We start from the raw sequence: 52026 nt of genomic DNA on the forward strand, positions 1-52026 counted from the left end.
ATTCGGGGTTTCGGCAGTTTCTCCGTCAATCAACGCCCGCCTCGCATCGGACGCAACCCCCGCAGCGGTGAAAGCGTGGCCATCCCGGCCAAAAGGGTGCCTCACTTCAAGCCGGGCAAGGCCCTGCGCGAAGCCGTGGATGCCTCCACGCCGCCGGCGCCTTGAATCGCTGGCGCTGTCGCCCCCGGCGAACTGCCCGCCGCCAGGGCCGCTACAATCCTTCAGACCACTGGGGGATTGTGTGAAATACCTCTCGTGGCTGCTCAAGGCAGCCATTTTTTTCACTGTGTTCGCCTTCGCCCTGAACAACCAGGGTGATGTGCGGTTGCATCTGTTTTTCGGCGCGTATTGGGACGCACCGCTGGTGCTGGTGGTGCTCGTGGCGCTGGGCATCGGCGTGTTCATGGGCATTGGGGTGATGGTCCCTCCGTGGCTCAAGGCGCGGCGCGCGGCCCAGTCCCGGCAGCAAGCCGCTGAGGCGGCCCAGCCCGCTGCACAAGGCGAAGCCCCTCCGCATGGAATTTGATTTCACCTGGCTGCTGTGGAGCCTGCCGTTGGCCTTTGCGCTGGGCTGGCTGGCCTCACGTTTCGACTTGCGGCAATGGCGCTTTGAAAGCCGCCAAGCCCCGAAAGCGTATTTCCGCGGCCTCAACCACTTGCTCAACGAGCAGCAGGACCAGGCCATCGATGCCTTCATCGAAGCGGTGCAGAACGACCCGGACACCTCGGAACTGCACTTCGCCCTGGGCAACTTGTTCCGCCGCCGCGGCGATTACGACCGGGCGGTACGGGTGCATGAGCATCTGCTGTCGCGCGCCGACCTGTCCCCGAAAGACCGCCAGCGCGCGCAACACGCCTTGGCACAGGATTTTCTGAAAGCCGGCCTGCTCGACCGCGCCGAGGCCGCCCTCGTCAAGCTCGACGGCACCCCTTTCGAGGCCGAAGCGCGGCTGGCACGGCTGGCCATTTACGAGCGCACGCGCGAATGGAACAAAGCCGCCGAAGTGGCCGAGTTGCTGGAGCACGCGCAGCGCGGGAGTTTTCGCTTGCGGCTGGCGCACTACCGCTGCGAGCAGGCCACGGCCTTGCGTCAGCACAACCGCACGACGGAGGCGCTCACCCTGCTGGAAACGCTGGTGGCCGATGCGCCGGAGTCGGCCCGGGGCTGGATCGGGCTGGCCGAACTGCGTCACAGCCTGTCGAACACCGAAGGGGCTTGGGAGGCGCTGCGCCAGCTCTGCCTGCATGTGCCCAGCCACGTGCCGCTGGTGGCGCACAACCTGGCCATCTGGGCCAAGCTGTTGCAACGCACCGCCCAAGCGCGTGAATTGCTGCACAGTTGGTCGGCGCGCCATGCGCCGTCGCTGGACGTGACCCAGGCGCTCGCCCACCTGGAAGCCGACCCCACCGCGGGCCGACAGCTCTATATCGAGCATCTGCGGCGCGAGCCTTCGCTGGTGGCCGCCAGCTTGTGGCTGGCTGGTGAGCACTGGGGCCAGGGCGAGGAGGAAAAGCTCGTCAAGCAGTCGCTGGATCGCGCCTGCGACCCCCTGAAACGCTACCGCTGCGCGGCTTGCGGATTCGAGGCCCGGCAATATTTCTGGCAATGCCCTGGCTGCCAAAGCTGGGACAGCTACCCACCGCGACGCGTCGAAGAACTCTGACCCGGACGGAGGCCCTGGATGAACCTGGAAAAAGTGATCTTCGGTTTTTTCATTCTGCTGGCGGCCACGCTCAATTTCGGGTTCTTCCTGGGCGAAATCGACAACCCGGCCCACCACGACATTTACGAGCTGTTTGCCGCCCTGGTGGTCAGCCTGATTGCCACCGTGCTGAAACTGGGCGACCGCACGCAGATCGGGGCCGTGCACCTGTCCACCAGCCTGGTGGCCGATTTGCAGTTGCTGGCCGCAGCCATGGTCTGGGGACATGCCGCGCACATTGCCCCAAGCGGCGTCACGCCCGAAGTGATGGCCAGCATCGTTTCGCTCTCCGGCGGGGCGCTGTTTGCCAACGTGGTCTCCGTCATCATCCTGATCGCCGAAACCATCATGCAGCGCCGTTGAGCGCCCGCCAGCCATGACCCGCCACGAGGAGATCAGCACCTTTTTTCTGGTGCTGAGGCGCGTTCGCAAGACGCTGATTGCGCTGATCGTGATCTACGCCGTCGCCGTGCTGGGCCTGACGCTGGCGCCAGGCCTGCCCGGCGAAGACGGCCAGCCAACGCGGCTGAGCTTTTTCCACGCGTTCTATTTCATCAGCTACACCGCCACCACCATCGGATTTGGCGAAATACCGGCCGAGTTTTCCGAGCAGCAGCGGCTGTGGGTGCTGGTGTGCATCTACCTGTCGGTGATCGGCTGGGCATTGTTCATCGGCTCGCTGCTGCAATTGCTGCAAGACACGAACCTGCAAAACGCGATTCGCGTACGCCGCTTCGCGCTGGAGGTGCGCAAGCTCCACGAGCCCTTTTACATCGTTTGCGGCTATGGCGAGACGGGGCGCCTGCTGTGCGCAGCGCTGGACCGGATGGGCTTTCGGGTGGTGGTGCTCGAAATCCGCGCCCAGCGGCTCGCCGACATCGAATTGCAAAGCTATTCGGCCGACATGCCCCATCTGGCCACCGACGCGGGCAACCCCCAAGTGCTGCGCATGGCCGGGCTGACACAGCGCCATTGCAAGGGGCTGATCGCGCTGACCAATGACGACGCCTGCAACCTGGCGGCCGCGATGACCGGCCGCCTGCTTGCCCCGCGCCTGCCGGTGCTGGCACGCGCAGAAAAACCGGAAACCGTGGACAACATGGCGTCGTTCGACACCCGGCACATCATCAACCCGTTCGAGAAGTTCAGCAGCTACCTGGCCCTGGCCATGCACGCGCCGGCGGCCTACCATTTGCTGATCTGGCTCACCGGGCTGTCCGGCACCACCGTCTCGCGCCACCGCGACCCGCCCCGCGGGCCATGGGTGCTGCTGGGATTTGGCCGTTTCGGCCGCAGCCTGGCCCAACGCATGGCCCAGGAAGGACTGCCCGTGGCCGTGATCGATCTGCATGAAGCGCCACAGGAACCGCTCGACGGCGTGCGCTGGATCCAGGGCGATGGCACCGGCGCCAGTGCCTTACGCCGTGCCGGCATCGAGCAGGCGGTGGGCATCATCGCCGCCACGGCCAACGACGTGAACAACCTGTCGGCTGCGGTCACGGCGCGCCAGCTCAACCCCCATGTGTTCGTCATCGTGCGTCAGAACGAACACACGAATCAGCCGCTGTTCAAAAGCCTGCGCGCCGACATCACCATGGTGCCCAGCGAGATCATCGCCCAGGAGTGCCTGGCGATTCTGACCACCCCGATGCTCGCGCCGTTTCTGCAACGCCTTGAAAGCGAAGGCGAGCCCTGGTGCGAGCAGGTGCTAGAGCGCCTGACCGCTCGGTTCGACGGACAAACGCCCCATGTCTGGAGCGTGCGCATCAGCGAAGCCGAAACGCCGGCCTTGCTGCGCCATTTGCAGGCAGGCGAGATCATCCGCCTCGGTGACGTGCTGCGTCAGCCGTCGCGCCGCAGCGAGCCGCTGGACTGTGAGGCGCTGCAAATCGACCAGCGGGAGGGCGAGCGACTGATGATGCCCGGCCCGGAAGTGGTGCTGGCCCCAGGCGATGAGCTGCTGCTGGCCGGCCGCCGCTCGGCCCAGTCGGCACTGGCGTTGACGGTGAACAACGAGCACGCGCTGAACTACGTGCTCACGGGGCGGGATTTGCCGGGCAGCTGGGTGTGGCGGTGGCTCAGCCGGCAGTGACGCCCCCAGCCGGCCATGACCAAGGGCATCACACGCACGAATAGACCGCTAGCACTGAAGCCTTGGAATCGCCGCTTCAGTGCGCTCGCCTCAGTTGAAAGGCTTGGGCCGCGGCGTCTGATCCGATGAAGGGGGCAGAATCGGCAGCATGAATTGCGGCTGATCCCCCGTCAAGGTCTTGAGGAAGGCGACGATCTGGTCGTTTTCCTCCTTGGTAAACCGCTTGCCCAACTGCAAACGCCCCATGATATCCACGGCTTCGGTCAAGGTATTGGCTGCGCCATCGTGGAAATAGGGATAGGTCAACTCCACGTTGCGCAGGGTGGGCACTTTGAAATTGAATCGATCGGCATCTTTGCCCGTGACTGCCGCGCGACCATCGGGCATATTGCCTTTGTAGGGCTCGACCACGCCCATTTTCTGGAAGGAGTTCCCACCCAAATTGGGGCCGTTGTGGCAGGCCACGCAGCCACTTTCGTTGAACAGCCTGTAGCCGGCAAGCTCATCTTTGGTCAGCGCGTCCGTTTTGCCCAGCAACCATTGGTCGAAACGCGAATTGGGCGTCACCAGCGTTTTCTCGAACTCGGCAATCGCTTCGGTCACCTGATCGATATCGATCTTGTCTTTTTTGAAGACGAGCTTGAATTCGCGAACGTAGGCAGGAATGGACTCCAGCACGTCAATGGCCAGCGTGTGGCTGAAGGCCATTTCCGCCGGATTGGCGATCGGCCCGCCCGCCTGCTCTTTCAAGTCCGCCGCGCGGCCGTCCCAGAACTGGGCCAGGTTCAAGCTGGAATTCAAAACCGTGGGCGAATTGATGGGGCCTTGCTGCCACTTGTCGCCAATGGATGTGCTCAAATTGTCCGACCCGCCACGGCTGAGGTTGTGGCAAGAATTGCAAGAAATGAAGCCGGACTTGGACAGGCGGGGATCGAAAAACAGTTTCTTGCCCAACTCGGCTTTCCCCAAGTCGATCGACTGCGGCGGCGCGATCGGCGCATACAACGAGCGAAACTGGTCGGCCGATGCCACTCCCATGGCTGCCATCCCGGCAGCGGCCACCGCCGCCACAGCCAACATACTTTTGACGTTCATCACTCTCTCCTTCTTGGCTTAAGAACCTTTGTTGTGGCTCAAGGGTAAACCCTGAAGGCAAGAGGGTTATTGACTCAGATCAAACCTGCGGGAGACCGAGGCGGCTCAACCCGCCGGCGGCAGCAGCAGAGATTCGTCGAGTATGCGGTACAGGCGGCCTTGTCGGTCGAGGGGCGCGATGGCGCCGATGCGTACCAGGGCGCTGATCTCGCGGCTGACGGTTTCGAGCTTGAGGTCCATCATGGCCCCCATGTCTTCGCGGGAAAACAGGGTAGTGACGGCCGGGTCGGTGGCGTGGCGCATCTTGAGCACGAAATTGGCCACACGCTGGCGGGCCGTGCCGAAGTTCAGGGCGGCAAGCCAGTCATCGGCCTCCTTGAGCGCCTGCTGCCATTTCTGCAGCAAGCGCCAGTGCAGCCGGGGGGAATTTTGGCTCAGGCGGTGGATCACATCGGACGGAATGCGGCACACGGAAACGTCTGTCAGCGCCACGGCCTCGCTGTCGTAACGGCTGGTGGCCAAGGCTTCGAGCCCGGCCACGTCGCCTGGGCGCAGAATCCGCAGGATGCGCTGGCGGCCGTCCGGGGTCACGCGCACCAGCTTGAGCAGCCCGGTGCGCAAGGTGAAGATGCCGGCGGCAGGCGCGCCTTCCTGATACAGCGACAGGCCGGCGGTGTAGCACAGGTCATCGATCGGCGCATGGATCAGACCGAAGTCCTGTTCGTTGAGATCGGAAAACAGCACCATGTCGCGGATGCCGCAGGACTTGCAGTCAGACGTTCCGCGCCAGGCGGATTCGGTCTTGATCGGGATCATGCCCGAATTGTGCCTTGAGTCGATACCCCAGGGGGCAAAACCCGGGAAATCCGATCGGTAGCACCCTCAATTTGTCATGGACAGATATGACATCGAACGAGCCGCTGTCTATCACAAAACCGATACGCACCGCTCATCGCGCAGAATGCCGCGTCCGCCAGGCGGCCACTTGGGCGGTGACATCACTGGCGCGCCCCAGCACCCGCACCGGCGGCGGCATGACCTTTCTGTAGAGCACGGCTGCCGCGCCCCCCACCCAGACTTCCACCCCCTCGGGCAGTTGATCAGCCAATTGCCGCAGGCTGTCGAGCACCTCGCGCCGGGACGCATGGGCGCTGAAGCTCAGCGCCACCACATCGACGCCGAGCTGCCGGGATGCGCTGACGATGTCGGGAACCGGCGTGCTGGCGCCCAATGACACCCGCTGGCAAGCCTCCAGCGCGAAAAAACTCTCGGCCATGAGCAGCCCCAACGTGTGGGATTCGGACGGCGTGGTCGTCAGCAGCACCTTGGGGCGCCGCATCAACTCCTGACCGCTGGCCTCCACGGCGGCGATCGCGTCCCGCAAAACGGTGCGCACCGTCTCGGAAAACAGGTGCTCCTGAAACACCGAAACGTCGCCGCGCAGCCACGCATCCCCCACCGCCACGCACAGAGGCGCGACCAGCCGCTCCACCGCCGCCCCCAGGCCCTGGCGCATCACCTCGCGCTGCAAGGCGTGGCGCAGGCGATCGACGTCGTTGCGGCGCAGCCATTCGATCCATTGGGGCTCCAGCGCCGTCGATCCGATGGAATCGACCGGACAAGCAGCCGCTCGCCCGGCGGCCTCATCGCACAACGCTTCCAGCGCCTCCAGCGGCAAGCCCACCACCTTGCCGGGGCGGTGCCCAGCATCCATGAGCCGCTTAATGAGGCGCAGCCGCAGCAATTGGGCATGGTCGTATTGCCGCTCGCCAAAGGCGTCGCGCGTCGGGGTGGGGAAGCCGTAGCGCCGCTCCCACACGCGCAGGGTGTCTTTGCCCAACCCGGTGTCGCGCTCGACGTCGGCAATCGACCACAACACGTCCTTGGGCTCAGGAGAGGCATCCACGGCACATCCCATCGTTGAGGTTTGGGGTTGGACAAAAACTTCACACACGCAGACGAAATGTAGCATACAATTATTTTGTCTAGGACATTTTTAGTCTGACCGGGGGTTTCATGAAAGTCGCCGTCATTGGCTCCGGCATCGCCGGATTGACCGCCGCCTACCGGCTGCGTCAGCAGGCACGGATCACGTTGTTCGAGGCCGCCGACTATTTCGGTGGGCACACCCACACGGTGGACGTCACGTTGCCCGACGCATCGGGCGCGCCCGTCACCCACGGGGTGGATACGGGTTTTCTGGTGTTCAATGAGCGCACCTACCCCCAGCTGATTGCCTTGCTGGCCGAGTTGGGCATTCCCTCGGCGCCTTCGGACATGTCGTTTTCGGTGCAAGTGCCTGCCGCCAGCGGCGGCTCGGGGCTGGAATGGAGCGGCAGCAGCCTGGCCACCGTGTTTGCGCAAAAACGCAATTTGCTCAATCCGCGCTTCTTGGGGATGCTGTCGGATCTGCTGCGCTTCAACAGCCTGTGCACACAAATCGCCACCGAAGGCCGCGACAGCGCCCTGAAGCAGCCCCTGGATGCGTTTCTGGCCCAACACCGCTTCGGCCAGGCATTCCGCGACTGGTACTTTCTGCCCATGCTGGGCTCGATCTGGAGCTGCCCCACCGACCAGATGCTGAAGTTCCCCGTGGCCACCATGATCCGCTTCTGCCACAACCACGGCCTGCTGCAAATCAATGACCGGCCGCAGTGGTTCACCATCCCCGGTGGGGCGCGCCGCTATGTGCAGGCCATGGTGGCGGCGCTGCCCGACGCGCGCCGGTCCACGCCGGTGCGCCGCATCGTGCGCGATGGCACCGGGGCCGTGGTCCACACGGCCGAGGGCAGCGAACGCTTCGATCACGTGGTGTTGGCCACGCACTCCGATCAGGCGCTGGCGCTCCTGGATCGGCCCACGCCGCTGGAACAGGAGATTTTGGGCAGCATCCGCTATCAGCCCAACCTGGCGGTGCTGCACACCGACACCTCGGTGCTGCCCAAGCGGCAGGCGGCCTGGGCCTCGTGGAACTACGAGCGGGCCGCCGACGCCGGACAGGAGTCCACCCGGGTGTGCCTGCACTATCTGCTCAACAAGCTGCAGCCCCTGCCCTTCGCGCAACCGTTGGTGGAAACCCTCAACCCGGTGCGCCCGATCGACCCGCGGCATGTGCTGGCCACGTTTGAATACGCCCACCCGGTGTTCGATCTTCGGGCCATCGAAGCGCAGCAACAGCTCGATCGCATCCAAGGCCGCCAGCGAACCTGGTTCTGCGGCGCCTGGGCCGGCTACGGTTTTCACGAAGACGGTCTCACATCCGGGATGCGCGTGGCGCAGTGGATCGGGACGCTGGCGGACTCGCCCGCGAGGCTGGCGGCATGAACACGACCGCCTGGCCCCACACGCCCACGGCGCTGATCGGCTTCGGTCAAGTTCGGCATACGCGCCTGCGCCCCTCGCGCCATGCGTTCAGCTATCCCACCTGGTTTTTGCTGCTGCCCATGCGCAACCTGGACCGTGGCGCGGCCAGCCAGGGGCTGGCGATCAACCGGCCGGCCGCGATCAGCTTCTATGACCAAGACCATGGCGACGGCCGCGGCCCACAAGCGGGCGGCGCGTGCGCCTGGATGGATGAGCTGCTGCGCACGCACGGCATCCTGGATGCCACGGGCCCCCTGTGGCTGCACACATACCCCCGGGTGCTGGGCTACACCTTCAAGCCGGTGAGCTTCTGGTACGCCCACCGGCCCGATGGCTCGCTGCGCGCCATCGTGGCCGAAGTCAACAACACCTTTGACGAGCGCCATTGCTATTTGCTGGACGCTCCCAGGCTCGGGCAGGAACTGCACGCCAGCAAGTGCTTCCACGTCTCGCCTTTTTGCACCTTGGACGGGGGTTACCGCTTTCGCTTCATGCACGCGCTGCGCGATGGCCAGCCGCGCACCGTGGTGCGGGTGGACTACGACGATGACGACGGCCCGCTGCTGCAAACCAGCGTCAGCGGGACGCTGGCGCCCGTCTGCCCATCCACATTGCGCCGCGCCTTGTGGCGCTACCCGGCCATGACCGCCATGGTGATGGCCCGCATCCACTGGCAAGCCTTGCGCCTGTGGCTCAAAAAAGTGGCCGTGCACCGCAAGCCACCGCCGCCCCAGCGCTTCGTGACCCGCTAAACACCCACTGCAACGACGCAGGAGTCTCGCCGATGAACAGCCTCACCGCCCACTCCCCTGCCTCATTCACCTTGCCGCCCCACGTCCCGCCTGCCGCGCGGACGGTGTTCAAGCTGCTGCGCCACCTGCGCCACGGCACGCTGACCGTTCACCTGCCGGGCGATGGGCACATGCTGGTGGCCGGTGACGGCCAAGGGGAGCACGTCAGCATCCATCTGCGCAACTGGAATGTCTGCGCCCAGGCCCTCAAATCCGGCGACATCGGCTTTGCCGAAAGCTACATCGCCGGCGACTGGAGCACCAACGATCTGCCCGGGCTATTGCGGCTGTTTCTGGCCAACCGGCAGGCCATGGACGCGGTCATCTACGGCACCTGGGCGGGGCGGCTGCTGTACCGCATCAAGCATCTGCTCAACCGCAACACCAAGGCCAACAGCCGCAAGAACATCCACGCCCATTACGACCTGGGCAACGCCTTCTATCGGCTCTGGCTGGATGAAACAATGAATTATTCCTCGGCCTGGTTCGAAAGCGGCCACGACCAGCCGATGCACGAGGCGCAGCATGCCAAGGTGCGCCGGGCGCTGCGCATGGCGGGCGTGCGCCCGGGCGATCGGCTGCTGGAAATCGGCTGCGGCTGGGGCGCGCTGGCCGAAAAGGCGGCCGCCGAGTTCGGCGCCCACGTCACCGGGGTGACGCTGTCCACCGAGCAACTGGCCTATGCCCGCCAGCGCTTGGCCAAGGCGGGCGTGGGCGAGCGCTGCGAGCTGCGTCTGCAAGACTACCGCGACATCCAGGACGCCCCATTCGATGCCATCTGCTCCATCGAGATGGTCGAGGCCGTGGGGCAGGCGTATTGGCCCACGTATTTCGACACCGTGGCGCGACTGCTCAAGCCCGGCGGCCGCGCCTGCATCCAAAGCATCGTGATCCGGGACGAGCACTTCGAGCGCTACCTCCAGTCCACCGACTTCATCCAGCAATACATCTTCCCCGGCGGTTGCCTGCCCTCGCCGACGGCTTTCCGGACGCACGCGCGGCAAGCCGGCCTGCAGGTCGTTGACGAGTTGGCCTTTGGCAAAGACTACGCCGAAACCTGCCGCCGCTGGCGCCGGGATTTCATGGCTCGCCGCGACGACGTGCTGGCGCTTGGGTTCGACGAGCGCTTCCTGCGCATCTGGGAGTTCTATCTGGCGTACTGCGAAGCCGGTTTCGAATCGGGAGACATCGATGTGGTCCAGTTCACGCTCTGTCGCTGAGCGGCGCCGCAGGCGACTGCTCGGCTGGCCGGCGCTGGCCCTGGCGCTGGGCATGCTTGGTTGGGAGGCCAGCGCCAGCAGCCCCCTGCCCCACGGCATGCCTGCCGCGGGCGAAGCCACGCTGCGCTTTCTGGGCATGCAGGTGTACCACGCGCGGCTGTGGGCCGATGCCGATTTCGCCCCGGAACGGCTCGGCGAGCAACCCTTGACGCTGGAACTGGAATACCTGCGCGCCTTCCGCGGAAAAGCGATCGCGGAGCGGTCCATCGTCGAAATGCGCCGCGCCGGTTCATTCACCGAGGAGCAGGCCCAGCGCTGGAACGAGGCCATGCAGCGTCTCTTCCCCGACGTGCGCGCCGGCGACCGGCTCACCGGCGTGCTCCAGCCGGGTCGGGGTGCCGAGTTCCATCACAACGGGCGCCTCCTGGGCCGCATCGACGACCCCACATTTGCCCGCCTGTTCTTCAGCATTTGGCTGGGTCCCAACACGTCGGAGCCTGGCCTGCGCCGCCAGTTGCTGGCCCGCTGGCTCGACGCTCCTCGCTGAACGCCGCTCCGCCCATGGCCACTCGCCCGCCTGCTCCGCCCTTCGCTGCGCCAAGCCCGGCCTTGGGCGCGCGTGCCGGGCTGGCCTACGGCCTGCTGGGTTTGCCATTGGCGTTTGTGGCGCTGCCGCTGTATGTGCACCTGCCGCACCACTATGCCAACACCTATGGCGTGCCACTGGCCGCCTTGGGCGCCTTGCTGCTGATGGCCCGGCTGTTCGACGCCTTGACCGACCCGCTGCTGGGCCGTTGGAGCGACAGCCTGTTTGCCCGCTCGCACCGATGGGTGCTGTGGGTGGGCGCGGTGTCGGCCGGGGTGCTGCTGCTGGGCATGGTGGCCTTGTTCTTTCCGCCGCATGGCGTCCGCGCGCATCTGCCCACCTGGGTGCTGCTGGGCCTGATCGTCACCTACACCGCATTCAGCCAGCTGGCCATCGCGCACCAGTCGTGGGCAGCTCGGCTCGGGGGTGCGCCGGTGTGGCGCGCGCACATCGTGGCCTGGCGCGAAGGCGCGGCGCTGGTGGGCGTGGTGCTGGCCTCGGTGCTGCCCAGCGTGCTGGGCTGGCCCGCCTGGGTGACAGTATTCGGCCTCTTGCTGGCAGGCGCTTGGTGGGCGTGGTGGTGGGCGCCCGTGCCGGCCACACCCCGCGATGTCGCCCCCCCAACCACGACGCGGCCCTGGGCGCAGAGCCTGACCCACCCCTGGCGGCAACGGCCGTTCCGGCGCCTGCTGGGCGTGTTCGTGCTCAGCGGGCTGGCCAGCGCCATGCCGGCCACGCTCGTGCTGTTTTTCATCCAGGACCGCCTGGGCGCGGCCGACTGGGAACCGGTGTTTCTGGCCACCTATTTCGTGGCAGCCGCGGCCTCCATGCCGCTGTGGCTGCGCCGGGTGCGCCACTGGGGACTGGCACGCACCTGGCTGGCTGGCATGCTGCTGGCTTGCGCCACGTTCATCTGGGCCGCCACGCTGGGCCAGGGCGATGTGTGGGGCTTCTGGCTGGTGTGCGCGCTCTCGGGCTTGGCCCTGGGCACCGATCTGGCCTTGCCCAGCGCCCTGCTGGCCGGACTCATTGCCCAGCAGGGCGACCAAGGACAGCGCGAAGGTGCTTATTTCGGCTGGTGGAATCTGGCCACCAAGCTCAACCTGGCGCTGGCGGCTGGTCTGGCGCTGCCCCTGCTCGGCTGGCTGGGCTACGTGCCGGGCCAGCACACCGAAAGCGGGCTGCGCGCGCTCACCTGGGCTTATGCGGTGGTGCCCTGTGCCATCAAGCTCGCGGCGGCGGCTTTGCTCTACGGGTATTTCGCGCGCCATCCCCTGCTGGCCGAAACCGCCCACCCCGCGGCCCTCACCCCAAAGGAGACCCCATGATGCCCCTCTTGCCATCTCGACGCCGCATGCTCGCGCTGGCCTTGGCGACCCTCTCGCTCGGCCTGTCTGGCTGCGCCAGCCAAGACATCCGGCAATACGCCAACGAGCGCCCTGTGCTCGATCTGTCGCAATACTTCAACGGCAAGGTCATGGCCCACGGCGTGTTTCAGAACCGCAGCGGCCAGGTGGTGCGCCGCTTCGTGGTCGAGATGGACGGCCGCTGGGAAGGCCATCAGGGCGTGCTCGATGAGTGGTTCACCTACGCCGACGGCACCCGGGAACGCCGCATCTGGCGGCTGACCAAGCACGAAGGCGGCCGCTACACCGGCACCGCCGACGACGTGGTCGGGCAAGCCGAGGGCCAGGCCGTGGGCAACGCGTTCTTCTGGACCTACACGCTGCGCCTGCCCGTGGACGGCAAAGTGTACGAGGTGCGGTTCGATGACTGGATGTACCTCGTGGACGAGAAGGTGATGCTCAACCGCGCCACCATGAGCAAGTTTGGCATTCGGCTCGGTGAAGTCACGCTGGCCTTCACCAAGGTGGACCCATGAGCCTCAACCCCCGGATCACCGACTGGCACGGACGGCGCACGTGGCTGGTCGGCGCCTCCAGCGGCATCGGGCTGGCCTTGGCCGAAGCGCTGCATGCGCGCGGCGCCCAAGTGATCGTCTCGGCCCGCAACGCCGCCGCCTTGCAGGCGTTTGCCGACACCCACCCGGGCAGCATGGCCCTGCCGCTGGACGTGACCGACGCGCCCAGCCTGGGGGCCGCATGCGCGCGCGTGACCACCCGCGGCCCCGTCGATCTGGTGTGCTACTGCGCCGGCCACTACCACGCCATGCGCGCCACCCAGATCGACACCCACGACCTGCTGCGCCACCAGGCGGTCAACGTCACCGGCGCCCTGCACCTGCTGGCCCCGGTGGTGCAGGCCCTGCTCGTCCAGGGGCATGGACACCTGAGCTTCATCAGCAGCGTGGCCGGTTTTCGTGGACTGCCCAAAAGTCTGGCCTATGGCCCGACCAAGGCCGCCCTCATCAACCTGGCCGAGACGCTGTACCTCGACCTGTCCCCGCATGGGCTGGGGGTGAGCGTCATCAACCCCGGCTTCGTGGCCACGCCGCTGACCGCCCAGAACGACTTCCACATGCCCGCGCTCATCCAGCCCGCCGAAGCGGCCGAGGCCATCTTGCGCGGCTGGGCCCGCGGCGCCTTCGAGATCCATTTCCCCAAGCGCTTCACCGGGCTGCTCAAGCTGCTGCGCTGCCTGCCCTATCCCCTGTACTTCGCGCTCGTGCGCCGCATCACCCAGCCATGAACACCCAGCTCCCGCCCTGTGACCCGGCGCTGCGGCGGCTCATCGATTTTTACGAGCGGCTGCAACCCGCCTCATTGGAACAACTGCCAGCCCTGTATGCGCCCAATGCGCGCTTCAAAGACCCGTTCAACGACATCGTTGGCCCGGCAGCCATCGCGGGCGTGTTCGACCACATGTTCCGCAGCCTGAGCGAACCCCGCTTCGTCGTCACGGCGGCGGTGCAGCAAGGCGATCAAGCCTTTCTCACCTGGCGCTTCCACTTCCGCTTCCAGCGCTTCGACACCACCACCGTGCAAACCATCCACGGGGCTACCCAACTGGTGTTCGATGCGGCAGGGCGCGTCAGCCTGCACCGCGACTACTGGGACGCTGCCGAGGAGTTGTACGAAAAACTCCCAGGCATCGGCGCCCTGATGCGCTGGCTCAAACGGCGGGCGCGGCAGTGAGGCGGGCATGGGCTACCGCGTCGTCTGGTTCAAGCGGGATCTGCGGCTGGCAGACCATGCGCCCCTGGCTGAAGCGGCGCGACAGGGCCGGGTGCTGTGCCTGTACGTGATCGAGCCCAGCCTGTGGGCGCAGCCCGATGCGGCCACGGCCCATTACCACTTCGTGCTGGAAAGCCTGCAGGCCCTGGATGCAGAGCTGCGGCGGCACGGCGGCCAGCTCTGGACCGTGGTAGGCGAAGTGGTGGCGGTGCTGGACCGGCTGCACCATGCGGCCCCGTTCGAAGCCATCCATGCCCATGAAGAAACCGGCAACGCCCACACCTACGCCCGCGATCTGGCCGTGGGCCGATGGTGCCGTGCCCACGGCGTCGGCTGGCACGAATGGCCGCAGTTTGGCGTGGTGCGACGGCTGCGGCACCGCCGGGAATGGCAGGCCCAGTGGGAGGCACGCATGAGCGCGCCGCAGCAGGCCTTGCCAGCGCTGTGGTTTGAGCCACCCCCTTGGCCCGGCGATGCGCCTCCGCCGGCCACCGCGCTGGGCCTGCCGGCCTGCGACGCGCCGCTGCGCCAGCGTGGTGGCCGCCCGCGGGCGCTGGCCGTGCTGGACGACTTCCTGCACGCACGCAGCAGCTGCTACCGCGGCGGCATCTCCTCGCCACTGACCACCCCCAGCGCTTGCTCCAGGCTGTCGCCCTACCTGGCTCAGGGGTGCCTGAGCCTGCGCGAAGTGGTGCAAGCCACCCGGGCCACGCTGGCCGCCCTGCCGGCCGACGCGCAGCGCCAGCGCCTGGGCCTGCAGGCCTTCCACAGCCGGCTGTACTGGCATTGCCACTTCATCCAGAAGCTCGAAAGCGAGCCCGAGCTGGAATGGCGCAACCTGCACCGGGGTTACGACGGCCTGCGCGAAGACGCCTGGAACGCCGAGCATTTCGCCGCCCTCCAGGCCGGACGCACCGGCTGGCCGCTGGTGGACGCCTGCATCGCCATGCTGCGCCAGACCGGCTGGATCAACTTCCGCATGCGCGCCATGCTGGTGTCGGTGGCGGCCTACCCGCTGTGGCTGCATTGGCGCGAAGTCGGGCTCTGGCTGGCCCGCCTGTTCCTCGACTACGAACCCGGCATCCACTGGAGCCAGATGCAGATGCAAAGCGGCACCACCGGCATCAACGCCACGCGGGTATACAACCCCGTCAAGCAAGCGCGTGACCACGATCCCCAAGGCCACTTCGTGCGCCGCTGGCTGCCCGCGCTGCGCCGCGTGCCCGATGCCTGGCTGTTCGAGCCTTGGCGCATGCCCGCGACCGTGCAAGCGCGCATCGGCGTGCGCGTGGGGCATGACATCGCCGTGCCCCTGGTCGATTGGGAAACCGCCAGCCGGCTCGCCAAGGCCCGCCTGCACGAGCGTCGCGCCCAACCCGAAATCCAGCGCCACAACGCCGCCATCGTGGAGCGGCACGGCTCACGCCCCACCATGCCCGGCGCCAGCCGCGACGCCCAGGGCCGCGAGCGCCCGGTGCGCCGCCCGCGCCAGCCCGCAATCCCCGCCACGCAACTCCCCCTGCCCTGGTAAGCCCATGAAGATGCGCCGCAAAGCCGACTTGCCACACAAAACATGCCCCGTCTGCGGCCGCCCCTTCAGCTGGCGGCGCAAATGGGCCCGGGACTGGGAACAGGTCAAATACTGCTCCGAGCGCTGCCGGCGCCGCCCCCCGCATGGCTGAATCATCGCCCACCCTGCGTCTGATCCTCGGAGATCAGCTCAACCCCCTGCACCCCTGGCTGCGCGCGCCGCGCCGTGACGTGGTTCATCTGCTCATGGAGGTGCGGCAGGAAACGGATTACGCGCGCCATCACGCGCAGAAGGTGATCGGCATCTTCGCGGCCATGCGCGCGTTCGCGCAGCAGCTGCAGGCCCAAGGGCACCGCGTGCGATACGTCCGCATCGACGATCCCTCCAACCGCCAGTCGCTCACCGCCAACCTCGACGCCCTGGTGCGGCACTACCGGGCCGCGGCGTTGGAATACCAAAGCCCTGATGAATGGCGGCTCGATGCCCTGCTACGAGACTGGAGCCAGCGCCAATCCATCCCCTGCCGAGCGGTGGACAGCCAGCATTTCCTCACGGCCCGCGAAGAAACCGCCACGCTCTTTGCAGGCCGACAGCAATGGCTCATGGAGCACTTCTACCGCGTGCAGCGCCGCCGGCACCGGGTGCTGATGGAAGGCGCCAAGCCTGCCGGTGGCCGCTGGAATTTCGACGCCGACAACCGCAAGCGCTGGAACGGCACCCCTCCTGAGCCACCCGATACGCGCCCCATCCACGACCACAGCCGCTTGTGGCAAGCCATCGAATCGGCGGGCGTGCAGACCATCGGCCATCCTCAGGCCGAGCAATTTCGCTGGCCGCTGAACCGCACCGAAGCCCTGCAGCAGCTCGACCGTTTCATCGAACACGCCCTGCCCCACTTCGGCGACTTCCAAGACGCCCTCAGCCCGACGCATCACCTGCGGCTGTTTCACTCGCTGCTGTCGCTTGCCCTCAACACCAAGATGCTGCATCCCCGGGAAGTGCTGCAGCGCGCCGAAGCCGCCTGGCAAGCCGGGCACGCCCCATTGCCGGCCGTCGAGGGCTTCATCCGCCAGATTCTGGGCTGGCGCGAATATGTGCGAGGCGTGTATTGGGCGCACATGCCAGGCTACACGGCACACAACGCCCTGCAGCACCAGCGGCCCCTGCCACACTGGTTCTGGACCGGCCAAACCCGTATGGCCTGCATGGCCCAGGCCATCGGCCAGTCCCTGGCGCATGCCTACGCCCATCACATCCAGCGGCTCATGGTCATTGGCAACTTCGCCCTGCTTGCCGGGCTGGACCCGGCCGAGGTCCATCGCTGGTACCTCGGCATCTACATCGACGCCTTCGAATGGGTGGAGGCCCCCAACACCTTGGGCATGAGCCAATACGCCGACGGCGGGCTGCTGGCCACCAAGCCCTATGTGAGCAGCGCCGCCTACCTGCAGCGCATGGGAGCGCCCTGTCCACGTTGCCACTACGACGCGCAGGCCCGCACCGGCGAACGGGCCTGCCCCTACAACGCCCTGTACTGGCACTTCTGGCTGCGCCATCGCCAGCGCTTCGAACACCATCCCCGCATGGGCATGGCATACCGGCAGCTGGACCGCATGGACGCCACCACCCTGCAGGCCCTGCGCCAGCAGGCCGAGCAAACCCTCAATCGCTTGGACGCGCTGTAGCGGCTGGCGGCGCGGCAGCCTCCGCCATGGCCCCCTCCGGCTGGGGCAAGCGCCGGATCAGCACCTCATCGATGCGCCGGCCGTCCAGCCGCAGCACCTCAAAGCGCCAGCCACAGATGTCCACCGCATCCCCCTCGCTCATCAACGCCCCGCTGACCGTCTGCATCAGGCCGGCCACGGTGTTGTAGCGGTCCTTGTCCTCGTCCGGCAAGGCATCGATCTCCAGCCGGGCTTTGAGCTCGTGGGCGGGCATGGCCCCATCGACCAACCACGACCCGTCCTCCCGCGGCGTGGCCCAGGCATCGGCAGGCTGCTCGGGCGAGAGCTCCCCGGTGATCGCTTCCAGCAGATCCAGCGGCGTCAGCAGCCCCTGCACCACGCCGTACTCGTCCACCACGAACACCATGCGCGAAGCCCGGGCCCGGAACTGCTCCAGCAGCTCCATGCCGCTGAGCGTCTCGGGCACGAACACCGGCGCCACCGCATGCCGGTGCCAGCCCTCCGTGGCCCCCTGGGACTGCAGCTCCAGCAAGCGTGCCATGTGAATCACGCCAATCACATCGTCCAGCCCCCCTCGGCACACGGGGTACCACGAATGCCCCCCCTGCTGGGCCTTGTCCAGCGCCACGTCCAGCGGGTCGGCCACGTCCAGCCACTGGATGTCGGAACGGGGCAGCATGATGCTGGCGAGCTGACGGTCGTCCAGCAGGAACACGTTGCGCACCATGCGGTGTTCATGCTCCTCGATGATGCCTGCACCCACCCCCTCTTCCAGGCTGGCGTTGATTTCCTCTTCGGTCACATGCTGCACCGCCCTGTTGTCGATCCGCATCAGCTTCAGAACCCCGTGGGTGGTCACCGACAGCAACATCACAAACGGCTTGGCGGCCTTGGCCACGCCCGCCATGGGACGCGACACCCAACGTGCCACGGTTTCTGGGTACATCTGGCCAATCCGCTTGGGCACCAGTTCGCCGAACACGATGGTCACGAAGGTGATGACCACCACCACAATGGCCGTCGCGGTGACGTTGGCTGTCGTCTGTGGCATGCCCAGCTGACCCAACCAGGCCGCCAAACCGGCGCTGAAAGCCGCCTCTCCCACAATGCCGTTCAGCATGCCGATGGAGGTGATGCCCACCTGCACAGAAGACAAGAACTGGGTCGGGTTGTCCAGCAACTTCAAGGCCGCCACCGCCCCCTTGTCACCACTTTCAGCCATGGCGCTCAAGCGCGCTTTGCGGCTACCGGCCAGGGCCAGTTCGGACATGGCAAACGCTCCATTCAGGAGCGTCAAAAAAACGATTAAGAGAATATCCATAATGCGTGGATGGCACTTTACTTGATTGGCGACGTGCAGGGCTGCGACGGCCCTTTCGAGCGCCTGTTGCAGACGGTGGATTTTTCGCCCAGCCGCGATACCCTGTACCTGCTGGGCGACGTGGTGAACCGGGGGCCGGGCTCGCTGGCCATGCTGCGGCGGCTGATGGCGCTCGGCGACTCGGCGCACTGCCTGCTGGGCAACCACGATCTGCACCTGCTGGCCGTGGCCCACGGCGTGCGCCGGGCCCACCGCAACGACACCCTCGCCCCCATCCTCCAGGCCCCGGACCGGGAGGCGCTGCTCCACTGGGTGCGGCAGCGCCCGCTGGCCCTGCAGCGCCATGGCTGGCTGCTGGTCCATGCTGGCGTGTTGCCCCAGTGGAGCGCCGAGCAGACCCTGGCCTTGGCGCAAGAAGTCAGCCAGATGCTGCGCGGCCGCGACGGCCCGCAATGGCTGCAACAGATGTACGGCAACCAACCCGACCACTGGCGCGACGATTGGCCCGAGGCCGACCGCTGGCGCGTCGTGGTCAACGCCCTGACTCGGCTGCGCTTCTGCAGCGCCAGCGGCGTGATGGAATTCGCCACCAAGGACAGCGCCGAGGCCCCGCCGGCAGGCTTCATGCCGTGGTTCGATGTGCCCGGCCGGCGCACGGCCCACACCCCCATCGCATTCGGCCACTGGTCCACCCTGGGGCTGCTGCAGCGGCCCCATCTGCTGGCTCTCGATACGGGCTGCGTCTGGGGAGGCTGCCTCAGCGCTGCCTGTCTGAGCCCAGACGGCTCTGTGAGCGACATCGTGCAGGTGCGCTGCCCGCAAGCCCAGGCGCCTGGGCAGTGAATCGATCGGCGAGCCACTGCCTCCATTCAGGGGGAGGTGTCGGCCGTGTCTGTCACCGGGGGCTTGAACAGCGCCGGCACCTTGCGCCGCGGCCGGATATAGGCCGACAGCCCCTTGCCCACCGGCGCCTTGGACGGCTCTTCCCATGAGGGCTTGACATCCGGGGGCAGGCCCGGCTCATAAGGCTGGTCGAACAGGGGATCGGCCGGCGGCGCAGCCCGGCGACCGCGCTCGCGGCGCGCCTCTGCCGCACCACGCTCGTCGTGCCACAGCCGCTGCCCGTCGTTGATGCGCCCGGCCGGCCCACCGAAGCGGCGGCGATCGGTCTCCAGCTCCAGCGGCTCGACTTCCGCTTTCTTGCCAATCAGCTTTTCAATGTCGGCCAGCAGCTTGGCGTCTTTGCCGCTGACAAAAGAAATCGCCAGCCCCGAAGCGCCGGCCCGACCGGTGCGGCCGATGCGGTGGACGTAGTCCTCGGCGTTGAAAGGAATATCCACGTTGAAGACGGCCGGCACGTCCTTGATGTCCAGGCCACGGGCAGCCACATCGGTGCAGACGAGCAATTCCACCTCGCCCTTCTTGAAGGCTTCCAGCGCCTTGAGCCGCTCGTCCTGGCTCTTGTCGCCGTGCAAGGCGGCCGTGTTGAGGCCATCACGCTCCAGTGCCCGCGCCAGCCGCGCGCAGCCCAGCTTGCTGTTGACGAACACGAAGGCTTGCTTGACGTCGTGCTCGCGCACCAGTTGCTTGAGGGCCTGCCGCTTGTCGTCCTCCTCCACCCGATAGAACCGCTGCTCGATGGTGGAGGCCGTGGCGTTGGATCGCGCCACTTCGATGGTGACGGGATTCTGCAGGTAGCTGTTGGCCAGCCGCTTGATCTCGGGCGAGAAGGTGGCCGAAAACAGCAAGGTGGTGCGCTGCTTGGGCAGATAGGACAGAATGCGCTGCAAGTCCGGCAGGAAACCGATGTCCAGCATGCGGTCCGCTTCGTCCAGCACCACGTATTCCACCTGATTGAGCACGCAGTTCTTGGCCTCGATGTGGTCCAACAAGCGGCCCGGCGTGGCCACCAGGATTTCCACCCCTTTCTTCAGTTCGGCGGTCTGGGGCTTCATGTCCATGCCGCCAAAGACCACGGTGCTGCGCAACTGGGTGTACTTGGCGTAGAGCCGGATCTGCTCGGCCACTTGGTCGGCCAGCTCGCGTGTGGGCAGCAGCACCAGCGCCCGCACGGGATGCCGCGCCGGCGAGGTGGAAGCGTTTTCGTGCTTGAGCATGCGCTGCAACAGCGGCAACGAAAAGGCTGCCGTCTTGCCCGTTCCGGTCTGGGCCGCGCCCATCACGTCGCGCCCCTGCAGCACCACAGGGATGGCTTGCGCCTGAATCGGCGTCATGGTGGTGAACCCCATCTCCGCGATGGCGCGGGCCAGGGGTTCAGCCAGAGAAAGTTCGGTAAATGCTTGTGTCATCGAACTCCGTATTGTCGCACCAAGGCGCTTACGGCGTGTGACAAGCCACCGGCAGGGGTCGGATCACGCGTACGCCGGCGCCTGCGCGCTGGTGGGGCGGCCTTGAAAATCCGTCCAGCAGCGGCGGGTGAAATCGTAGAGCTTGCACTTGCGTGCCGTCTCGAAATACCAGCGCCAGCTGAACCGCTGGATGATGATGCGGCCAGGCAGCATGTCTTCCAGCTTCTTCTGCGCCTCTTTGAGCTTGTACAGGGGCACGCTCATGTCCACATGGTGTGCCGTGTGCTCCATGATGTGGTGCATCAGCGCGCCCAATTTCCAAGGAAATTGCAGATGCACCGTCGTGGAAACGAAAGGCGCGGCCTTGGCCCAAGCCTGTTTGTCGTTGTGCCACTGCACGCTGGTGTGGGTGTGGTGCACATAGACCACGAACCCGATCATCGCGTTCCAGAACAGGAAAGGCACCACGAAGCCCATGCCCACCAGCATCCAAGCCGACTGCCCCGTGGCCCAAGCGGCCCAGACCAGCCCCGCCACCCACAGCACGGCCACGGCCGAGACGAACACCCCGTCCCAAACGAATTCGGCACGCCGCGTGCCCATGTACGTCTTGCGCGGGAAGAACATGCGCAGCCACCACATCTCGATGAGGTAATACAAGGCCGGCCCCCAGCCACTGCGGTAGATGCGCTCCAGCACGCGGCGGGCCGGCGACAGCGCATCGAACTCCTCTTTGGTCAGCGGCGCCCAGACGAAGTCCACGCCCTTGAGGTTGGTGTACCCGTGGTGCACCACGTTGTGCCCCACTTCCCACAGGCTGTAAGGGGTCAGCGAAGGAACCATGGCGATGCGCCCCAGAATGCGGTTGAGCCCACGGTGCGGGGTGTAGCTCTGGTGGCAGGCGTCATGGCCGATGATGAACAGCCGCCCAATGGTGAAACCGGCCGCCAGGCCACACAACAGCTTGGCCCACCAGGCTTGCAGCAGCACCGTGCCGGCAATGAAAGCCGAGAAGATGACCCAGTCGAGCACCAGCAGGGCGATGGCCACCGCCGTGCGCCGCTCGGCCAGGGGCGTGAGCCAGCCACGGATCACCTTCCGATGCGGCATGGGCGCATCAGGAGCAATGGGCGCAGGCTCAGCCTCGACGGAAGCTGCAACGGACGGGGTGGCGGCAGGCGTGGGCGGCACAGGGCCGCTGCGTTGTTCTTCGGGGGTGTACATGAGGGAATCGGGCTCTGTGAGGGAAAACGCGGCTCAACCGGGCTGCCGGGATGGTAACGACTCGGCCGGCGCGACGCTTTGACCCATGTCAAACGCCGGCCCGCCCTGTAAGCCTAGGCATTGATCAGGTTCTTATCTATAATACTGGGTTTTGCTGGCAACATCCACAAACATCGAAGGAAACCCATCATGGCAACCAAGCCGAAGAAAAAGAACCCGCGCCTGGCCTCCGGCCGCAAGCGCGCCCGTCAGAACATCAAGCTCAACGCCGCGAACTCCTCGCTGCGTTCCAAGTACCGCACCGCCATCAAAAACGTGGAAAAAGCCGTGCTGGCCGGCGACAAGGCCAAGGCCACGGAGCTTTTCGCCAAGATGCAGGCCGTGGTGGACACCATCGCCGACAAGGGCATCTTCCACAAGAACAAGGCCGCTCGCGACAAGAGCCGCCTGTCTGCCAAGGTCAAGGCCCTGGCCGCCGCCGCGGCCTGATACAGCCGCTCGCCCGGGCCCAATCGGGCCCGCCGTTTGATCCGGGTGCGCTGCCAGCAAACCCCCAAAATGCCGCCCACCGAGGCGGCATTTTTCATGGCCCGCGCCCGGGCCATGCCTCGCGGCCGCGGGCGTTTATTCAGGCTGTGGGGGCGACTGAGGCGACTGGGCCGGCTCGTCGGGCAGCAGACAGGCCTCGACGATCTGCAGATCGTTGTCGCGGGCGAAATTGAGCACGAAATCCCAAGCCATCACGTCGTAGTCGCGCAGCGCCCGGTTGACGACCACGCACTTGACGCCATTGATGACTTGCGGCAGACACCATGGCGAATAGCCCAGATGTGCCCCCGGCGCCTTGCCCGCCGGATGGAACTGGCTCATCACGCCGCACAAGCGCTCGGCCCAGTCGCTGGGACGAAACACCTTTCCGCTGTGGGTGATCCCCTGGATAAAGACTTCTTTGGCGCTGGAGGAGACCATCGGGTGGAGGCCTGTGAGGCGGTGGACACGGGCGTTGCCCAGGGATCGCGGGATCGCCGCGATGCGACAACAGAATTCTATCTTATATAAGAGTTGGCACACGGGTTAACCCCAGCATGGCCCCACGCCATCGCACGGATGTGCCTTGGGGTGGACCTACAATGTTTCATTGCACAGGCCATGTGGCCATCCGTTTCCGACAACCCGGGCCAGCCCCGTTACACAGGACACCGCCATGTCTCATACCGCTCCGGTCGAACCCCATGTGATGAACACCTATGGCCGCGTGCCCATTGCTTTGTCTCACGGCAAGGGCTGCCGCGTGTGGGATGTCAACGGCAAGGTCTATCTGGATGCCCTGGCCGGCATCGCCGTCAATACCCTGGGCCATGCCCACCCGAAGCTGGTTCGGGCGTTGCAGGACCAAATCGGCAAGCTCATCCACATCAGCAATTACTACTACCACCCCGCCACCGAGGAGTTGGCCCGCATGCTGGTGGAGCGTTCGGGTCTGACGAACGTGTTTTTCTGCTCGACCGGACTGGAAGCCAACGAGGCTGCCTTGAAGCTGGCCCGCAAATACGGGCATGACAAAGGCATCGACAAGCCGCAGATCGTGGTTTATGAAAAAGCCTTCCACGGCCGCTCCATCGCCACGCTCAGCGCCACCGGCAACCCCAAGGTCCAGGCCGGCTTCGGCCCGCTGGTCGAAGGGTTCATTCGCGTGCCCATCAATGACATCGAAGCCATCCGACGGGCCACGGCCAACAACCCCAATGTGGTGGCCGTGTTCTTCGAGGCCATCCAAGGCGAAGGCGGCGTCAATCCGCTGACGACCGACTACATGCAGCAGGTCCGCGCCTTGTGCGACACCCACGACTGGCTGCTCATGATCGACGAGGTGCAATGCGGCATGGGCCGCACCGGCAAATGGTTCGCGCACCAGTGGGCCGGCATCCAGCCCGATGTGATGCCGCTGGCCAAGGGGCTGGGCTCGGGCGTGCCCATTGGCGCGGTGGTCGCCGGGCCCAAAGCGGCGCACATCTTCCAGCCCGGCAATCACGGCACCACCTTCGGCGGCAATCCGCTGGCCATCCGGGCCGGCCTGGAGACCATCCGCATCATGGAGGAGGAGGGCCTGCTGGACAACGCCGCCAAGATGGGCTTTCACCTGCTGTCCACGCTGGCCGCGCAGCTCATGCATGTGCCCGGCGTCAAAGACGTGCGCGGCAAGGGCCTGATGATCGGCATCGAGCTGGACCGCCCCTGCGGCGCGCTGGTGCAACGCTGTGCCGAAGCCGGGCTGCTGCTGAGCGTGACGGCCGACAACGTCATCCGCATGGTGCCGCCGCTGATTCTCTCGGGCGCCGAAGCCGACGAGATCATCGCCATCCTCGTGCCCCAGATCAAAGCCTTCCTGGCCGATACCCCCAAGGCCTGAGCCCGATTCCTGACCTACGCTCCATGTCCGCTTCCATCACACCCCCCGTGCCCGTGCGGCACTACCTGCAGTTCAAGGATTTCAGCGCCGAGGAATACGCGTACCTGTTTGCGCGCGCCTGGCTCATCAAACGCAAATTCAAAACCTACCAGAAGCACCACACCTTGACCGACCGCACGCTGGCCATGATTTTCGAGAAAGCCAGCACGCGCACCCGCGTCAGCTTCGAAGCCGGCATGTACCAGCTCGGCGGCAGCGTGGTGCACCTGACCACCGGCGACAGCCAGCTCGGCCGCGCCGAGCCAATCGAGGACAGCGCCCGGGTCATTAGCCGCATGACCGACATCGTCATGATCCGCACCTTCGGGCAGGAAAAGATCGAGCGCTTCGCGGCCCATTCGCGGGTGCCCGTCATCAACGGCCTGACCAACGAATTCCACCCTTGCCAGATCCTGGCCGATCTGTTCACCTGGCTGGAATACCGCGGCCAGCGCCCAGACGGCACGCTCGATGTCGATGCCCTCAAAGGCATCACCGTGGCCTGGGTGGGCGACGGCAACAACATGGCCAACACCTGGCTGCAAGCCGCTCAAATCCTGGGTTTTCGGGTGCACATCAGCACCCCGCGCGGCTACGAGGTGGACCCGGCGGTGGCGGGCGTGCCGCGCGGCGATTTTTGGCAGGTGTTCGACAACCCGATGCAAGCCTGCCGCGGCGCCGACCTCGTCACCACCGACGTGTGGACCAGCATGGGCTTCGAGGCCGAAAACGAAGCCCGCCAAAAAGCCTTTGCCGCCTGGTGCGTCACCCCCGAGATGATGGCCGTGGCCAAGCCTGAAGCCCTGTTCATGCACTGCCTGCCCGCCCACCGGGGCGAGGAAGTGGCCGCCGAAGTCATCGACGGCCCCCAATCCGTCGTCTGGGACGAGGCCGAGAACCGCATGCACGTGCAGAAAGCGCTGATGGAATACCTCCTGCTCGGCCAGCTATGACCCACGCGGTCGGGGTTCGATCATGAGTGAATGTCAACGCTGCGGCGCCTGCTGCGCCTGGTGCCGCGTGGACTTTTCCCTCTACGAGCGCGAGGACGCCGGAGGCCGTGTGCCGGTCGGGCTGACCGTGGAGGTCAACGGCACCACGGTGCGCATGCGCGGCACCGATCACTGGCCTCCGCGCTGCGCGGCCCTCAGCGGCCGGGTGGGCCAATCGGTGGGCTGCAGCATCTACGAATGGCGCCCCTCGCCCTGTCGCGAATTCAGCGAGGGCAGCGACGCCTGCACCCGTGCCCGGGCGCGCCACGGGTTGCCGCCAGTGCCAGGGGCCGAGCCAGGCTGAGCCCATGTCAGCCGCCTCCGTGTTCGACGTCATCATCATTGGCGCCGGTGCTGCGGGCCTGTTCTGCGCTGGCGTGGCCGGCCAGCGTGGGCTGAAGGTGCTGCTGATCGACCACTCGCCCAAGGTGGCCGAGAAAATCCGCATCTCCGGCGGCGGGCGGGCCAACTTCACCAACCGCGATCTGGACCCGCGCCAACCCCACAAGCATTACCTGAGCGAGAACCCGCATTTTTGCCGCTCGGCCCTGTCGCGCTACACCCCTGCCGATTTCGTGAGCCTGCTGCAGCGCCACGGCGTGCCGTTTCACGAAAAGCACAAAGGCCAGCTGTTTTGCGACCGCTCGGCACAAGACCTCATCGACGTGCTGCTGCGGGAATGCGCCGCTGGCGGCGTGACCCGCTGGCAGCCTTGCGCGGTGCAGGCGGTGCGGTTTTCCGATGCCGAGGCCGCCACCCGCTACACGGTGGAGACCGACCGGGGCCCCGCCCACGCGCCGGCTTTGGTCGTGGCCACCGGCGGGCTGCCCGTGCCCAAGATCGGCGCCACCGACTTTGGCCTGCGCGTGGCCCGGCAGTTTGGCCTGAAGGTGGTCGAACCCCGGCCCGCCCTGGTGCCCCTGACGTTTGAACCCTCGGCCTGGGCGCCGTTTGCCCAATTGTCGGGGCTGGCGCTGCCGGTGCGCATCGCAACCGGCGACAAATCACAGCGCCAGTCTTTCGATGAAGACCTGCTGTTCACCCACCGCGGGCTCAGCGGGCCGGCCGTGCTGCAAATATCCAGCTACTGGCGGCCCGGCGCGGCGCTGCGCATCGACCTGCACCCCGAGGCCGCCCTGGAGCCGCTGCTGCTGGCGGCCAAAGCCCAGGCATCACGTAAACAACTGCCCAACGAACTGGCCCGCCACTTGCCGCAGCGCCTGGCCGACACCTGGACCGCCACCCGCGCCGACTGGCAGCGCCCCATCAACGAAACGCCGGACAAGGCCCTGGCCCAGTTGGCCGACAGCCTGCACCGCTGGGCGCTCACCCCCTCGGGCACCGAAGGCTATGCCAAGGCCGAGGTGATGGCCGGCGGCGTGGACACGCGGGAGCTGTCCTCGCAAACCATGGCATCGCGCCAGCCGGGGCTGTACTTCATCGGCGAAGTGGTGGACGTGACCGGCTGGCTGGGGGGCTACAACTTCCAGTGGGCCTGGGCCAGCGCCTACGCCTGCGCCCAGGCGCTGCCTGGCGTACTGCGCTGAGCGCGACGACGCTCAGCGCTTGCGCCCCACCTTGTCCAGCGCCCGCTCCAGCCGTTCGCACAACAGACGCAGCACCTCGATGCGCGCCCACAGCTTGTCGTCGGAGGCGACCACATGCCACGGCGCCACCTGCGTGGAAGTGCGGTCGATCATTTGCTCGACGGCGCGTTCGTACAGCGGCCACTTCTCGCGGTTGCGCCAGTCCTCTTCGGTGATCTTGTGGTGCTTGTGCGGCGTCTGCTCGCGGGCGTGGAAACGGCGCAACTGCTCATCGGGCGTGATGGCGAGCCAGAACTTCACGATGACCGCGCCCGCCTCGCTGAGTTGCTCCTCGTATTCGTTGATTTCGGCATAGGCCCGCGTCCAGTCAGCGGTGCTGCAAAACCCTTCCACCCGCTCCACCAGCACCCGGCCGTACCACGAGCGGTCGAAGATCACCGCCTTGCCGTGGCCCGGGATGTAGCGCCAGAAACGCCACAGATAGGGCTGGGCCCGCTCGTTTTCGTTGGGCGCGGCCACAGGCACCACGCGGTAGAAACGGGCATCAAGCGCCTGGGTGATGCGGCGAATGGTGCTGCCCTTGCCGGCCGCGTCCATGCCCTCGAACACCATCACCAGCGAACGGCGGCGCATGCGCGGGTCGCGGCTGAGCAGCGCCAGCCGCCCCTGCCAGGTCTCCAGCGCATCGGCATACGCCTTGCGGGTCAGGCGCCGCTCATAGTCCTGCACCGCCAGCAGCCCTTGCTCGCCCAGCGCTTTGGCCGGCACGCGGCGCTCAGGCCGGCCTCGGGCCGGCTTGGGCCGGGTCACGGCGTGCGTCAAGGCATCGAGCAAATGCTGTCCCGCCTTGAGCGAACGATAGGCCGGATCGCTGCCGTCGATGACGATCCAGGGCGCTTCGGCAATGCTGGTCTTGCGCAGCGCCTCCTCGCTGACCTGCACGAACCGGTCGTAATGTCGCAGATTGGCCCGCTGCTGCGGCGTGACGCGCCAGGCCGTCTTGGGGTCGGCCTCCAAAGCTTTCATGCGCGCCTTGGCCGTTTTCTTGGACAGGTGAAACCACAGCTTGAGCAGCACCACCCCTTCGGCCACCAGCATCCGCTCGAACTGCCGAATGCGCTCCAGCCGGTGGGCAAAGCGGTCGTGCGTCTGCGCTTCGCGCACATGGGCCTGGATCGGATCGGTGTACCAAGAGCCGAACAAAATGCCGATGTGCCCTTTGGGTGGCAGCACTTGCCAAAAGCGCCACATCTCGGGGTGTTGTCTTTCAATTGGCGTCATCGGGCCGAACGCCTCGGTGCGGATGTGGCGCGGATCCATCCATTCGTTGAACAAATTGACCGTCTCGCCCCGCCCGGCGCCATCGACCCCGTTGACCAGAATCACCACCGCGCTGCGGGCGTCTTGCAGCAGCCGGTACTGGGCCTGGAGCAATTCCCGTCGCAGGCGCGTGGACGCCTCTTTCCAGCGCTGCTTGTCCACCCGGTGCCCGATTTCGGCCGATTCAAACATCGCCTGCCTCCTGTTTTTGTGTTGCGTCCCCCGCAACTGTAGCCCGAAAACCCCTTCCGCAAACTGACAACCTGTCGCTATAATCAAGAGCTTTGCTGGCAAAACCCCGTCGGCCGTGATCACCTGATGACGGGGACAACTTGCCGCGGCACGGGTCCAGGGCCCGATCTTCCCCGGGCACCGGCGCGGCGCATTTCGGAAACCATTAGCTAATGACCACCATCCGCGTAAAAGACAACGAACCTTTTGACGTCGCCCTGCGCCGCTTCAAGCGCACGATCGAGAAGCTGGGCCTGCTCAACGACCTGCGCGCCCGCGAGTTCTACGAGAAGCCGACCGCCGAGCGCAAGCGCAAAAAGGCCGCCGCCATCAAGCGCCACTTCAAGCGTGTGCGCTCCATGCAGCTGCCCAAGCGCCTGTACTGATCGCCGGAACACCCCCTGCACAGCCCGCTCGAGGACGCTCCGGCGGGCTGTGTCGTTTCGGCACGCCTTGTCCCTGACACGCCCCCCGGATGCGGAGCCCCACCGAGATGCCTCTGAAAGACCAGATCACCGACGACATGAAAGCCGCCATGCGGGCCAAAGACGCCGCTCGCCTGGGCACCATTCGACTCCTGCTGGCGGCCATCAAGCAACGCGAAGTCGATGAGCGCACGACGCTGGACGACGCGGGCGTCATCGCCGTGGTAGACAAACTGCTGAAACAGCGCCGCGATTCCGTGGCCGCTTACCGCCAAGCGGGCCGGGAAGACCTGGCCGCCCAGGAGGAGGCCGAAGCCGCCGTGCTCCAGGGCTATCTGCCCGCCCGGCTGGACGCCGCCGCCATCGCCGCGGCCGTGCAAGACATCGTCGCGGCCCTGACGGCGGAACTGGGGCGCCCCCCTGCGCCGGCCGACATGGGCAAAGTGATGGCACAGGCCAAAGCCCGCCTGGCGGGGCAAGCCGACATGGCCGACGTGTCAGCGGCCGTCAAGGCGGCGCTGGCCCGCTGAGCGTCCCACTGCCCCGCACCGCATGAACCCCCTGGCGGCCACGGCCCCTGTCGGCGTATTCGATTCCGGCGTGGGCGGCCTCTCCGTGCTGCGCGAGATCCACGCGCAGCACCCGGCCGAGCCGCTGATCTACGTGGCCGACTCGGGCCACGCCCCCTACGGCGACAAGCCCGTTGATTTCATCGAGGCGCGTGCGCAGCGGTTGATCGAGCACCTGCGGGCCTGTGGGGCCAAGGCCATCGTGGTGGCCTGCAACACTGTGACCGGCCTGGTCATCGAACGGCTACGGCAGCACCACCCGCAACTGCCCATCGTGGCCATCGAACCGGCCGTCAAGCCGGCGGCACAGGCCACCCGAAGCGGCGTGGTGGGCGTGCTGGCCACCCGCCGCACGGTCGCCAGCCCCGGCTTGGCACGCCTCGTGGACACCTATGCACAGGGCCGGCGCATCCTGCTGCAAGCCTGCCCGGGCTGGGTGGAACTCGTCGAGCAAGGCTTGCTCGACGGGCCACAGACCGAAGCGGCCGTGGCCGCCTACGTGGAGCCGCTGCTGGCCCAGGGGGCGGACACGCTGGTGCTGGGCTGCACCCACTACCCGTTTCTGGCCCCCGTCATCCAGCGGCTGGCAGGCGCCGACGTGCGCGTCATCGACCCGGCCGCTGCCGTGGCGCGCGAGTTGGGCCGCCGCCTGCAGCACGCGGGCCTGGCCGCGCCCGCCGGCGGCCCTGCGGCCTCGGTGACCTTCTGGACCAGCGGTGACGTGCAGCAGGCGGCCCGGGTGATGCAAACGCTGTGGGGCCAGCCGGTGCGCCCCCGGCCACTGTCCTAAAGCAGCGGCCCGAAGCGCTACCTCAGCTGCCCGCCACCTTCATGCGGCCAATCAGCACCGACCCCACGTTCTTGGCGCCGTAAGCATACTCATCGGCACCCACGGCCTCGATGCCCAGGAACATGTCCTTGAGGTTCCCTGCGATGGTGATTTCTTGCACCGGGTAGGCCATCTGCCCGTTCTCCACCCAAAAACCGGCCGCGCCGCGCGAATAGTCCCCGGTCACATAGTTGACGCCCTGCCCCATGAGTTCGGTCACGAACAGCCCGGTACCGAGCTTGCGCAGCATGGCATCAAGGTCGTCTCCGGGCTGGGTCTGCCGGCTGCGAAGGTACAAGTTGTGCGAGCCGCCGGCATTGCCGGTGGTGCGCATGCCTAGCTTACGGGCCGAGTAGGTGGACAGGAAGTATCCCTTGACGCAGCCGCCGCTGACGACTTGCCGCGCCACGGTGCGCACGCCTTCGTCGTCGAACGGCGCGCTGCCCTTGCCACCAATGATGAGCGGGTCCTCGTACAGATCGATGTGCGGCGCAAACACCTGTCGCCCCAGGCTATCGACCAAAAAACTGGTGCGGCGGTACAAGGCGCCACCGCTGACCGCCTGCACGAAGGCCCCGAGCAAGCCCGCGGCCAGCGGCGCCTCGAACAGCACCGGGCACTCGGTAGTGGCGATTTTGCGGGGCTTGAGCCGCGCCAAGGCCCGGCGCGCCGCGTACTCCCCCACGGCTTCGGGGCTCGCCAGATCGCGCGGATTGCGCTGCGAGCTGAACCAGTAATCGCGCTGCATGCCAGCCCCTTTGCCCGCGATGGGCGCCACCGACAGGCTGTGCCGCGAACTGGCGTAGCCGCCCCGGAAGATGCCCTGCCGGCCGCGCTCCCCGCCGCGCATGTGCTCGGTGTAGAAATGCGACTGCTGCGCCGAGACGCCTGCGCCTTCGCTGTTGGTGATGAGCCGGCTGGTGGCAAACGCCGCGGCTTCGCAGCGCAACGCCATCTGCGCCGCCTCCTCGGCGCTGATGGCCCAGGGGTGAAACAGTTCCAGATCGGGGTACTGGTCGGCCACGTCCTGCTCGTCGGGCAGGCCGGCCACCGGGTCCTCGGCGGTGAAGCGGGCAATGTCGTAAGCGGCCTGCACCGTCTGCCGGATCGCCTGGGGGGAGAAGTCCGACGTGGACGCATTGCCCCGCTGCTGCCCCCAATAGACCGTGATGCCCAGCGATTTGTCGCGGTTGCGCTCCACGTTCTCCAGCGCGCCTTTGCGCACCGACACGCTCAGCCCCGCCCCTTCCGAAACCTCGACCCCGGCATCGCGCACGCCCAGCTGGCGCGCATGGCTCAAGGCCAGATCGGCCAAGGCCTCGAATTGGGATGGGGTGAACTGGAAACCGGATTCGGGCGCATCGCCGGTCTGGGCGGGGGCGGTCAAACGTGTCTTTTTCATGCTGGCGGCTATGATACTTGGATGGCACGCAAACCCACCAAAGGCTACTTCGTCAAAGGCCATTTCGTGGCCGAAGGCAGCGAGCTCGACCTCGAGCTCAAGCGCGAACTCAAAGGCGAAGTCAGCAAAACCGACCTCAAGAAACACAGCGACCGGCTGCAGCAATTGGGCCAGCAATTGCTGACGCTGCGCCCCGCGCTGATGGAGCCCCTGGGCGTGCCCGACAAGTTGCTCGACGCCCTGGCCGAGGCCAAGCGCATCACCGACTTCGAAGGCAAGCGCCGGCAGATGCAGTACATCGGCAAGCTCATGCGCCAGCTCGACGAAGCCGCCATCGCCGCCATCGAGCACGCGCTGCAAGTACAGCACCAGGGCAGCGCGGCCGACACCGAGCGCCTGCACCAGGCCGAACAATGGCGCGATCGGCTGCTGGCCGACGACCAGGCCCTCACCGACTGGCTGAGCCTGGACCCGCAAGCCGACGTGCAACGGCTGCGCTCGCTCATCCGCCAGGCCCGCAAGGACGCCCAGGCCACCCCCGAGCGCCCCGGCCAGGCACCGCGCCACGGCAAAAGCTATCGCGAGATTTTCCAGATCGTCCGGGCCACGCTGGACGCCCGGGCCGACACCCTTTCCACCACCGACGCCCCATGAGCACCCACGACCCCGTCCGCATCGGCATCGTCTCCATCAGCGACCGCGCCAGCACCGGCGTCTATGAAGACAAGGGGCTGCCCGCGCTCAAAGAGTGGCTGAGCCGGGCGCTGAAGAACCCCATCACCTTCGAGGCGCGGCTGATCCCCGACGAGCAAGCCCTCATCAGCCATACCCTGATCGAGCTCGTGGACCAGGCGGGCTGCGCGCTGGTCCTGACCACCGGCGGCACCGGGCCGGCCGCGCGCGACGTCACCCCCGAGGCCACGCTGGCGGTGGCCGACAAAGAAATGCCCGGCTTTGGCGAGCAGATGCGCCAGATCAGCCTGCGCTTCGTGCCCACGGCCATCTTGTCGCGCCAGGTGGCCGTCATCCGGGGGCGCAGCCTCATCATCAACCTGCCCGGTCAGCCCAAGAGCATCGCCGAGACGCTCGAAGGCTTGAAAGACGCCGCCGGTCAGCCGCTGGTGCATGGGATCTTCGCCGCCGTGCCGTACTGCATCGACCTCATTGGCGGCCCCTACCTCGAAACCCACGACGAGGTGTGCCGCGCTTTTCGCCCCAAGTCGGCCATCCGGGCCTCGGCCGGCGCCTGAGCGGCGGGCGGGCTATTTGCCCACGAGCTGGTTGAGCCGTTCGGCCTCGAAGTGCTCGGTCTTGGCCGCGTCGCTGGGCACGCAATCGCCGCGCTGGGCGCAGGCCAGCTTCTCGATGGCTTGCCACAGCAGGGCAATCTGATGCTCATGGCTGGCGGCGTTGTCGATGAGGCCGCGCAGCGCCTGGCTCAGCGGATCGTCGTTCTGCGTCACGCCGTAGGCCGAAAAACCCATCTTGGAAGCGGCTTCCTCGCGCTTGGCGTCGGCTTCGGCCTGGATGATGCGGGCCGGGTTGCCCACGGCGGTGGCGCCGGCGGGCACCGGCTTGGTGACCACCGCGTTACTGCCCACCTTGGCGCCATCGCCCACGGTAAAGCCGCCCAGCACCTTGGCCCCAGCCCCCACCACCACGTTGCGGCCCAGGGTGGGATGGCGTTTCTCGCCTTTGTACAGCGACGTTCCTCCCAGCGTGACGCCGTGGTAGATGGTGCAGCCGTCGCCGATTTCGGCCGTCTCGCCAATGACCACGCCCATGCCGTGGTCGATGAAGACGCGCTCGCCGATCTTGGCGCCGGGGTGAATCTCGATGCCCGTGAGCCAGCGGTTCCAGTGTGAGATCCAGCGTCCCAACCACTTGAAGCCGGCCCGCCAGCAAGCGTGCGCCCAGCGGTGCATGACCACGGCATGCAGGCCGGGATAACAGGTCAGCACCTCCCAGCGGCTGCGGGCAGCCGGGTCGCGCTCCAGGATGCAGTCGATGTCGGACTTCAGTCGGGCAAACATGGCGTCAGTCTAGCGTTTCGCGCGGGCGGCGGTCTCCAGCATGGCGCGCGCCACCCCGCGCAGTATGTGGACTTCGGCCTCGGTGGGCTGGGCGCGGTTGAGGAGTTGTTGCAGCCGGGGCATGAGTTTTTTGGGGGCGGCCGGGTCCAGATAGCCGACGGCGGTCAGGGCCTGCGCCCAGTGGCTCAGCAACCCCGCCACGGCCTGTGCGTCGGCCAGGCGCTGCGAAGCCAACAGGGCTGTCTGTGGCGGCGACACGCGGTCCGACGCCTCCCAGCCACCGATCGTCTGCCGCCATTCATAGGCGATGAGCTGGACCGCCGCGGCCAGATTCAGCGAGCCGTAGTCTGGCGCGGTGGGAATGCGTAGACAGACGTGGCTGCGCCAGACATCGGCGTTGCTCATGCCGTAGCGCTCGGGGCCAAACAGGAACGCCACGCCCTGCGGCAACCCTCGCGCCACCAACGCCTCAAAATGCCCGCGGGGCGGGCGCGTCGGGGGGCCGAAGTCGCGCGGCGTCATGGCCGTGGCGCAGACGTGGGTCATGCCGTCGAGCGCCTCGTCCAGCGTGCTGACCACGCGCGCCCGCTGCAACACGTCCACCGCGCCACTGGCCCGCTCGATGGCCTCTGGCCGCTGCAGCACATCGGGCCAGCGCGGGCGCACCAGCACCAGATCGTCAAAGCCCATCACCTTCAACGCGCGGGCGGTGGCGCCCACGTTGCCGGCGTGGCTGGTTTCGATGAGGACGAATCGAGTGACGGGCGCCATGGCGTGAGGAGGGACTGTGCGTGGGCTTGTGTGGCAGCAGTTTCGGGTTGCGCCGGCTGAAGGCGGGCCGGTAAAATGCGGTATTGTCGCTGTCATCGCACAGCCCCGTCCACGTTCCTCGCACAATCCATGTCCTCCCACCTACACCCCATGCTCAACGTGGCCATCAAGGCCGCGCGTGCCGCCGGCACCCTCATCAACCGCGCCTCGCTCGACATCGAATCGGTGCGCGTGTCGGCCAAGCAGACGAACGACTTCGTCACCGAGGTGGACCACGCCGCCGAGCAAGCCATCATCGAGACGCTGCTGGGCGCCTACCCCGACCATGGCATCTGGGCCGAGGAGTCGGGGCGCCGGGAGGGCAAGGGACGCGACCGGCATCACGTCTGGATCATCGACCCGCTGGACGGCACCACCAACTTCATCCACGGTTTTCCGGTGTACTGCGTCAGCATCGCGCTGATGGTCGAGGGCCGCATCGAGCAGGCCGTGGTGTACGACCCCACCCGCAACGATCTGTTCTGCGCCACCCGTGGCCGGGGCGCCTACCTCAACGACCGGCGCATCCGCGTGGCCAAGCGCACCCAGTTGCGCGACTGTCTGATAAGCACGGGCTTTCCGTTCCGCCCGGGCGACCATTTCCAGACCTTCATGCAGATGCTGCAGGACATCATGCCCCGGGTGGCCGGCGTGCGGCGGCCCGGCGCGGCCGCCCTGGACCTGGCCTATGTGGCGGCCGGTTTTGCCGATGGTTTCTTCGAAACCGGCCTGAGCCCGTGGGACGTGGCCGCCGGCGCGCTGCTGGTGACCGAAGCCGGCGGTCTGGTGGGCAACTTCACCGGCGAAGCCGATTTCCTGGAACGGCGCGAATGCATGGCCGCCAACCCGCGCATCTATGGACAGATGGCCAACCTGCTGGGCAAGTACAGCCAGTGCGGCACCGCGCAGGCCGCTCGCGCCACCCCCTCCGCCAGCAGCGACGATCAGGATGGAAACGCGCGCTGACGCCTTTCGGCTGCCTGGCGAGAACAGCCCATACTGGATCCAGTATCCGCTGGACATCCGCCAGCAATTCCGCCTGCTGTGCAAGCACGGCGAGCGGGTGCGGCTCTGGTACGGCCCGGCGGACTCCATCGTCTCGGTGGTGCTGGAGGTGCGCGACAACGGGGAGCTGGTGTTCGATGTCGGGCCAGACGCCCGCACCAACCAGCGACTGCTGGCCGCCCCGGACGTGCTGCTCAGCGGCATGGTGGACGGGGTGGAGCTCAAATGCGCCCTGGGGCCGCTGCGCGAGGTCGTTCACCAGGGCTTGCCGGCGTTCCTGTCGGCCTTGCCCAAGCGCCTGCACCGCCTGCAGCGCCGGGAGTTTCACCGCATGCCCATTCCCGTGGGGCATGCGGCGCGGTGCGAGATCCCCGCGGCCTTGCCGGCTGCGGGCCGTCCGGCGCCACGCGTGCCGGCCACGCTCATCGACATCTCCCTGGGGGGAGTGGCCATCGAGATGCCCACCGGCACCTCTCTGACCTGGGAAACCGGGCTGCGCCTGCCCGAATGCCGCCTGCAGCTCGACGACATGGGCGTCATCAGCGCCGACCTGGAAGTGCGCCACATCGACGAGATCCACACCCGCAGCGGCCATGTGCGCCGCAAGGTCGGCTGCCTGTTCGTCCGCCTGTCGGCCGGGGCCGAAAACCTGCTGCAGCGCTACATCACCCGGCTGGAATTGGACCGCCGCAACCTGGGCTGATGCCGCGCCTGGCCGACAATCCCGCCATGGACCGATCCGCCTTGCTGCAAGACATCGACAAGCACACCCCCATGATGGCGCAATACCTGCGCCTCAAAGCGGACTACCCCGACACCCTGCTGTTCTACCGCATGGGGGATTTCTACGAGCTGTTTTACGACGACGCGGAAAAAGCCGCCCGTCTGCTCGACATCACCCTGACCCGGCGCGGCCAGTCGGCGGGCCAGCCCGTGGTCATGGCCGGGGTGCCCTTCCACTCGGTGGAAACCTATCTGGCGCGCCTGATCAAGCTCGGCGAATCCGTGGCCATTTGCGAGCAAATCGGCGATCCGGCCGGCGCCAAGGGGCCGGTGGAGCGCAAGGTCGTGCGCGTGGTCACGCCCGGCACGCTGACCGACGCGGAACTGCTCAACGACAAGAACGAGTCTGTCCTCCTGGCCGTCCACGCGGGCCAGCGGCACACCTGCGGACTGGCCTGGCTCAGCGTCACGCAGGGCGTGATCCATCTGGCCCAATGCCCCCGCTCGGCGCTGCGCGCCTGGGTCACACGCATCGGCCCCAGCGAGCTGCTGCACAGCGCCGACGTGACGCCCGCCTTCGAACAGGAATTGCAGGACCTGCAGCGCCAGTGGCCGGCGCTCAGCGGCCAAGGCCCAGGCGCCCGGCTGTCGCTGGCCCTGCGCCCCGCCTGGGCCTTCGATGCCGCGCTCGGCGCGCGCAAGCTGTGCGAGCAATTGCAGGCCAGCAGCCTCGCCGGCTGGGGCGCCCAAGACCTGCCCGACGCCCACGCCGCCGCTTCGGCCCTGCTCGACTACGCCGAACACACCCAAGGCCGCGCCCTGACCCACGTGCGCCAGTTGCACGTGGCGCGGCCGCAGGAGCACATCGAGCTGCCCGAGACGACCCGCCGCAACCTCGAACTCATCCAGACGCTGCGCGGCGAAAGCGCGCCCACGCTGTTTTCCCTGCTCGACACCTGTCAGACCGGCATGGGCAGCCGCCTCCTCAAGCGCTGGCTGCTGGAGCCGCCTCGCGACCGCACCCTGGCCCGCGAGCGCCAACAGGCCATCACCTGCCTGCGCGACGGTCTGCACGCCGGTCTGCGCCAAGCCCTCAAAGGCGCCAGCGATGTCGAGCGCATCACCGCCCGCATCGCGCTGCGCCAAGCCCGCCCGCGTGAACTGGTCGGTCTGGCCCAAACCCTGCAACGCACCCAGGCGCTGGCCGATCAGCTGCGCCAGGCACTGCAAGCCGGCGCGCCGTCTGCCGGCGAGCTGCTGCCCCGCCTGGCCGAACGGCTCCAGCCCCCGCCCGGCTGCGCCGAGCTGCTGCACCACGCCCTGCTGCCCGAGCCGGCGGCGCTGGTGCGCGACGGCGGCGTCATCAACCACGGCTACGACAGCGAGCTCGACGAACTGCGCGCCATCCAGACCAACTGCGATGGCTTTCTGCTCGACCTGGAGGCCCGCGAGCGCCAGCGCACGGGCATCGCCAACTTGCGCGTGCAATACAACAAAGTGCACGGCTTCTACATCGAAGTCACCCAGGGCCAGCTCGACAAAGTGCCCGACGACTACCGGCGCCGCCAGACCCTGAAAAACGCCGAGCGCTTCATCACCCCGGAACTCAAAGCCTTCGAAGACAAAGCGCTCAGCGCCCAGGAACGCGCGCTGGCCCGCGAGAAGTGGCTTTACGAAGACTTGCTGGACCGCCTGCAGGCCCACCTGGGCGTGCTCAGCCACATCACGCAGGCCATGGCCACGCTGGACGTGCTGTGCGCGCTGGCCGAGCGCTCCCTCACCCTGGGCTGGTGCGCGCCCGAATTCGCCATCGAGCCGTGCATCGAAATCCGCGCCGGCCGGCACCCGGTCGTTGAAGCCCGCCTTCAGGAAACCGGCGCCGGCCCCTTCATCCCCAACGACACGGTGCTCGGCCCCAAGGCGCGCATGCAGATCATCACCGGCCCCAACATGGGCGGCAAATCGACCTACATGCGGCAAGTCGCCGTCATCGTGCTGCTGGCCAGCATGGGCAGTTACGTGCCGGCCAGCCACTGCCGCCTCGGCCCCATCGACGCCATCCACACCCGCATCGGCGCGGCCGATGACCTGGCCAACGCCCAGTCCACCTTCATGCTGGAGATGACCGAAGCCGCCCAAATCCTGCACAACGCCAGCCCGCACAGCCTGGTGTTGATGGACGAAATCGGACGCGGCACCTCCACCTTCGACGGACTGGCCCTGGCCTCGGCCATCGCCACCCATCTGCACGACAAGGTCAAGGCCTTCACCCTGTTCGCCACCCACTATTTCGAGCTGACCGAATTCCCGGCCCAGCACCATGCGGCGGTCAATGTCCACGTCAGCGCCGTGGAGGGCCAGGGGCGCGACATCGTGTTTCTGCACCAGATCGAGCCCGGGCCGGCCAGCCGCAGCTACGGCGTGCAGGTGGCCCGGCTGGCCGGCGTGCCGGCCGCGGTGGTGCAGCACGCCCGGCACACCCTGGAAGCCTTGGAAGCCCAAAGCGCCAGCACGCGCCTGCAAGTGGACCTCTTTGCCGCGCCCCCGGCAGCGCCGGCGCCCGAGCCACACCCCCTGGAGCAGGCGCTGGCCGCCATCGACCCCGATGCCCTCAGCCCCCGCGAGGCGCTCGACGCCCTGTACCATCTGCATCATCTGCTGCGCCAGTCGGCCTCGGGCACATGAGCAACGCCTTCACAGGTACCCCCAAACCCGGAAAAACCCTTGCTTGGGTAAAATGACCCAGAATCGGCTAATATACCCACTGGAGTATTTATGAGCACTGCAGCCTCCGCCTTCAACTTCGAGCAAGCACGCTTCAACATGATCGAACAGCAGATTCGGCCATGGGAAGTGCTGGATGCGCGCGTGCTGGCCTTGTTGGCCGAAGTCAAGCGCGAGCAATTCGTGCCCGCGGCCTTCCAGTCGCTGGCCCTGGCCGACATGGAAATTCCGCTGAGTCATCCGGTGGTCGAAGGCGAGTGCATGCTGCCGCCCAAGGTCGAAGCCCGCGCCCTGCAAGACCTGGCCCTGCAACCGGGCGACAACGTGCTCGAAATCGGCACCGGTTCGGGCTACATGGCCGCCTTGCTGGGCAAGCTCTCGGCCCGTGTGCTGAGCCTGGAGATCAACCCCGAACTGGCCCGCCAAGCCCAAGCCCGGCTGGCCGCTGCGGGCATCGACAACGTGGAAGTGCGCGTGGCCGACGCCGCCGCCAGCCGCTTTGCCGCCTGCGTGAGCGCCGCCCCATACGACGCCATCGTGGTCAGCGGCTCCATCGCCGAAGTGCCCTCCGACCTGCTGGAACTGCTGCGCCAGGGCGGCCGCCTGTTTGCCATCGTGGGCAACGAACCCATAATGCGTGCCACCATCGTGCGGCGCACCGGCGATGTGGCCTTCCACACCGAGCAGCCCTGGGACATCGTGGCGCCCCGCATGCGCCACTTCCCGGAGCCTTCCCGCTTCCAATTCTGAACAGGACGCCCTGTGATCGACCATATCCGCCCCGCCCAACTCGCCGAATGGCTGGCCCAATGCCGCCAGCAGGGTTGCGATCGCCCTGTGGTGCTCGACGTGCGCGAGCCCTGGGAGGTGCAGCTTGCCAGCGTCAAGGCCGAGGGGTTCGACCTCGTCCACATGCCGATGGCCAGCCTGCCCGCCCGACTCGGCGAGCTGCCGCGGGACGGGCACATCGCCTGTCTGTGCCACCACGGCGGCCGCAGCGCGCAAGTGGCCTATTTCCTGAAGAATCAGGGGTTCGAACACGTGGTCAACATCCACGGCGGCATTCACGCCTGGTCCGCGGAAGTGGATCCGTCGGTGCCACGCTACTGAGCTCATTTCAGCCTGTTTCTGCAACGAGGACGCCCCATGACAGCCCGCCCAATTACCCCCACCCGTTTCCTGCCATCTTCCCTCTCCGGCGCGCGCCGTCCGCTGGGCATGGCGCTGGCGGCAGTGGCCTGGGCGACGCTGACGCTGACGCAGCCGGCCCGGGCCCAGAGCCTGCAAGAGCTGTTCGAAGCCGCCCGCCAGTACGACGCGACCTTCCTCGCCGCGCAGGCCCAGTTTGAAGCCGACAAGGCCCGCGCCGAGCAAGCCCGTGCCGGCGTGCTGCCCAACGTGGGCTTGAGCGCCGGCGCGAGCTGGACCCGCACCGACAGCAGCGTGGCCGCGCTGGACCGCACCACCAACAGCCAGAACGTGGGCGTCTCGGCCAGCCATCCCCTGTGGCGCCCCGCCAACCGGCTCGCCCTGGAGCAAGCCGAAAAATCGCTCGACATCGCGCAGGCCCGGCTGCTGAGCGCCGAGCAGGATCTGATCGTGCGCACCGCCCAGGCTTACTTTGACGTGCTGGCCGCCGAAGACAACCTGGCTTTCGTCAAGGCGCAGAAGGCCGCGGTGTCTGAACAGCTGGCCGCCGCCCGGCGCAATTTCGAAGTCGGCACCGCCACCATCACCGACACACGCGAAGCCCAGGCCCGCTTCGATCTGGTCACCGCGCAAGAAATCGCCGCCGAGAACGACCTGCGCGTGAAGAAACTGGCGCTCGACCAGCTCGTGGGCCGCCGCGATACCCAGCCCTGGCGGCTGGCCGAAGGCGCGGCGCTGCCGGCCATCACCCCCGACGGGGTGGACGCCTGGATCGGCCGCGCGGAGGCGGAGCACCCGCAACTGCGGCAGGCCCGCACGGCGCTCGAAATCGCCCAGCTCGAAGCCCGCAAGGCGCAAGCCGCCCAAGGCCCGACGCTGGATGCGGTGGCGCAATACCAGATCGCGCGCGGCCCTGGCCAGGGCACGATCCCGGGCTACGTGCGCAACCACAACGCCACGGTGGGCGTGCAATTCAATCTGCCGCTTTACACCGGCGGGGCCGTTCAGAACCGCATCGCCGAAGCGCTGGCCCTGGAAGACCGTGCCCGCGCCGACCTCGACGCGGCCCAGCGCGGGATTGCCCAAGCCACCCGGGCCGCCTTTTTCGGGGTCGTATCGGGCATGAGCCAGGTCAAGGCCCTGGAAGCGGCCGAAGCGTCCAGCCAGAGCGCGCTGGAGGCCAACCAGCTCGGCTATCAGGTCGGGGTGCGCATCAACATCGACGTGCTCAACGCTCAGAGCCAGCTGTTCCAAACCAAGGCCGATCTGGCACGGGCCCGCTACAGCGTGTTGGTGGGCAACCTGCGGCTGAAGCAGGCCAGCGGCGTGTTGGCGGCCGACGATCTGCAGCCCATCAACGCGCTGCTCAAGCCCTGATCATCCGGCCCGCTTGCCGCCGCTGCCTGAGCGGCGTTCGGCGGCGCGCGCGGCCTCGGCCTGCAGCGCGGCCTCCAGCCAGGCCGCGTATTCGTCGGGCGTCTCCAGCGTGATGCGCCCCAGGGCGCCGCTGCGAAAATCCGTCAGCAAGATCTCGGCGGCTTTCTGGGCGTGCAGGCGGCCCCCCGGCAGCAAGGCCCCGCGCTTGCGGCCGATGGCGCCCAGCAGTTCATCCGCGGGCATGGCTGCGACGGCTTCGGGTGCCCAGCCCCAGCGGTAGCGCGCCTCCAGCAAGTGGGCATAAGGCCGCTTGATCGCCTCCAGCAGCTCCAGCGCCACCTCTTCTTCATCGTAAGCGTTGCGCCCGACCGCGCCGCTGGCGGCCAGGTGATAGCCACTTTGCGGCACGATGATCTTGGGCCACAGCACGCCCGGCGTGTCGTACAGATAGAAGTCATCGGCCAGCACGATGCGCTGCTCCTGCTTGGTCACGCCGGCCTCGTCGCCGGTCTGGGCGGCACGCTTGCCCACCAAGGTGTTGATGAGGGTGGACTTGCCCACGTTCGGGATGCCCCCGATCAGCACGCGAACCGGCTTGACCATACCGCCGCGGTGCGGTACCAGTTCCCGGCAAGCGTGGATGAGGGCGCGCGCCGGCGCGGCCATGCCAGCATGCAGCCCAATGGCCCGGGTGCCAGGCCGGGCGTTGTAATGCGCCAGCCAGGCCTCGGTGCGCACGGGGTCGGCCAGGTCCTGCTTGTTGAGCACTTTCAGGCTGGGCTTGCCGACAGTGAGCTGGGCCAGCATCGGGTTGGCGCTGGAGCCGGGCAGACGCGCATCGAGCATTTCGATGAGCACGTCGATCTCCTTGATGCGCTGAGCCATCGCCTTGCGGGTGGCATGCATGTGGCCGGGGAACCACTGAACCGTCATGGCGAGCGCTCCTACAGGGGATCAGGCGTGGGCGCGCAGCCAGTCGTGCAGTTCCTGCACCGAGTGGGCCACGAATTGCGGATCGTACTCGGCAAAGCCTTGCGGGTCGTGCGCCCCATAACTCACGCCCACGCTGGCGCAGCCGGCGTTGCGCGCCATTTGCAGGTCGTGCGTGGTGTCGCCGATCATGAGGGTGCGCTCCGGCTCCACGCCAAATTCGCGCATGAGCTGGTGCAGCATGAGCGGATGGGGTTTGCTGGCGGTCTCATCGGCCGTGCGCGAGCCATCGAACAGGCCGTGCAGTTCCACATGCCGCAATGCCTCGTCCAGCCCGCGGCGGCTCTTGCCGGTGGCCACCACGAGCCAATGGTGACGCGCTTTGAGGTCGTGCAGCAGCGGCAGCACCCCCTGAAAAAGGGAAATGTCGTGCTGGTGCGCGAAGTAATGGTGCCGGTAGCGCTCCCCCAGCAAGGCATGGCGATCTGGCGGCACGTCGGGCGCCACATGGGCCAGGGCCTGCATCAACCCCATGCCGATCACGTAGGCCGCCTCTTCGTCGGTGGGCACGCGACCGCCCACGTCACGCACCGCCGCCTGGATGCAGCGCACGATGATGGCGGTGGAGTCGAACAGGGTGCCGTCCCAATCGAAGGCGATGAGATCGAATTGACGAGGTCGCATGTGTGGAGAACCGAAATGACAAAGGGCGCATTGTGCGCCCTTTTCAGGATGCCCATCAAGAAGATGGTCAGATGCGGTAGGCCTCGATGTCCTTGCCCTCGGCCAGAATGGCCTTGACCCATTCGGGCTTGCGACCCGGGCCACCGGACCACAACTCGCCATTGGGGCCACGGTATTTGGCCGGGGCCTTGGTGCGGCGGCCAGCGGGGCGAACGCGCACGGGCGTCACGCCCAGATCCTCGACCGTCAGGCCGTATTGGCGCATCGTGGTTTTGATGTCGGCAATCACTTGTGCCAATTCTTGTTTTCTGACTTGTTCGGCCTGAGCCATCAATGCCTGGGCCTGGGCCATCAACTCGGAATAGGTTGCCATGGTGAAATCCTAAAAGGGAGAAAGGATCGAGACAATGGCCACATTCTAATCACAAAACGCCGAGACGTTGCCCCAGCACCGCAATTCCGGGGGCAAGGGCGCGGTCAATTCGATCAGACGCCCATCGACCGGATGGCGAAAGCTCAATTGCCACGCATGTAGAAACATGCGCCGCAGACCGCTTTTGTGCAATAGCCGGTTCAATTCGAAATCGCCATATTTGTCATCACCCACAATCGGGTGCCCGCCGTGGGCCAAGTGCACGCGAATCTGATGGGTCCGCCCCGTCTTGATAGTCACGGCCAGCAGGCTGAAGCGCTGCTCGGCCGCTGCGGGCCACCCAGCCGGCGGCGCTACCCGTCCCAGCACCCGCACCAGGCTGATCGAGCGCATGCCCTCCGGGTCGTCCGGGGTGGTGACGCGCACGCGGCGCTCGCCATCAGGCAGCAGAAATTTGTGCAGTGGCACATCCACCACTTTGCGGCCAACCGGCCAATCGCCTTTGACCAAGGCCAGATAGGTTTTGCCGGTGGAGCGCTCGCGGAATTGATCCTGCAATTGCCGCAGTGCGCTTTTTTTCTTGGAAATGAGTAAAATGCCACTGGTTTCGCGGTCCAGGCGGTGCGCCAATTCCAGGCTTTGCACCTGGGGGCGTGCCTGCCGCAATTGCTCGATCACACCGAATGACACGCCGCTGCCCCCGTGCACGGCCACGCCAGCGGGTTTGTCCACGGCCAATAAGGCGGCATCTTCCCACAACACGGGAAATTCCCGCGCGGGCGCGGCCGGCGCAGCGGCCACCGAGCGGGCCGGCAGGCGAATCGGCGGCACGCGCAACACGTCGCCGGCCTGCACCCGCGTATCGGCCTGCGCCCGGGCTTTGTTGAGCCGCACTTCCCCAGAGCGGATGATCCGGTAGATGTGGGTTTTGGGCACGCCTTTGAGCTCGCGCAGCAGGTAATTGTCAAGGCGCTGGCCGTCGGAGTCGGCATCCACCGTGAAATACTGAACGGCCGGCGCCGGGACGGTTTCGGAAGCAGGCATGGGCATGGCAGACTGGGCAAGCGTCACGTGCGGGGCAGGCTCTTGGCCCGCGACGACCGGCAAGCCTCTATAATGGGGGCGTCTGGTTGCGATTGGCAAGTGCTTGATGGGCCGTGAAGTTTAAGGCACGCACGAGTGACAGTCGGCCCAGGCAGGTAGCCCGCTTCGGCGCACGCCGCTTGCGCACGATCGCGCAGCGCGCCGCCGCAGTCGTGCCGACGTTGTCGTTTCAGCGAACCCGATACGGAATACCCCAAACGCCCAGCCACCGGCCGATCCGGCGGGGCTGGGCGTGGACGCAAGTGAACTCAGAGACGCACAGGCAGACGCAGTGTCCCACACCGACTTGCCCCCTTTGATCACCCAACTCCGCGCGCCTATGCCCAGGCTTGCCTGAGCGTGCGCGGCGCCCGGCTGCGCCGCCGCTCAGACGCCCAGGGCTCTCCGGCAATTCCTCCTCGTTCGCCACCACCACGCCGGCCTGTGGCTGTGCGCCCGTTGACGGGCCGTTGTGATCGAAAAAACGAGGACTTTCATTTCATGAAGCGCATGCTGATCAACGCCACGCAGGCCGAAGAGCGCCGCCTGGCGATCGTGGACGGGCAGAAACTGCTCGATTACGAAATCGAAATCGAGGGGCGCGAACAGCGCAAGGGCAATATCTACAAAGCCGTCGTCACGCGGGTGGAGCCCTCGCTGGAGGCGTGCTTCGTGGACTACGGCGAGGAACGCCACGGCTTTTTGCCGTTCAAGGAAATCTCGCGCCAGTACTTCCAGGGCAATGTGGCCCCCTCGCAGGCCCGCATCCAGGACGTGATCCGCGAAGGGCAGGAACTCATCGTTCAGGTGGAGAAGGAAGAGCGCGGCAACAAAGGCGCGGCGCTGACCACCTTCATCAGCCTGGCCGGGCGCTATGTGGTGCTGATGCCCAACAACCCGCGCGGCGGCGGCGTGAGCCGGCGCATCGAAGGCGAGGACCGCGCCGAACTCAAGGCCACGCTCGACCAGCTCGAATACCCCAATGGCATGAGCATCATTGCGCGCACGGCCGGCATCGGGCGCGACGCCGCCGAGCTGCAATGGGACTTGAACTACCTGCTCAAGCTGTGGAATGCCATCGACGGCGCGGCCAAGGCGGGCAAAGGCGCCTTCCTCATCTACCAGGAGTCCAGCCTCGTCATCCGGGCCATCCGCGACTACTTCAACAGCGACATCGGTGAGATCCTGATCGACACCGACGACATCTACGAGCAAGCCCACCAGTTCATGACGCACGTGATGCCCGAGCACGGCCACCGCGTCAAGCGCTACCGCGATGCGGCCCCGTTGTTTTCGCGCTTCCAGATCGAACACCAGATCGAGACCGCCTACAGCCGCACCGTGAACCTGCCTTCGGGCGGCGCCATCGTGATCGACCAGACCGAAGCCCTGGTTGCGGTGGACGTGAACTCCGCACGCGCCATCAAAGGCGGCGACATCGAGGAAACCGCGCTGCGCACCAACCTGGAAGCCGCCGACGAAGTGGCGCGCCAGGCCCGCCTGCGCGACCTGGGCGGCCTGATCGTGATCGACTTCATCGACATGGAGGACAGCAAGAACCGCCGCGAAGTGGAAAACCGCCTGCGCGACGCCTTGCGCCAGGACCGCGCCCGCGTGCAGTTCAGCGCCATCAGCAAGTTCGGCCTGCTGGAGATGAGCCGCCAGCGCCTGCGCCCGGCCCTCAACGAGGGGGCCTCCATCCCCTGCCCGCGCTGCGGCGGCTCTGGCCACATCCGCGACACCGAATCCTCGGCGCTGCAAATTCTGCGCGTGATCCAGGAAGAATCCCTCAAAGACGGCACCGCCGCCGTGTTCGTGCAGGTGCCGGTGGAGGTGGCCAGCTTCCTGCTCAACGAAAAGCGCACCGAAATCACCAAGATCGAGCTCAAGCAGCGCATCAACGTGCTGCTGGTGCCCAACAAATCGCTCCACACCCCGCACTACAAGCTGGAGCGCATCAAGCACGACGATCCCCGGCTCGACCACCTGGACGCCAGCTACAAGCTGGCCGAAGAAGTGGACGACGTGGCCACCTTCACGCGCCGCAGCCAGGAACGCGCCAACAAACAGGAGCCGGTCATCAAAGGCGTGCTGCCCGACAGCCCGGCCCCGGTGGCGGCCCCCAAGCCGGCCGCGGCACCGTCGCCGGTGGCCGCTGCCCCAGCCACCCCGACGGCGGCACCCGCGCCGGCAGAAACCGGCTTCATGGCCTGGCTGCGCCGCCTCTTTGGCCTGACACCGGCGCCCGCCACCCCCACGCCAGCGCCGGCGGCTGCGGCCCCTGCACCCGCCGCCCGCGCCGACCAGCGCGGCCCCAACGCGCGCGGCAACCGCGGCCGTGGCGGCGAACGGCAGGGTCAGCGCCAGCCCGACGGCGAAGCCCCACGCCAGGGCGATGCCCGCCGCAACCCCGAACGCGGCGAGCGGGGCGACCGCTCGCGCCCCAACGGCGAGCGCCCGCTCGCCGAACGTGCGGCCAACGGTGAAGCCCGCAACGAATCCCGCCCCGATGGCCGCCGCCCCTCCCGCCCGGAACGCGAACCCCGGCGCGACACCCCCCAAGAGGCCGCAGGCGAGGCCGTGGCGGTCAACGAAGGCGCTCCACCAGCCGCTGCCGACAGCGATACCCCGCGCCGCGAGCGCGGCGAAGGCCGCCGCCGTGGACGCGGCGAAGGCCGCCGATCGGCCGAGGAAACCGCCATCACCCCCGCCCCGCTGCCCGCCAGCGCCAGCGAGTCCCCCGCCGCCGAGGCCGAAGCCGAAACGAACGGGGCCGAGCCAGCCGCCACCGATGCGGGCACGGCGGCAGCCGGTCGCAACAACCGACGCAGCCGCGACCGCTATGGCCGCGAACGCCGCCAGCGCAGCGAGGCCGCCAACGAGGCCCCCGCCTCGACCACCACGGCCGAAGCGGACGCCGAACCGACCGAGCCGCCCGCTCGGTCCTACTTCACCATGCCGGCCGCCGCGCCACTGGCCAGCCCCTCGGCGCCTGGCACCGAAGCAGCCGCCACCGCCCAACCGGCCAGCGAAGCCACTGCCCCGGCCAACGACGCGCAAACCCCGGCCGAGCCGATCGTCGTGGCCACGGCTGAGCCTGCCTCCATTGAGAAGCCCACGGACGCCCCGGCGCCCTATGTGCTCGACGTGGACCGCCTGGCTCAAGTGGCGCAGGCCGCCGGCTTGCAATGGGTGCAGTCCGACGCCGACAAGGTCGCCCAGGCACAGGCCGCCATCGCGGCCGAGCCGCAGCCGATTCGCGTGCCGCGCGAACCCAAGCCCGTGGTGCTGGCCGATGACGACCCCCTGGTGCTGGTCGAAACCCGCCGCGATCTGCGCGAGCTGCGGCTGCCGTTCGAGCAGTGAGCCATCGCCGTCGGGGCTTGATCTGCGTCAAGCCCCGGCTCGGCCCAGCGCCTTATCCTTCGCCCCATGACCGAAGCCGCCACCGATTTCCCCGTCGTCCCGGATCTGCACTGGAGCGACGAACTGCACACCGGCGACGCCCGCATGGACGAGACACACGAGGAATTCGTGCGCATGCTCGCCGACCTGCGCGCCTTGCCTGCCGAAGCGCAACTGCCGCTGTATCGTGAGCTGACCGCGCACACCGAGGCCCATTTCGCGCAGGAAGATCGCTGGATGCTGGCCACCGGCTTCACCGCCGACAACTGCCACAGCCTGCAGCACAAAAGCATCCTCGACACCATGCGGGCCGTGGAAACCCACTACCTGCAAGGCGATCTCGACATCATCAGCCGCATGGCCGACGCCTTGGCGGAATGGTTCCCCATGCATGCCCGCAGCATGGACGCGGGCTTGGCGCAGCACATGCGCTCGCTCGGCTTTGACACCCACACCGAAACCCTGCCTGACCCCTCGCGGGTGCGGCCTGCCAGCATGAGCGGCTGCGGCAGCATCACCTGCAGCGACTGACCCCCTCGCAGCCCGCTTCGGGCAGGACGCAATTTATTTCACACGCGCCTGTCACGCTTTCACAAGACAGGCGCCAGGGCGAAAGCTACGATCACGGGCGAACCGTCCCGAGGAGTACACCCGAATGCCCGTGATCACCCATATCGAAGACCTGCGCCGCCTGGCGCAGCGCCACGTGCCGCGCATGTTCTACGACTATGCCGACAGCGGCTCGTGGACCGAAAGCACCTACCGCGCCAACGAATCCGACTTCCAGCCCATCAAGCTGCGCCAGCGCGTGGCGGTGAACATGGAGGGCCGCACCACCCGCACGACCATGGTCGGGCAGGACGTGGCGATGCCGGTGGCCATTGCCCCCACCGGGCTGACCGGCATGCAGCACGCCGACGGCGAAATTCTGGCCGCCCGCGCCGCCAAGCGATTCGGCGTGCCCTTCACCCTGTCCACCATGAGCATCTGCTCCATCGAGGACGTGGCCCAGCACGCCGGCGAAGGCTTCTGGTTCCAGCTCTACGTGATGCGCGACCGTGATTTCATCGAGCGACTGATCGACCGCGCCAAGGCGGCCCGCTGCGGCGCCTTGGTGCTGACGCTGGATCTGCAAATCCTCGGCCAGCGTCACAAAGACCTCAAAAACGGCCTGTCCGCGCCACCCAAGCTCACCCTGCCCAACCTCCTGAACATGATGACCAAGCCCCGCTGGTGTCTGGGGATGCTGGGCACCTCGCGGCGCCAGTTTGGCAACATCGTGGGCCACGTCAAAGGCGTGGACAACATGGGCAGCCTCTCGGCCTGGACGGCGCAGCAGTTCGACCCGCGCCTGAACTGGGGCGACGTGGAATGGATCAAGAAGCGCTGGGGCGGCAAGCTGATCCTCAAAGGCATCATGGACGAGGAAGATGCCCGGCTCGCGGTGGAATCCGGGGCCGATGCGCTCATCGTCAGCAACCATGGCGGCCGCCAGCTCGACGGCGCCGAAAGCAGCATCCGCGCCCTGCCCAAAATCGTCGCCGCGGTGGGCCATCGGATCGAAGTCCACATGGATGGTGGCATCCGCAGCGGCCAGGACGTGCTCAAGGCCCGCGCGCTGGGCGCGCAAGGCACGTACATCGGCCGGGCCTTCCTCTATGGCTTGGGCGCCATGGGCGAGGCCGGCGTGACCAAGGCCTTGGAGATCATCCACAAGGAACTCGACCTGACCATGGCCTTCACCGGCCACACCGACATCAACCGCGTGGACCGCAGCATTTTGCTGCCCGGCACCTATCCGACAGCGTGATGCCGGGGGCCGGCCCCGTCAGAGCGAAATGCCCGGGTCGCCGGCCACGTCGATGAGCTTGGGCGTGTTGATCTTCAGCGGCTTGATGACCTTCTTGTCGCGCAGGTAACTGCCCACCACGTCCCAGATCGGGGTGCCCTGCACGCCCTCCTGCACCGAGGCCCAGCCGGCCACCTTGTACTTCTTGTCGGCCTCGATGGGCTTGCCTTTGAGCATCATGTTGTTGATGCGCTGGCCCATCGGCGCCTTGGGCGAGCAGGTGTATTCCAGCCCGCCGACGCGCACCATGTCCCCACCCTGCTGGAAGTAGGGGTCGGGGTTGAAGATGTTGTCGGCCACGTCTTCGAGGATGGTCTTGATCTCGGCGCCAGTGAACTCGTTGAGCGTGGTGGCCGGATAGGTCAGCGCCATCTGGTCCATCATGCGCTCGTAGGTGATGGTGTCACCGGCCAGCAGGCTGGTGCCCCAGCGCACGCCCGGCGAGAACGAGATTTCGGCGCCGCGCACTTCCATCAGCGCTTCGCAGATGAGCTGGTCCCAGGATCCATTGAAATTGCCCCGGCGGTACAGCGTGCCTTCGGTGACCGCGAGCTTTTCTTCCAGCCGGTCTTTGTAAGGCGCGCGCACCTTGTCGATGAAGGCCTGCATCTCGCGGTCGGCGGGCAGGAAGTTGGAGAACACCGGCAGGAGCTTGTAGCGGTAGTCCTGGATCTTGCCGCCGCGGAAGTCGAAGTCCAGCACGGCGAGGAATTTGCCATTGGAGCCGGCATTGGTCACCAAGGTCTGCCCACCGGCGTTTTTCACCACCACTGGCGCGGGCATGCCGTCATGCGTGTGGCCGCCCAGGATGGCGTCGATGCCGCGCACGCGCGAGGCCATTTTGATGTCCACGTCCATCCCGTTGTGCGAGAGCACCACCACCACCTGCGCCCCCTTGGCCCGGCACTCGTCCACCATTTTCTGCATGTGGTCCTCCTGGATGCCGAAGGTCCAGTCGGGCACGAAGTGGCGCGGGTTGGCAATCGGGGTGTAGGGGAAGGCCTGGCCGATGACGGCGATCTTGACGCCGCTTTGCTCTTTGAAGGTGTAGGGTTCGAAGACGAGGTCTTCAAAGTCCGTCGTCTTGACGTTGTGGGCCACGAAGTCGATGTGGCCCTTGAAGTCTTTCTGGACGATTTCCTTGACGCGGTCGGCGCCGAAGGTGAATTCCCAGTGCGGGGTCATGATGTTGACACCCAGCAGCTTGCAGGCGTCCACCATGTCCTGCGCGTTGGTCCACAACGAGGTGGCCGAGCCCTGCCAGGTGTCGCCGCCGTCGAGCAGCAGCGCATGGGGGCGGCTGGCTTTGAGCTGCTTGACCAGGGTGGCCAGATGGGCGAAACCGCCGACCTTGCCGTAGGTACGCGCGGCACGGTCGAAATCCAGATAGGTGAAAGCGTGAGCTTCGGGCGTGCCGGGGCGAATGCCAAAGAACTTCAGCAGGTTTTCCCCGACGATGTGCGGCGGGCGGCCGAAGGCTTCGCCCACCCCCAGGTTCACGTTGGGCTCGCGGAAATAGATCGGCATGAGCTGCGCGTGGCAGTCGGTGAAATGCAGGAAGCTGACGTTGCCGAATTTGGGCACGTCATAAAGCCGTTGGGCGGCGCTGTGGTTGCCGGCCAGCACGTCTTTGTGGCCAATGGCCATGCCAGCGGCGCTGGCCACCGCCAGAACCTGCAAGAACTCGCGTCGGCTGAAGCTCATGGGGTCTATCCTCGTTATGGGTGGTTATCGGTGTTTATGGGTCTATCGGGAGCGAAAAGGCCAGCGGGTGCTGGCCTGTGAGGGGGTGGGAGGCGTCAGGAGATGGTGGCCTCGTCGGTGCGGGACTCACCCTTGTTGTCCACCCACTTGACCACCACCTTGTCGCCCTTGGCCGCGCCCTTGAACTTGAACGCCAGAAACGGGTTCTGCGACACCGCCCCGCTCCACTCGCACTTGAGCACGCTCTTGCCGTTGTGGGTGGCCTCCACGTTCGTGATGTAGTGCGCCGGCACCAGATTGCCCGAGCCGTCGCGCCGCGTCCCCGGCTCCATCACGTGCGACATCAGCACGCGCACCGT

General features: G+C 66.8%; 53 protein-coding genes (1 of these 53 cut by a window edge). 36 read left to right on the plus strand and 17 right to left on the minus strand.

Annotation, left to right across the window (positions count from 1 at the left end; translation table 11 throughout):
• From DFR43_RS09390 to DFR43_RS09410, 5 genes are all read left to right on the plus strand, one after another.
• On the plus strand, positions 1-165 hold the 3' portion of the coding sequence (locus tag DFR43_RS09390) for an integration host factor subunit beta (RefSeq protein ID WP_133597976.1). Its footprint begins 132 nt before the window's first position; the window shows 165 of its 297 coding nt (coding positions 133-297); its start codon lies off the left edge, out of view; the stop codon is at positions 163-165.
• A 76-nt stretch (positions 166-241) separates the two neighbouring features.
• Entirely contained in the window at positions 242-526 is a 285-nt protein-coding gene (locus DFR43_RS09395) for a lipopolysaccharide assembly protein LapA domain-containing protein (protein WP_133597978.1), read from the plus strand.
• Entirely contained in the window at positions 516-1664 is a 1149-nt protein-coding gene (gene lapB, locus DFR43_RS09400) for a lipopolysaccharide assembly protein LapB (protein ID WP_133597980.1), read from the plus strand. The genes DFR43_RS09395 and lapB overlap by 11 nt, the downstream gene beginning before the upstream one ends.
• A gap of 18 nt (positions 1665-1682) precedes the next feature.
• Entirely contained in the window at positions 1683-2066 is a 384-nt protein-coding gene (locus DFR43_RS09405) for a DUF6394 family protein (RefSeq protein WP_133597982.1), read from the plus strand.
• 13 nt (positions 2067-2079) lie between these two features.
• Complete coding sequence (locus DFR43_RS09410; RefSeq protein ID WP_133597984.1) at positions 2080-3795, plus strand: potassium channel family protein; 1716 nt, start codon at positions 2080-2082, stop codon at positions 3793-3795.
• Positions 3796-3885: 90 nt separating this feature from the next.
• On the opposite strand, the gene DFR43_RS09415 is transcribed toward DFR43_RS09410, so the two are convergent.
• The 3 genes from DFR43_RS09415 to DFR43_RS09425 form a co-directional block, all read right to left on the minus strand.
• Complete coding sequence (locus DFR43_RS09415) at positions 3886-4890, minus strand: cytochrome-c peroxidase (protein ID WP_133598077.1); 1005 nt, start codon at positions 4888-4890, stop codon at positions 3886-3888.
• 105 nt (positions 4891-4995) lie between these two features.
• Positions 4996-5706, minus strand: a complete 711-nt coding sequence (locus tag DFR43_RS09420) for a Crp/Fnr family transcriptional regulator (protein WP_133597986.1) — start codon at positions 5704-5706, stop codon at positions 4996-4998.
• Between the two features lie 133 nt (positions 5707-5839).
• Positions 5840-6796, minus strand: a complete 957-nt coding sequence (locus DFR43_RS09425; RefSeq protein ID WP_211338632.1) for a MerR family transcriptional regulator — start codon at positions 6794-6796, stop codon at positions 5840-5842.
• A 110-nt stretch (positions 6797-6906) separates the two neighbouring features.
• Between DFR43_RS09425 and DFR43_RS09430 the strand changes: the two genes are divergently transcribed.
• The 11 genes from DFR43_RS09430 to DFR43_RS09480 are packed head-to-tail and all read left to right on the plus strand — an operon-like array spanning position 6907 to position 17200.
• Positions 6907-8214, plus strand: coding sequence for an NAD(P)/FAD-dependent oxidoreductase (locus DFR43_RS09430; RefSeq protein WP_133597991.1), 1308 nt, complete (start codon positions 6907-6909; stop codon positions 8212-8214).
• Complete coding sequence (locus tag DFR43_RS09435) at positions 8211-9005, plus strand: DUF1365 domain-containing protein (protein WP_133597993.1); 795 nt, start codon at positions 8211-8213, stop codon at positions 9003-9005. Before DFR43_RS09430 ends, DFR43_RS09435 begins: the two co-directional genes overlap by 4 nt.
• A 32-nt stretch (positions 9006-9037) precedes the next feature.
• Positions 9038-10264 (plus strand): SAM-dependent methyltransferase, encoded by a 1227-nt coding sequence (locus DFR43_RS09440; protein WP_133597995.1) that lies wholly within the window; start codon positions 9038-9040, stop codon positions 10262-10264.
• On the plus strand, positions 10236-10811 hold the full coding sequence (locus tag DFR43_RS09445) for a chalcone isomerase family protein (RefSeq protein ID WP_245988888.1): 576 nt from the start codon (positions 10236-10238) through the stop codon (positions 10809-10811). The genes DFR43_RS09440 and DFR43_RS09445 overlap by 29 nt, the downstream gene beginning before the upstream one ends.
• Before the next feature lie 14 nt (positions 10812-10825).
• Positions 10826-12178 carry an MFS transporter gene (locus DFR43_RS09450; RefSeq protein ID WP_133597996.1) on the plus strand — a complete coding sequence of 451 codons (1353 nt, stop codon included), beginning with the start codon at positions 10826-10828 and terminating at the stop codon, positions 12176-12178.
• The gene (locus DFR43_RS09455; RefSeq protein WP_133597998.1) at positions 12175-12732 is read left to right on the plus strand and encodes a DUF3833 domain-containing protein; all 558 of its coding nucleotides are present in this window, start codon (positions 12175-12177) and stop codon (positions 12730-12732) included. The genes DFR43_RS09450 and DFR43_RS09455 overlap by 4 nt, the downstream gene beginning before the upstream one ends.
• Positions 12729-13499 carry an SDR family NAD(P)-dependent oxidoreductase gene (locus DFR43_RS09460; RefSeq protein ID WP_133598000.1) on the plus strand — a complete coding sequence of 257 codons (771 nt, stop codon included), beginning with the start codon at positions 12729-12731 and terminating at the stop codon, positions 13497-13499. The genes DFR43_RS09455 and DFR43_RS09460 overlap by 4 nt, the downstream gene beginning before the upstream one ends.
• On the plus strand, positions 13496-13945 hold the full coding sequence (locus DFR43_RS09465) for a nuclear transport factor 2 family protein (RefSeq protein WP_133598002.1): 450 nt from the start codon (positions 13496-13498) through the stop codon (positions 13943-13945). Before DFR43_RS09460 ends, DFR43_RS09465 begins: the two co-directional genes overlap by 4 nt.
• 7 nt (positions 13946-13952) lie before the next feature.
• Positions 13953-15515: a cryptochrome/deoxyribodipyrimidine photo-lyase family protein gene (locus DFR43_RS09470; RefSeq protein WP_133598004.1), complete on the plus strand. Its 1563-nt coding sequence runs from the start codon at positions 13953-13955 to the stop codon at positions 15513-15515.
• Between the two features lie 10 nt (positions 15516-15525).
• A complete protein-coding gene (locus DFR43_RS09475) occupies positions 15526-15666 on the plus strand; it encodes a DUF2256 domain-containing protein (RefSeq protein WP_425471085.1) in 141 nt (46 codons plus the stop codon).
• Positions 15659-17200, plus strand: a complete 1542-nt coding sequence (locus DFR43_RS09480; protein WP_133598008.1) for a cryptochrome/photolyase family protein — start codon at positions 15659-15661, stop codon at positions 17198-17200. The genes DFR43_RS09475 and DFR43_RS09480 overlap by 8 nt, the downstream gene beginning before the upstream one ends.
• Here DFR43_RS09480 and DFR43_RS09485 read toward each other — a convergent pair.
• Positions 17178-18521: a hemolysin family protein gene (locus tag DFR43_RS09485; protein WP_133598011.1), complete on the minus strand. Its 1344-nt coding sequence runs from the start codon at positions 18519-18521 to the stop codon at positions 17178-17180. The two genes, DFR43_RS09480 and DFR43_RS09485, sit on opposite strands and share 23 nt — an antisense overlap.
• 9 nt (positions 18522-18530) lie before the next feature.
• Here DFR43_RS09485 and DFR43_RS09490 point away from each other — a divergent pair, with 9 nt between their 5' ends.
• Positions 18531-19364, plus strand: a complete 834-nt coding sequence (locus DFR43_RS09490) for a symmetrical bis(5'-nucleosyl)-tetraphosphatase (RefSeq protein WP_133598013.1) — start codon at positions 18531-18533, stop codon at positions 19362-19364.
• A gap of 26 nt (positions 19365-19390) precedes the next feature.
• Here DFR43_RS09490 and DFR43_RS09495 read toward each other — a convergent pair whose 3' ends face one another.
• Both DFR43_RS09495 and DFR43_RS09500 read right to left on the minus strand, forming a co-directional pair.
• Positions 19391-20830 (minus strand): DEAD/DEAH box helicase, encoded by a 1440-nt coding sequence (locus tag DFR43_RS09495; RefSeq protein ID WP_133598015.1) that lies wholly within the window; start codon positions 20828-20830, stop codon positions 19391-19393.
• Between the two features lie 63 nt (positions 20831-20893).
• Positions 20894-22054, minus strand: coding sequence for a fatty acid desaturase (locus DFR43_RS09500; protein WP_133598017.1), 1161 nt, complete (start codon positions 22052-22054; stop codon positions 20894-20896).
• Between the two features lie 186 nt (positions 22055-22240).
• On the opposite strand from DFR43_RS09500, the gene rpsT reads away from it, so the two are divergent.
• Positions 22241-22543 carry a 30S ribosomal protein S20 gene (gene rpsT, locus DFR43_RS09505; protein WP_133598081.1) on the plus strand — a complete coding sequence of 101 codons (303 nt, stop codon included), beginning with the start codon at positions 22241-22243 and terminating at the stop codon, positions 22541-22543.
• A 135-nt stretch (positions 22544-22678) separates the two neighbouring features.
• On the opposite strand, the gene DFR43_RS09510 is transcribed toward rpsT, so the two are convergent.
• Positions 22679-23023 (minus strand): DUF3579 domain-containing protein, encoded by a 345-nt coding sequence (locus tag DFR43_RS09510; protein WP_133598019.1) that lies wholly within the window; start codon positions 23021-23023, stop codon positions 22679-22681.
• Between the two features lie 235 nt (positions 23024-23258).
• Between DFR43_RS09510 and DFR43_RS09515 the strand changes: the two genes are divergently transcribed.
• The 4 genes from DFR43_RS09515 to DFR43_RS09530 are packed head-to-tail and all read left to right on the plus strand — an operon-like array spanning position 23259 to position 27042.
• Positions 23259-24464 carry an aspartate aminotransferase family protein gene (locus DFR43_RS09515; protein WP_133598021.1) on the plus strand — a complete coding sequence of 402 codons (1206 nt, stop codon included), beginning with the start codon at positions 23259-23261 and terminating at the stop codon, positions 24462-24464.
• 23 nt (positions 24465-24487) lie between these two features.
• On the plus strand, positions 24488-25456 hold the full coding sequence (argF, locus tag DFR43_RS09520; RefSeq protein WP_133598023.1) for an ornithine carbamoyltransferase: 969 nt from the start codon (positions 24488-24490) through the stop codon (positions 25454-25456).
• A gap of 22 nt (positions 25457-25478) precedes the next feature.
• Entirely contained in the window at positions 25479-25799 is a 321-nt protein-coding gene (locus tag DFR43_RS09525) for a YkgJ family cysteine cluster protein (RefSeq protein WP_133598025.1), read from the plus strand.
• Positions 25800-25803: 4 nt separating this feature from the next.
• On the plus strand, positions 25804-27042 hold the full coding sequence (locus DFR43_RS09530) for a BaiN/RdsA family NAD(P)/FAD-dependent oxidoreductase (protein WP_133598027.1): 1239 nt from the start codon (positions 25804-25806) through the stop codon (positions 27040-27042).
• A gap of 12 nt (positions 27043-27054) precedes the next feature.
• On the opposite strand, the gene pap is transcribed toward DFR43_RS09530, so the two are convergent.
• Complete coding sequence (pap, locus tag DFR43_RS09535) at positions 27055-28554, minus strand: polyphosphate:AMP phosphotransferase (protein ID WP_133598029.1); 1500 nt, start codon at positions 28552-28554, stop codon at positions 27055-27057.
• A 212-nt stretch (positions 28555-28766) separates the two neighbouring features.
• Here pap and rpsU point away from each other — a divergent pair, with 212 nt between their 5' ends.
• The 3 genes from rpsU to murI all read left to right on the plus strand — a co-directional run bounded on the left by rpsU (position 28767) and on the right by murI (position 30377).
• Positions 28767-28979 carry a 30S ribosomal protein S21 gene (rpsU, locus tag DFR43_RS09540; RefSeq protein ID WP_133598031.1) on the plus strand — a complete coding sequence of 71 codons (213 nt, stop codon included), beginning with the start codon at positions 28767-28769 and terminating at the stop codon, positions 28977-28979.
• Positions 28980-29086: 107 nt separating this feature from the next.
• A complete protein-coding gene (locus DFR43_RS09545) occupies positions 29087-29548 on the plus strand; it encodes a GatB/YqeY domain-containing protein (RefSeq protein WP_133598033.1) in 462 nt (153 codons plus the stop codon).
• Positions 29549-29570: 22 nt separating this feature from the next.
• Complete coding sequence (murI, locus tag DFR43_RS09550) at positions 29571-30377, plus strand: glutamate racemase (RefSeq protein ID WP_211338633.1); 807 nt, start codon at positions 29571-29573, stop codon at positions 30375-30377.
• A 22-nt stretch (positions 30378-30399) separates the two neighbouring features.
• Here the strand turns inward: murI and pmbA are convergent, their stop codons facing one another.
• Positions 30400-31818 (minus strand): metalloprotease PmbA, encoded by a 1419-nt coding sequence (gene pmbA, locus DFR43_RS09555; RefSeq protein ID WP_133598035.1) that lies wholly within the window; start codon positions 31816-31818, stop codon positions 30400-30402.
• A gap of 21 nt (positions 31819-31839) precedes the next feature.
• On the opposite strand from pmbA, the gene yjgA reads away from it, so the two are divergent.
• Together yjgA and mog are read left to right on the plus strand one after the other, a co-directional pair.
• Positions 31840-32472, plus strand: a complete 633-nt coding sequence (gene yjgA, locus DFR43_RS09560; protein WP_133598036.1) for a ribosome biogenesis factor YjgA — start codon at positions 31840-31842, stop codon at positions 32470-32472.
• The gene (gene mog, locus DFR43_RS09565) at positions 32469-33068 is read left to right on the plus strand and encodes a molybdopterin adenylyltransferase (RefSeq protein ID WP_133598037.1); all 600 of its coding nucleotides are present in this window, start codon (positions 32469-32471) and stop codon (positions 33066-33068) included. The genes yjgA and mog overlap by 4 nt, the downstream gene beginning before the upstream one ends.
• Before the next feature lie 12 nt (positions 33069-33080).
• Here mog and cysE read toward each other — a convergent pair whose 3' ends face one another.
• Positions 33081-33851, minus strand: a complete 771-nt coding sequence (gene cysE / locus DFR43_RS09570) for a serine O-acetyltransferase (protein WP_133598039.1) — start codon at positions 33849-33851, stop codon at positions 33081-33083.
• Positions 33852-33860: 9 nt separating this feature from the next.
• On the minus strand, positions 33861-34622 hold the full coding sequence (locus DFR43_RS09575; RefSeq protein WP_133598041.1) for an RNA methyltransferase: 762 nt from the start codon (positions 34620-34622) through the stop codon (positions 33861-33863).
• A gap of 129 nt (positions 34623-34751) precedes the next feature.
• Here DFR43_RS09575 and DFR43_RS09580 point away from each other — a divergent pair, with 129 nt between their 5' ends.
• The 6 genes from DFR43_RS09580 to DFR43_RS09605 all read left to right on the plus strand — a co-directional run bounded on the left by DFR43_RS09580 (position 34752) and on the right by DFR43_RS09605 (position 41639).
• A complete protein-coding gene (locus DFR43_RS09580) occupies positions 34752-35627 on the plus strand; it encodes an inositol monophosphatase family protein (RefSeq protein ID WP_133598043.1) in 876 nt (291 codons plus the stop codon).
• Positions 35611-36369 (plus strand): flagellar brake protein, encoded by a 759-nt coding sequence (locus tag DFR43_RS09585; RefSeq protein WP_164499724.1) that lies wholly within the window; start codon positions 35611-35613, stop codon positions 36367-36369. Before DFR43_RS09580 ends, DFR43_RS09585 begins: the two co-directional genes overlap by 17 nt.
• Before the next feature lie 26 nt (positions 36370-36395).
• Entirely contained in the window at positions 36396-39074 is a 2679-nt protein-coding gene (gene mutS / locus DFR43_RS09590; RefSeq protein ID WP_245988889.1) for a DNA mismatch repair protein MutS, read from the plus strand.
• A gap of 90 nt (positions 39075-39164) precedes the next feature.
• On the plus strand, positions 39165-39863 hold the full coding sequence (locus tag DFR43_RS09595; RefSeq protein WP_133598047.1) for a protein-L-isoaspartate O-methyltransferase family protein: 699 nt from the start codon (positions 39165-39167) through the stop codon (positions 39861-39863).
• A 12-nt stretch (positions 39864-39875) separates the two neighbouring features.
• Positions 39876-40223, plus strand: coding sequence for a rhodanese-like domain-containing protein (locus DFR43_RS09600; RefSeq protein WP_133598049.1), 348 nt, complete (start codon positions 39876-39878; stop codon positions 40221-40223).
• Between the two features lie 36 nt (positions 40224-40259).
• Positions 40260-41639 (plus strand): TolC family outer membrane protein, encoded by a 1380-nt coding sequence (locus DFR43_RS09605; RefSeq protein ID WP_133598052.1) that lies wholly within the window; start codon positions 40260-40262, stop codon positions 41637-41639.
• On the opposite strand, the gene ylqF is transcribed toward DFR43_RS09605, so the two are convergent.
• The 4 genes from ylqF to DFR43_RS09625 all read right to left on the minus strand — a co-directional run bounded on the left by ylqF (position 41640) and on the right by DFR43_RS09625 (position 44670).
• Positions 41640-42572: a ribosome biogenesis GTPase YlqF gene (gene ylqF / locus DFR43_RS09610; RefSeq protein WP_133598054.1), complete on the minus strand. Its 933-nt coding sequence runs from the start codon at positions 42570-42572 to the stop codon at positions 41640-41642.
• A 21-nt stretch (positions 42573-42593) separates the two neighbouring features.
• Positions 42594-43253, minus strand: a complete 660-nt coding sequence (locus tag DFR43_RS09615; protein WP_133598056.1) for an HAD family hydrolase — start codon at positions 43251-43253, stop codon at positions 42594-42596.
• A gap of 67 nt (positions 43254-43320) precedes the next feature.
• Positions 43321-43626, minus strand: coding sequence for an H-NS histone family protein (locus DFR43_RS09620; RefSeq protein ID WP_133598057.1), 306 nt, complete (start codon positions 43624-43626; stop codon positions 43321-43323).
• 45 nt (positions 43627-43671) lie between these two features.
• A complete protein-coding gene (locus tag DFR43_RS09625; protein ID WP_245988890.1) occupies positions 43672-44670 on the minus strand; it encodes an RluA family pseudouridine synthase in 999 nt (332 codons plus the stop codon).
• 540 nt (positions 44671-45210) lie between these two features.
• On the opposite strand from DFR43_RS09625, the gene DFR43_RS09630 reads away from it, so the two are divergent.
• The 3 genes from DFR43_RS09630 to DFR43_RS09640 all read left to right on the plus strand — a co-directional run bounded on the left by DFR43_RS09630 (position 45211) and on the right by DFR43_RS09640 (position 49924).
• Positions 45211-48075 carry a ribonuclease E/G gene (locus DFR43_RS09630; protein ID WP_133598059.1) on the plus strand — a complete coding sequence of 955 codons (2865 nt, stop codon included), beginning with the start codon at positions 45211-45213 and terminating at the stop codon, positions 48073-48075.
• Positions 48076-48141: 66 nt separating this feature from the next.
• Positions 48142-48645: a hemerythrin domain-containing protein gene (locus DFR43_RS09635; protein WP_133598061.1), complete on the plus strand. Its 504-nt coding sequence runs from the start codon at positions 48142-48144 to the stop codon at positions 48643-48645.
• 124 nt (positions 48646-48769) lie between these two features.
• Entirely contained in the window at positions 48770-49924 is a 1155-nt protein-coding gene (locus tag DFR43_RS09640; RefSeq protein ID WP_133598063.1) for an alpha-hydroxy acid oxidase, read from the plus strand.
• Positions 49925-49942: 18 nt separating this feature from the next.
• On the opposite strand, the gene soxB is transcribed toward DFR43_RS09640, so the two are convergent.
• On the minus strand, positions 49943-51667 hold the full coding sequence (gene soxB / locus DFR43_RS09645) for a thiosulfohydrolase SoxB (protein WP_133598065.1): 1725 nt from the start codon (positions 51665-51667) through the stop codon (positions 49943-49945).
• Positions 51668-51762: 95 nt separating this feature from the next.
• Positions 51763-52026: thiosulfate oxidation carrier complex protein SoxZ (gene soxZ, locus DFR43_RS09650; protein ID WP_133598067.1), on the minus strand; the 264-nt coding region annotated here is incomplete at its 5' end.

It is taken from the genome of Tepidicella xavieri, assembly GCF_004363315.1.
In the GTDB taxonomy this organism is placed as follows: Bacteria; Pseudomonadota; Gammaproteobacteria; order Burkholderiales; family Burkholderiaceae_C; genus Tepidicella; species Tepidicella xavieri.

What these genes read in the sequence shown, in the direction of transcription:
- ylqF (WP_133598054.1), bottom strand. Translation starts at nt 42,572, where the DNA reads ATGACGGTTCAGTGGTTCCCCGGCCACATGCATGCCACCCGCAAGGCG.
- DFR43_RS09620 (WP_133598057.1), bottom strand. Translation starts at nt 43,626, where the DNA reads ATGGCAACCTATTCCGAGTTGATGGCCCAGGCCCAGGCATTGATGGCT.
- DFR43_RS09510 (WP_133598019.1), bottom strand. Translation starts at nt 23,023, where the DNA reads ATGGTCTCCTCCAGCGCCAAAGAAGTCTTTATCCAGGGGATCACCCAC.
- DFR43_RS09485 (WP_133598011.1), bottom strand. Translation starts at nt 18,521, where the DNA reads ATGGATATTCTCTTAATCGTTTTTTTGACGCTCCTGAATGGAGCGTTT.
- pap (WP_133598029.1), bottom strand. Translation starts at nt 28,554, where the DNA reads ATGTTTGAATCGGCCGAAATCGGGCACCGGGTGGACAAGCAGCGCTGG.
- DFR43_RS09585 (WP_164499724.1), top strand. Translation starts at nt 35,611, where the DNA reads ATGGAAACGCGCGCTGACGCCTTTCGGCTGCCTGGCGAGAACAGCCCA.
- DFR43_RS09440 (WP_133597995.1), top strand. Translation starts at nt 9,038, where the DNA reads ATGAACAGCCTCACCGCCCACTCCCCTGCCTCATTCACCTTGCCGCCC.
- DFR43_RS09525 (WP_133598025.1), top strand. Translation starts at nt 25,479, where the DNA reads ATGAGTGAATGTCAACGCTGCGGCGCCTGCTGCGCCTGGTGCCGCGTG.
- DFR43_RS09480 (WP_133598008.1), top strand. Translation starts at nt 15,659, where the DNA reads ATGGCTGAATCATCGCCCACCCTGCGTCTGATCCTCGGAGATCAGCTC.
- mog (WP_133598037.1), top strand. Translation starts at nt 32,469, where the DNA reads ATGAGCACCCACGACCCCGTCCGCATCGGCATCGTCTCCATCAGCGAC.
- DFR43_RS09430 (WP_133597991.1), top strand. Translation starts at nt 6,907, where the DNA reads ATGAAAGTCGCCGTCATTGGCTCCGGCATCGCCGGATTGACCGCCGCC.
- DFR43_RS09410 (WP_133597984.1), top strand. Translation starts at nt 2,080, where the DNA reads ATGACCCGCCACGAGGAGATCAGCACCTTTTTTCTGGTGCTGAGGCGC.
- DFR43_RS09515 (WP_133598021.1), top strand. Translation starts at nt 23,259, where the DNA reads ATGTCTCATACCGCTCCGGTCGAACCCCATGTGATGAACACCTATGGC.
- murI (WP_211338633.1), top strand. Translation starts at nt 29,571, where the DNA reads ATGAACCCCCTGGCGGCCACGGCCCCTGTCGGCGTATTCGATTCCGGC.
- DFR43_RS09575 (WP_133598041.1), bottom strand. Translation starts at nt 34,622, where the DNA reads ATGGCGCCCGTCACTCGATTCGTCCTCATCGAAACCAGCCACGCCGGC.
- DFR43_RS09545 (WP_133598033.1), top strand. Translation starts at nt 29,087, where the DNA reads ATGCCTCTGAAAGACCAGATCACCGACGACATGAAAGCCGCCATGCGG.
- DFR43_RS09455 (WP_133597998.1), top strand. Translation starts at nt 12,175, where the DNA reads ATGATGCCCCTCTTGCCATCTCGACGCCGCATGCTCGCGCTGGCCTTG.
- mutS (WP_245988889.1), top strand. Translation starts at nt 36,396, where the DNA reads ATGGACCGATCCGCCTTGCTGCAAGACATCGACAAGCACACCCCCATG.
- DFR43_RS09500 (WP_133598017.1), bottom strand. Translation starts at nt 22,054, where the DNA reads ATGTACACCCCCGAAGAACAACGCAGCGGCCCTGTGCCGCCCACGCCT.
- yjgA (WP_133598036.1), top strand. Translation starts at nt 31,840, where the DNA reads ATGGCACGCAAACCCACCAAAGGCTACTTCGTCAAAGGCCATTTCGTG.
- DFR43_RS09450 (WP_133597996.1), top strand. Translation starts at nt 10,826, where the DNA reads ATGGCCACTCGCCCGCCTGCTCCGCCCTTCGCTGCGCCAAGCCCGGCC.
- DFR43_RS09420 (WP_133597986.1), bottom strand. Translation starts at nt 5,706, where the DNA reads ATGATCCCGATCAAGACCGAATCCGCCTGGCGCGGAACGTCTGACTGC.
- lapB (WP_133597980.1), top strand. Translation starts at nt 516, where the DNA reads ATGGAATTTGATTTCACCTGGCTGCTGTGGAGCCTGCCGTTGGCCTTT.
- DFR43_RS09640 (WP_133598063.1), top strand. Translation starts at nt 48,770, where the DNA reads ATGCCCGTGATCACCCATATCGAAGACCTGCGCCGCCTGGCGCAGCGC.
- DFR43_RS09595 (WP_133598047.1), top strand. Translation starts at nt 39,165, where the DNA reads ATGAGCACTGCAGCCTCCGCCTTCAACTTCGAGCAAGCACGCTTCAAC.
- argF (WP_133598023.1), top strand. Translation starts at nt 24,488, where the DNA reads ATGTCCGCTTCCATCACACCCCCCGTGCCCGTGCGGCACTACCTGCAG.
- soxB (WP_133598065.1), bottom strand. Translation starts at nt 51,667, where the DNA reads ATGAGCTTCAGCCGACGCGAGTTCTTGCAGGTTCTGGCGGTGGCCAGC.
- DFR43_RS09615 (WP_133598056.1), bottom strand. Translation starts at nt 43,253, where the DNA reads ATGCGACCTCGTCAATTCGATCTCATCGCCTTCGATTGGGACGGCACC.
- pmbA (WP_133598035.1), bottom strand. Translation starts at nt 31,818, where the DNA reads ATGAAAAAGACACGTTTGACCGCCCCCGCCCAGACCGGCGATGCGCCC.
- DFR43_RS09460 (WP_133598000.1), top strand. Translation starts at nt 12,729, where the DNA reads ATGAGCCTCAACCCCCGGATCACCGACTGGCACGGACGGCGCACGTGG.
- DFR43_RS09475 (WP_425471085.1), top strand. Translation starts at nt 15,526, where the DNA reads ATGCGCCGCAAAGCCGACTTGCCACACAAAACATGCCCCGTCTGCGGC.
- DFR43_RS09630 (WP_133598059.1), top strand. Translation starts at nt 45,211, where the DNA reads ATGAAGCGCATGCTGATCAACGCCACGCAGGCCGAAGAGCGCCGCCTG.
- DFR43_RS09625 (WP_245988890.1), bottom strand. Translation starts at nt 44,670, where the DNA reads ATGCCTGCTTCCGAAACCGTCCCGGCGCCGGCCGTTCAGTATTTCACG.
- cysE (WP_133598039.1), bottom strand. Translation starts at nt 33,851, where the DNA reads ATGTTTGCCCGACTGAAGTCCGACATCGACTGCATCCTGGAGCGCGAC.
- DFR43_RS09435 (WP_133597993.1), top strand. Translation starts at nt 8,211, where the DNA reads ATGAACACGACCGCCTGGCCCCACACGCCCACGGCGCTGATCGGCTTC.
- DFR43_RS09635 (WP_133598061.1), top strand. Translation starts at nt 48,142, where the DNA reads ATGACCGAAGCCGCCACCGATTTCCCCGTCGTCCCGGATCTGCACTGG.
- DFR43_RS09445 (WP_245988888.1), top strand. Translation starts at nt 10,236, where the DNA reads ATGTGGTCCAGTTCACGCTCTGTCGCTGAGCGGCGCCGCAGGCGACTG.
- DFR43_RS09495 (WP_133598015.1), bottom strand. Translation starts at nt 20,830, where the DNA reads ATGACACAAGCATTTACCGAACTTTCTCTGGCTGAACCCCTGGCCCGC.
- DFR43_RS09530 (WP_133598027.1), top strand. Translation starts at nt 25,804, where the DNA reads ATGTCAGCCGCCTCCGTGTTCGACGTCATCATCATTGGCGCCGGTGCT.
- DFR43_RS09405 (WP_133597982.1), top strand. Translation starts at nt 1,683, where the DNA reads ATGAACCTGGAAAAAGTGATCTTCGGTTTTTTCATTCTGCTGGCGGCC.
- DFR43_RS09415 (WP_133598077.1), bottom strand. Translation starts at nt 4,890, where the DNA reads ATGAACGTCAAAAGTATGTTGGCTGTGGCGGCGGTGGCCGCTGCCGGG.
- DFR43_RS09470 (WP_133598004.1), top strand. Translation starts at nt 13,953, where the DNA reads ATGGGCTACCGCGTCGTCTGGTTCAAGCGGGATCTGCGGCTGGCAGAC.
- DFR43_RS09605 (WP_133598052.1), top strand. Translation starts at nt 40,260, where the DNA reads ATGACAGCCCGCCCAATTACCCCCACCCGTTTCCTGCCATCTTCCCTC.
- rpsU (WP_133598031.1), top strand. Translation starts at nt 28,767, where the DNA reads ATGACCACCATCCGCGTAAAAGACAACGAACCTTTTGACGTCGCCCTG.
- DFR43_RS09465 (WP_133598002.1), top strand. Translation starts at nt 13,496, where the DNA reads ATGAACACCCAGCTCCCGCCCTGTGACCCGGCGCTGCGGCGGCTCATC.
- DFR43_RS09580 (WP_133598043.1), top strand. Translation starts at nt 34,752, where the DNA reads ATGTCCTCCCACCTACACCCCATGCTCAACGTGGCCATCAAGGCCGCG.
- DFR43_RS09490 (WP_133598013.1), top strand. Translation starts at nt 18,531, where the DNA reads ATGGCACTTTACTTGATTGGCGACGTGCAGGGCTGCGACGGCCCTTTC.